Origin of the sequence: Algoriphagus faecimaris (assembly GCF_900101705.1) — a bacterium.
GTDB lineage: Bacteria > Bacteroidota > Bacteroidia > Cytophagales > Cyclobacteriaceae > Algoriphagus > Algoriphagus faecimaris.
In genome coordinates, this window is the sequence record NZ_FNAC01000019.1 from 1 (window position 1) to 57,671 (window position 57,671).

The window sequence follows — 57,671 nt, forward strand, 5'->3', positions numbered from 1 at the left end:
TTTCATATGTTTATAATTTGATTTTTAATGGCCACAACTTGTCCCGAGTATCGGGGTGGAATCTTCGCAAGCATTCCCCGATCCATCGGGGCATACCACTGTGTGTCGCTTTGGGTCATGCTCGATTTCATCTGTTTGATAATTAAATTCTAAAGGTCATAACTTGTCCCGAACTTGATTCGGGAGATTCTCGCAAATTTTCCAATCATCCCAGTGTGTCTTGCTTGCGTCATGCAAAGAGAAGAATTAGGTTATCAGCTTTGGAGCTTTTATTTGTATGGCGATTTTGCTAGATCAGTCTCCAACTTATCCACGAATTAGTGGTTTTTGAAAAAATATCAAAATATTGTTTTGAAATTCATTCATGATCGGCTTGATAATCTACGGAAAGGATTTCAGGACCATTTATTACTTGATCAATCGATAAACTCCTTTTTCTGCTTGGCTGTATTCTCTCTGCAGCTCGGGATAGTCTTTTAGAATTTTTTCAAAAACTCCCTCTGTATCCAAGATGACAGGAGGTCTTTGGGAGTGAATCATCGTGAAAAGTTGGGCTCTTTGTGCAAGATTTCGCCCTTGCTCTAGATATAATTTGCTCAAGTGAAAATTGAGAAAGGGTCCCTTGAGCTGGGAATTCAGATAGCCACTCAGATCGTCGCCCAAAATCATGAGGCCTTCGGGATAGCTTTCTGAGGGGTTCTCGTTTTGCACCAAGTAGTTTTCATTGATCTCCTGTTTGGTATTCATCAGCCACCAGCTTGTCAACGGCATCAAAATCGTTAGTAAAAAGAAGGATAGCTTTATAAGCACCTTTTTTTTGATTTGTAAAAAGAATGAAGTGATTAAATAACTCAGCGTTGGGAGTAGGCTTACCCATTGGTATGTTGCCTGTCGTTTGGCAAAAAATATAGCGATCCCAGCAAAGAGCAGCCAAATGATTAGAATTTGTCGTTGCTTCTGCTGATTGATGGTGGCCACTCTTTTGATGGAATTCAGGAGGAAGCCAGTAAGAGCTAGAAGCAAAGGAAATGCTCCCAAAATCAACCAGAAGAAATAGGATTGATACAGGTATTTCTCTGACAAAAAGATCAAGGGCCAAATTTGGATTGCCTCATCTAGCCCATCATTCCAATAATAGAAAACGGAAATCAGTAAAAGCGGCAATAAGTAGCCCGCCAAGGAGAGCATCAACTGCCTAAAACTAAAACTACTGATCGCGATCCCCGAAAAGATCATAAAGGGTAGAAAAACCACATAAATGGGATGAAAACCGCAAGCGAGTCCACCATAGATACCGATCAAAAGGGTAGATTCACTACTGTCTTTCTGAAGAACTGTTTGTGAAAAAAGTTGATTGAGCGCCAGCAGAAGGAAAGTACTTCCCAATAAAGCTGGAGTAAGTGAAAGCATATCAAAGCTCAGGTGAAAAAGAGAAAGGAGAACAATAGCAGGTAGGTAGGTGTTTTCGTCAAAAACCCGATAGCGAATCAGGGTATTGTTCCAATAGACCACCTGAAACAAAATCAACAGTCTTCCTAGCAGTTCGTAGGCCAAAATGCTCTTTCCAAATAGAAAATCAAGCAGTACAAAAAAACCGGCAGATAGTGGGCCGTTGTCATCGATGATGTCTTGATAGAGAAAATATCCATCTCCCAATCGCTCCCCAAGCAGCATCCAGCTCAGCTGTGGAGCAGTCAATTGAAAATCAGAAAACACTAAATACAACACACTCCACAATAAGAGGAAAAGACTCACCCCAATGAGTCGGAAAGGATCGTTTACTTTGAAAAATTGGTACAAGGTGGATGGAGTTCTATATTGCTATGGGACGAAATTAAAGCTTACCCAAGTATTTCGCTAAATTTGTACCATAAATACTTCATATGGAAAGCAAAAGACAACAAAAACACGCAAAACTCCTTCAAAAAGAACTTGGGGAGATCTTCCAAAAAGAAGCACGCCATCTTGTGGGTAAAGCGATGGTGACGATTACCCGCGTCATGGTCAGTCCAGACTTAGGTGTGGCAAAAGTATATCTGAGCTTCCTGCTCACTGATCCTCAGCAGACCTACGAATTGATCAATGATCATAAAAAAGAAATTAGGCTATACCTGAGCAAGAGAATTGGTAAGTCAGTGCGGATTATCCCTGAGTTAGCATTTTTTCCAGATGATTCCGCCTCTTATGCACAGCATATGGATAAGGTGATTGGAAACTTGAATATCCCTCCTGCTCCCGAAGAAGAGGAGGAAGATGAGGACGAAGACGATAATTAAGCTAATCAAGAAGATTGAATCTCAGCTATTTCATAGCCGCCCGGTATTTCCGGAGTAAAAAAAAGCGGAATTTCATCACCGTACTTTCCACCATTTCTATGGTGGGAGTGGCGGTAGGAACCATGGCTTTGGTGATCGTCATGTCCGTTTTTAACGGGCTGGAAGATTTGATTAGGGGATTATTTGCCAGTTTTGATGCCGAAATTAAAATTGAAGCCGCTGTCGGGAAAAGTTTTGAAGTCGATGAACAATGGCTTGGAGGCATTCGGAATATAGAAGGGGTAGCCGTTCTTACCGAAGTGATCGAGGACCATGCACTTTTGGACTATCGGGGCAATCAGATGGTGGGCACTATCAAGGGCGTTTCGGATAATTTTCTACAGCAAGATAGGTTCTCCAGAGGTTATTTCTGGGGAGATACTACGTTGGGTACTGAAAAACAGCCCGCTGCCATTCTCGGGAGAGGGGTAGCATTTTTCCTATCGGTCAATTTGGATGACTTCAATGTTCCTTTAAAGGTTTTCTATCCTCGGGCTCCGCGTAGTGCCGGTACTTTGGATCCGTCTCAATTGTATTCTTCTGCCATTTTGGATCCAGTAGCTTTTTTTTCGGTAGAGCGGCAATTTGACGATGAGTACATCATCGCACCTCTTCATTTCACCCGGGATCTTTTGAATTATGGCAATAGACGTACTTCTTTGGAAGTAAAGGTAGCCGAAGGGTATCAGATCAAATCGGTCCAAGATCAATTGAAGGCTCATTTAGGGGAAGATTTTTTGGTTAAAAATACTGATGAGCAGCATGCGGGACTTCTTCGTACGGTGAAGTTGGAGAAGTTATTTGTGTTTTTGACTTTGACCTTTATTCTGGCTATTGCTTCGTTCAATATTTTCTTTTCACTAAGCATGCTGGCCATTGAAAAGAAAAAAGACATCGCCATTCTCAAAGCTATGGGTGCACCGGAGCGCCTGATTAGAAGAATATTTTTAAAACAAGGAGCGCTAATTGCCCTGACAGGAGCAGTGATTGGATTGATACTAGGTTATTTGGTTTGTTATGCTCAGCAAAGTTTCGGATTAGTCTCTTTAGGGATATCCTCAGCGGTTGTGGATTCTTATCCGGTAAAAATGATATTTTGGGATTTCATCTGGATCAGTTTAGCAGTTATTGGAATTACACTCTTGGCCTCTTGGAGACCAGCATGGATCGCTTCTCGAGTGGATACGGTAAGGGAGCTGTAGGGCTATTACTCACAGATTTTTTCTAAAACAGGTTTGGCCTCTTCCATGCCAAGGAGTAAAGCCCTTTTCAAATCATTACAGGCCTCATTAGATTTTTTGATTCGGTGCATCGAAATGCCGCGGTGATAATATCCCGATGCATCCTGTGGATCTATGGCGATCACTTGGGTGAAATCTGCGATTGCTTGTTCTATTTTGCGCTGATGGTAGCGGCTTTGTCCTCGACCTAAAAATAATTCGGGATTCTGATCACTGAGACGAATGGCTTCGGTAAAATCATTTTCTGCCTTCTCCCATTCTTCTAATTTTAAAAAAGCATTCGCCCGATAATTCCAGTTTTCTGGATCTTCGAGGTCCAAGGATATGGCTTGGGAGAAATCTTCGTTAGCTCCCTCAAAGTCCCCGTGGGTAAGTCGATGGTAGCCTCGGAGTTTCCATACTTGAGGATTTTCGGGTTCATCCGAAATGGCCTGTGTGAGTCCTTCTAAGATTTCACTGTCTCCCCCGTCTTTTATTAAACTGATGCGTTGTCTTGCCAGATAATGTTTGGGCTGGAGCTCCAAGGCATTTTTTAAGGCCAACAAAGCCTCTTCATTCCGTCCTATTTCCATTAAGGCTTTGCCCCGCTCGGCATGATAATCCGCCTCGGCTGGATTTAATGAAATTGCTGAGTCCAAGTAGTCGAGTGCCTTCGAGTAGTCTTCTAGGCCTATGCGGCAAAGACCAATATGATAAAGAACCCCGGATGGGTTTTCCGATTGGGGAGTGAAGATTCCCGAGAAGCCACTAGCAGTGGAAGATCTCTTGTATATGATTTGTGTGGTTTCCCCCTTTGGGATTTTCAAGTAAGTCTGAAAATCTTGCTCTGCAGCTTCAAATCGCTCCATTTTCAACTGTAGTCTTCCACGGCTCATATAGACTCCGGCGAGATCGGGATTTAGTCTTAGGGCGAGGGAGTAATTTTCTAAAGCCAAAGGGAAGCTTTGACTATCAAATTTTTCAGTGACTTGACCCATGTACCAATAGCCGTTGGGGTCCTGAGGGGATTCTTTTATCCATTCGTTAAAATGTATCCAAGCTTTGGGGTAATCCTCCTCATTAAATGCCTCCAGCCCCAAATCATAATTGGACTTGAATTCTTCCCTTTGAGCCATTGCCAAGTGTCCCCCATGAGACATGAAAATCATCAAAACCAGAATTCTTATCATTATTTTCATTCTATCTAAATTTTTGAAAATCAGCCATATCATTTACCAAATAGGCTAATTTTTAGAACCTCTTTCAAAAAAACATCCTAATTTTGTCCTTAGGCACATTTATTGATTTTCAGCAATCGCCCCAGCCTTACAAATATACACTACATGAAAAACGTAAACAGAAGCACTCTATTCTTTCTTTTATTCGCCCTTACTTTTACTGCCCAAGCGCAAAGCACTTCAGAAAACCAAAATTCACTTCAATCCGGGACTATTGACAGTCAGTTTGAGTATGTCTATGAAGTTTCTAATAACTTTCAGGAATACAAAGTAGTCAAAAGGAGTAATCTTGATCAGCTCAAATCCAATATATTGGACTCTATGCAGACCATGCGAGCTGAAGTGCTTGAGCTAAAAGGTCAAATCGGTAGTTTAAATGACTCTATTGCTGCCATCAATGTCCACCTCAATCAATCTGAATTGGAAAAGCAAGAGGCTATTGATGCCAAGGATAATTTTTCCTTTTTGGGAATTGCTATTCATAAGGCTGTTTACTCGTCCATCATGTGGATTTTGGTAGGAGGTTTGGCGATTGCGCTAGCATTTTTCTCTTTTCAGTATTTTAGAAGCTTTAAAAAGATCAGAAAAGCTCAACGAGATTTGACCGATGTCCAAGAGGAATTTGATCAACATAGAAAAAACACCTTGGATCGAGAGCGAAAACTCAAGCGAGAGCTCATCGATGCACAAATGGGCAAATCCTAATAAAAACTAGACGGCTTACCCAAAGGCAAAACCAAAGCCTTCAAACACCGGCAAATTCAGGCTGATAATTATGAAAGAATATAATACGGTAGTCATTGGATTGGGTGCTGTGGGTTCGGCCGCGCTATATTTTTTGTCCCAAAGAGATCCAAATGTTTTGGGGATTGATCGATTTGATCCTCCTCATATCATGGGCTCTTCTCACGGAGAGACACGAATATCTCGACTGGCAGTGGGTGAAGGGAAAGAGTATGTGAAATATGCCCGTAGGTCTCAGGAAATCTGGAGAGATCTCGAGCAGCGAAGTGGGGAGAGGCTTTTTAATCAAGTGGGTGGACTTTTGGTGGAGTCTGGATCCCAGCCATGGATCAAATACGGAGGGGCAAGTTTTTTTGAAAGTACCTGTCAAATCGCCAAAGAGGAAGGGATTACTCACCACTTGCTAGATTCTATAGAGCTCAAGAAGCAGTATCCCAGTTTTCAATTGGACGAGAAGGCTCGTGGCTATTTTGAATCAGAGGCTGGATTTGTTTTTCCAGAAAAAGTCATTCAGGTCCAATTGAACTTAGCAGAAAAAAATGGTGCAAAAATTAGAATCAATCAAGCAGCCACCTCTCTAAACCAAAACAACGGATGGGTAGAAATCTCACTTTCACAGGAAAAAATCCGTGCTAAAAAAGTCATACTTACTGCAGGGGGTTGGGTCAAGGATTTTTTGGGAGAAGATGCTCAAGAGAAATTTAAGATTTGCAGGCAAGTTCTTTATTGGGTAAAACTGGGAAAAAATAGTCCATTGAAAGACCTGAAGTCTGTATTTATGTGGGGCTATGGCTCTCAATCCTCTGATTTTCTTTATGGTTTCCCCAGTTTGGATAGAAAAAGTATCAAAATTGCCACCGAACAATTTGAAGAAGTGGGGCATCCTGACGATTTGAAAAGAGCAGTAGATCGTCGAGAGGCCCAGCGTTTTTGGGAAGAAAAGCTGAAAGGAAAATTTCTTGGATTTGAGCCTGAGATTCTAAAGAGTGAGGTCTGCTTTTACACGATGACGGAGGACGCAAAATTTGTTATAGGTCCACATCCCCAAATGGACCGTGTTAACTATGTATCGGCCTGCTCAGGACATGGCTTCAAGCATGCAAGTGCTCTGGGAGAGCAGCTTGCCCAAGAAGGACTCTGCTAGGTTTTTCAAATGAAGATAGGTATGGCTTGGCGTAATTTTTTCATTGGATTCCTGTGAAAAGGGCTAATTTTGCAGGTCGAATCAAGAAAGGGATGGCGAAAAAAAGAGGAAGTGCTTTAGAAGAGCATGAAAAGCGGCGATTGAACAAGCAGAATTTCCAAAAATTAGGAGGTATTTTCCAATTTATGCTGCCTTATAAGGGGGTATTTATTTTAGGATTGGCATTTTTGCTTCTTTCCTCTTTGACGCTTTTGACTTTTCCCTTTGTAGCAGGTAAGCTAATCGATACTGCACAGGGTGGAGAGTGGATTGTCTCGGATATCAATTCGATTGCATTGATGTTAGTGGGGATTTTGGCGGTGCAGAGTGTCTTTTCTTTTTTCCGAGTTTGGACTTTTGCTTTGGTTTCGGAGCGGTCGATGCGAGATATTCGGCAGGCCTTGTATGGCAAACTGCTTCGTCTTCCGATGACATTTTTTGATCAGCGCAGAACCGGCGAGCTCATTTCCCGAATTTCAGCAGATGTGAGTTTGCTTCAGGATACTTTTTCGGTGACTTTGGCTGAGCTTTTTCGTCAGATGATCACTTTGGTAGCTGGTGTCGCTTTCTTGATTTTCACCACACCCAAGTTGACCCTCTTTATGCTGGGGACTTTTCCGGTTTTGGTCTTGTTGGCGATGATCTTTGGAAAGTTTATCCGCAAGCTGTCAAAAAAGACGCAGGATGAATTGGCCTCAGCAAATGTGATCGTAGAGGAAACCCTGCAATCCATAGCCACAGTCAAGTCTTTTGTAGGAGAAGCCTATGAGTCTGCCCGATATTCTAAAGGCTTACATAATGTCGTCACCATTGCTCTCAAGTCGGCCAAATACAGAGGTGCATTCATTTCTTTTGTGATTTTTGCACTTTTTGGAGGGATTGTCGCGGTGATGTGGTATGGAGCAGGATTGGTGGCTTCGGGTGAAATGAGTATTGGTGAGCTGGTTTCCTTTGTCCTTTACACCACATTTATAGGTGGTTCTATCGCGGGACTCGGTGATATCTATGGTCAGGTACAGAAGGCTATAGGTAGCTCAGAGAGAGTTTTGGAGATTTTGGACGAAGATTCTGAGGTAGCCGATGGGCAGCAGCAGGCGAATTTCCAAGGTAAAATCGAATTTGATAAGGTTAGGTTTCATTATCCCACACGACCTGAAGTGGAGGTCCTCAAGGAACTCTCATTTTATGTCAACCCCGGGGAAAAGATTGCTTTGGCCGGACACTCTGGAGCTGGAAAATCTACGATTATTCAACTACTTCTCAGATTTTATGAAGTTGGATCTGGACAAATCAAGGTCGATGATCTCAGTCTAGATCAATGGAATCTGGAAGACCTCCGATCCAATATCGGGATGGTTCCTCAGGAAGTGTTGCTATTTGGCGGGTCTATTCGTGAAAATATCGCGTACGCCAAGCCTTCTGCCACAGAAGAGGAGATTATCTCTGCGGCTAAAAAGGCCAATGCCTGGCAGTTTATTTCCCGATTTCCCGAAGGAATGGATACCCTTGTCGGGGAGCGAGGGGTGAAACTTTCTGGAGGACAGCGTCAGCGTGTAGCTATTGCAAGGGCCATTTTGAAGGACCCTTCGATTTTGATTCTGGATGAGGCGACTTCTTCTTTAGATGCAGAGTCCGAGTCTTTGGTTCAGGAGGCACTTGATGAATTGATGAAAGGGCGAACTACGATCATAATCGCGCATCGATTAGCGACAATCCGAAAAGTAGACCGAATCTACGTCTTGAGCGAAGGAGTAATCGTCGAGCAAGGAAGTCATCATGAGCTTTTGGAGCAGGAAGAAGGATTCTATGCCAATTTGGTCAGGCTTCAATTTGCTGATGCATAGGATTTTTTAGACAGCCTGTTCAAAAATTGTGCGCAGTGATGGACTTGGTCATGCCGAGGACTTTTTCAAGATAGAGATTTGCTTCTGGAAAAAGTGCTTGCATTTCGCTTTGGTCCAAGAGTCTAATTTCTTCCAAATATTGCGCTGCAGCCGTAGGTGACCATCGATGAAGACGACTAAGCTTGGTTTTTGTCAAAACATTGAATAGAAGATTTTTCGGCCAATACTGGGCAAAGGGTAAAGCGTAATGTGCCTCTATTGGAAAATAGCGATTGGGGGTCTGTACGAAATACTTTTTCCCTATTCTTTGGATTTCTGAGGCCATTTTTTGCTGATTTTCTAAGGTGTAAAGGTGCTCTATTACCGAATTTGAAAAAACCAGATCGAAGGAGCCCTTCGTATATAGAGACAGATCGGTGGCATCGCCAATGGTACTGATCAGCTTTGGATGTGATGTAGGTGTAGTGCTTAAGTTGACTAAAGTGATCTGAAGCTGTGGTAAATTAAGAAGATTGCTGTTTTTCCAGAAATCAGCAGTGCCTCCCACATCAAGTATCCGAATAGGCTGGTTTGGAGAAAAGTAACTAAAAAAAAGTGATTCAAATACAGCTTGACGCTTTTGACGAAATTTGGCGCCGAGGGAGTTGGGATTTTCAGAGGAATCAAATAAATCAGAAAATAAATTCATGTGTGGCCGATTGGCTTTTTGCTTATAAATTAACAGTAAAAGTAATCATGCTTGAGGATTCTTTTCTTAATTTTGGGAACCAAATGAGCAATTCAATTTCAAGAAAAATTCTAGCTTGGTTTTTGAAGCTTCACGATTGTTTGTGTAAACATTTTTATGAAACGAAGATTTGACAAATATTTCCCTTGGTTATTTACGGCAAGTGATTTTGTAATTTCCTTATTTGCCTTACTTGCTTTGAACCTAATTCTAAGTGGAGTCGGTATATTCGATAGGGCCGAATTTGATGCATTTTTACCTCTGTCACTACTTTGGTTGTTGATATCGGGACTCAGGAAAGATTATAAGATCGGTCGGACGGACGAATACGATCGTACCTTGAGTCAGCTTTTGGTTACAGTTTTTTGGTTTGTAGGTGCCTCAGCGATTTTATGGTTGCCTTTTCAGACCCCAAGACTTCAGGTCCTACCAGTACTGACATTAGGATTGGGGATGCTGATTTTGATGGGAGGCTTTCGGGTCACCGTTCACATGTTATTGCGAAAGTACCGTGCAAAGGGCCACAATTTTCAAAATGCCGTCATCGTAGGTAAAGGTGGGACAAGTCCCAAACTTGCAGATGTATTTAGAATACGTAAAGATTTCGGGATTAATTTTTTGGGTTATTTTGATGACCAAGCGGATTGTAATCAGACCCGTGGGGGGATTTCTGATTTTTTTAATGAGGCCTCAGGTTTGGATTTGGACCTGATTTATATTCATGAGCATTTGGAGCCCAAAATGGTAAAAAAGGTCATTGACTTTGCAGATGAGCATTACATCAAAGTCAAGATGATTCCTGGCGGAAGCTTACAATTGGAAAAGAACTTGTCCTTTTCCAAATACGGTGAGTTTTTTGTCATTAATGTCAACGAGATTCCTCTTGACAGTCTATTCAATAGCTTGGCAAAACGTGCTTTTGACTTGATTTTTGCAAGTTTGGTAACCGTATTTATTCTTTCTTGGCTGATTCCTTTGGTAGGATTGCTGATCAAGTTGGAATCCAAAGGACCAATATTTTTTATTCAAAAGCGAAATGGTGTAAACAATCGTGAGTTTAACTGTCTGAAGTTTCGCTCTATGACGCCGAATGATTATGCCGATTCTCTGCAAGCTACTAAAAATGATCCTCGAGTGACACGTATTGGTTCATTCCTACGAACCTCTTCCTTAGATGAGATGCCTCAGTTCCTTAATGTTCTTTTGGGTGATATGTCAATTGTGGGGCCTAGACCGCACACGATTCCTATGAATAAAACCTTTAAGACTCAAATTGAGAGGTATAACTCACGACACAAAATTCGCCCGGGTATTACCGGCTTGGCTCAGGTGCGAGGCTATCGCGGGGAAATTGAAAATCCATTTCAGATTCGCTCGAGAGTGAGGCTTGACTCTTTCTATATCAACAATTGGTCATTTTTATTGGATATGGGAATCATGATAAAAACTATTCATGAATTACTCTTTAACAGGGAAAATGCCTACTAGTCTATCGGCTCGAGCTTAACTCGATTTAATTACCTCATTCGTATATTTTGATCATAAAAAAAGCCTCAGGATTCATCTGAGGCTTAATTGTTATGGATAACTCTGAGCTTTAAATTTTAAATAGGGCCTCAAAAAAGCCCATATTTTCCCCTTTCTGTTTGAATATGATCATCGGGAGGACATTATTGGCAGTGATGAGTTTTTCTGCGGTGCTTCCTAATAAAATCGCGGCAGATTTGGTTCTTCCTCTTGAACCCATGATGAACATATCTACATCTAATTTATGTGCTTCTTTCAGAAGTAATTCTCCCACATCTTCCCCATCATTGAGCACGAAAGTACATTCTAGGTCGGGATGATTGTGTTTGGAGACAAATTTTTTGAAGTCATTCTTCCCATGCTCTTTCATGATCTCAGAAAATTCGTCGAAGGTTTTTCCTGTTTTGGAATAGCCATGTGGTACATGATAGACGTGAACAGGGACTAGCTGAGCATTGACTTGGTCTGCAATTCGCTCTCCAAAAGCATAGATGAGGTGATTGTGATCGGAGAAATCGGTAGGGATCATGATTTTTTTAGGGAGACCGATAGGACGTTTTTCTTGAAGAAGCATGACCGAGCAGGGTGCTTTTTTGGCGACACCGTTAGAAAGCGCACCACTACCGCTGAGCGTTTCTTTTCTACCCATGATTAATAGGTCTACATCTTTGATTTTGGCCCAGCGGAGAAAAGTATCCAAGGGATGATCTCCCTCTTGGGCGATGATCTCAGTTTCTACTGTTTTCGGAAAGTTGTATTCATCCAATTTACCTTGAATTATGGCTTCTACTGTTTCGTCCCCAGAGGCCAGAAGATCAGGGTATTTCTGAGTCAATTCACTAGGTAAAGCTAGATCCTTAGAGACATGTAGGAAATAACAACGCTCAACTCCTAAAAACTCTAGGAATACAATAGTCTTTTTGATTAATATATCGTCCATTTCGGTCAGATCGAGTCCGACCATTACTTTTGAAAAAAACTTCATAGTGATTTGTTTTTGATAGGCTTAATTTAAAGGATTGATTCAGTTTATTAAACAGTTTTTTTGTTTTTGGCAGGGTAAGTTTTTTTCAAGGTAAATTTAGAAGATGAAATCATGGTTTCTGAAGTTTTATGTGCTTCAATATTCCTTGATTTAGAAAAGGAAAAGTAATGACAATTTGAAAAGGAGTAGCATGAAAGTAATGGATAAATATTTTTTGGCAGTACTGCCTCCTGCTGTTTATTTAGATCAAGTGGAGGAGTTGAAGCGGGTAATTCATGAAAAGTTTGGCTGTAAATATGCAAGGAAATCACCTGCCCATGTGACCTTGAAGATGCCTTTTTCCTTTTCAGCAAAGCGCGAGGAGCATTTAAAAGAAAGCTTGACTAGCTATTTTTCAACGCATCATTCTTTCAGGATAGGGATCAATCAGGTGGGGACTTTCGGGCGAAGGGTAATTTATCTAAAAGTAAATGCTCCCCAGGCCATGATTGACATTCAGGCAGGCTTAAAAACGTACTGCCAAAGAGAACTACATTTATTACCTGAACTGAGCGACAGAAACTATCATCCTCATATGACAGTAGCATTTAAGGATTTGAAGGCGAGTTACTTTGATGATTTAGTCAGGTTTTTGAAACTGCAAAAAGTGGGCTTTAGCTTTGATGTAGACCGGGTATTTTTACTCCGTAAAGCTCAGGGCATTTGGGAACCTATACATGAATTTGCTCTTTTAGAATAAAAATCCGACCTATTTTACTCTATTCACGTATTTTCTTATCCATTTGAGTAAAAAAAATGTTAAATACCTTATTTGGTTTTTATGGTATTTTAATGCTAAAAATTTTTCGGACAGCGGATAAAAATCGGACACTATCAAAATAAAATACTGTTTTCAATGTTAATATACGCCATTCGCGAAATTTTGTAAAGATTTGGTATTATCTATTAATTCATTAAAAATGTGTTATTTACGTTATATCGACTGTTTTATAATTTTTGAAGGGGTTTTATAGAATTTAATTCTGTTTTTATCCTATAATCTTGAAAAAAGTAAAATCGGACACTATTGAGATTTCTGTTTTTGATGTTAAATTTTGTGAAAATGATAATTATGAAATATTGTTCTGAATGACCTCATTCGACAAGAAAATTCCAAATTTGTTTAATGTATCATTTCATTTGCATCTTGCAGATTGAAAATTTAAATCATCTAAAATTTTAACCTATGAAGAAAGTTTTACTTGGTTTTGCTCTCACCCTAATGACTGTAATGTCGGTGTGGGCGCAAAACAGAACGATCACTGGTAGGGTAGTGGCAGATGATCAGCCGGAAGGCTTGATCGGTGTCAATGTCCTCGTGAAAGGTACGACGATTGGAGTAGTGACCGACCTAGACGGAAACTATTCTATCCTAGTCCCTGAAAGTGCTACGACCCTTGTATTTAGCTACATTGGCTACAGGAGTGTAGAGGAGCAGATTGGAAATAGATCTGTAATTGATCTGACGATGTCCTTGGATTCTCAGAATCTAGACGAAGTAATCATCACTGCTTACGGTGGTACAGCAGATAAAGGAAACTTTACCGGATCCGCAGTATCGCTGAAAGGTGATCAAATTGCCAACAGACCGATCAACAACGTGGTGAACGCTATCGAAGGTCAGTCTCCTGGTGTTATCACTACTTCCGCTTCTGGACAGCCTGGTTCTACCCCTGCCGTTCGAATCAGAGGTGTGGGCTCTGTAAACTCTTCTTCGGCTCCACTCTATGTGGTGGATGGTGTTCCTTTTGATGGAGACCTTTCCAATTTGAACCCTGAAGATATCGCAGACATGACCATTTTGAAGGATGCTTCTTCTACTTCACTTTATGGTTCAAGAGCAGCTAATGGTGTGATCATGATTACTACTAAGACGGGTAAGAAAGATCGTCCTACTGTAAACTTCAGAGTGCAGCAGGGTGTATCCGGAAGAGCACTTCCAGAATATAGCCGAGTAAATGCTGGTCAGTATTACCCATTGGTTTGGGAATCTTTGAGAAACTCACAATTGGGCCAAGGCGACTCAGCGGCAGAAGCAGCAGCATTTGCCTCTTCAGAATTGACCAATGTATTGGGATACAATATCTACAATGTGCCTAATGATCAAATCGTAGGTGCGGATGGAACGCTTAACCCAAATGCAGTGAACAATTTCCAAGGCCTCAACTGGTTTGACGAGTTGCAGCGTACAGGTGACCGTAAGGAATACAACTTGACTTATTCTGGTGCTACCGGCAAAACGGACTATTACACTTCATTCAACTATTTGAATGAAAAAGGATTTGTGATTCGATCTGACATAGAGCGATTCACCGGTCGATTGAATGTGAATACTCAGGCAACTGATTGGTTGAAGACAGGTATCAACTTGTCTGCTACTTTGACAGAAGGAAACAATGCAAGATCCGGCGGATCAAACAGCTTTGTCAATCCATTCTTCACTGCGCGTTCTATCGGTCCTATCTATCCTATCTATGCTCAAAATATGCAGACAGGTGGATTTGTACTGGATGATCAAGGAAATAGAATTTTTGATACCGGAGATTTGACTCAGTTTGGTCTTCCTAGGAGAGGTCCAGGTTCATTCCCAGGTCGTCACGTAATTCAGGAGACCTTGTTGAATGAAGACAGATTTGATAGAGATGCGATTTCTTCCAGAGCATATATGGAGGTGAAATTCTTGAAAGACTTTACTTTCAGAACCAATATTGCTACAGATATTACTTCATTACTCGAAATTGGGTACGATAACACGATTGTAGGGGATGGTGCACCAGCAGGCCGTACGCGTAGAGAAAATGTACGAACTAATTCTTTGACCTTTAACCAATTATTGACATACAGCAAAACCTTCAATGAGAAGCATTTTGTGGATGCATTAGTAGGTCATGAGAACTATGATTTGAGAATTAATCGTCAGTTTATCTCCAAGCAAGATCAAATCCTTGCAGGAAATATCGAACCGGATAACTTCGTGACGATCAACTCTGCTTCTGGCCGATTGGACAGAGAGACCATCGAGTCTTACTTCTCTAGATTAAACTATGTGTACGACGATAAGTATTCCTTCTCTGCTTCCTTGAGAACTGACGGTTCTTCACGCTTTGCAAAGGACGTAAGATGGGGTACTTTCTTCTCTGTAGGTGCTGCTTGGTCTATTGAACAAGAAAATTTCTTCAATTCAGACTATATTCAGTTGCTAAAATTGAGAGCTTCTTATGGTGAAGTTGGAAACAACTCTGTAGGTGGATTCTATCCTTGGCAAGCATTGTATGATTTAGGTTTCAACAACGCATCCGAGCCAGGTATCCTTCAGGCTTCACTTTCTGCTTTGGATTTGCAGTGGGAGTCTAACAATACCTTTGATATCGGTGTTGATTTCGCTTTCGGGAACAGATTCTCCGGTACCTTGGAGTATTTCAACAGAGAGTCTAGAAACCTATTGTTTGAAGTACCGCTTTCTTTGACTACTGGATTGGAAAATAGATTCCAAAATATTGGTACTATGGCCAACCGAGGTGTTGAATTCAGCATCGCTGGTGATATCATCAGAACAAACAACTTCAAGTGGACTGCAAACTTGAACATCTCTACCTTTGATAATGAGTTTAAGGAGCTACCATTCGATGAGCAAATCGTCGGTACCAAAAAGTATGTAGTTGGAAATGGTATCTACGATTTCTGGTTAAGAGACTGGATAGGTGTAGATCCACAGACTGGAGAAGGACTTTATCGAGTGGACGAGTACGATCCAAGTGATGAGAATCAGAAAATTGTAGGTCAGGATACGGTTACTACCCGATTCCAGGATGCAAGATTCCACTTTGCTGGTGATGCGATCCCTGATTTCTTTGGTGGTTTGAACAATACCTTTACTTACAAAGGGTTCTCTCTTAACGTTCTACTCAGCTTTGCTGTAGGAGGAGATATTTATGATGGAATCTACGCTGGCTTGATGTCTGCTGATCCTGATGGAGGAGCTCTTCATGTGGATATCTTAAACAGATGGCAGCAGCCTGGAGATGTGACTGAAGTACCTAAAATGGACGTGACAGGAGCAGCTCAAACTAACGTGGCTTCAGACCGTTGGTTAACCGATGCTTCTTACTTAAACCTACGTTCGATCAACCTTTCCTATACTCTTCCTAAGGCAACTTTGGAGAGATGGAAAATGAGAGGTGCTACAGTGTATTTGGCGGGTGAAAACCTAGGTTGGTTGTCCGGAAGAAGTGGTATGTATGTTTCCGGTACATTTAGCGGTACTACTGCAAATACTTTCACGCCGGCTAGAACTTTCACGCTGGGACTTAATGTGAACCTGTAATCTACCAAGACAATGAAAAAATTATTAAGCAAAATATTTCTTCTCGGTGCCATCCTAAGTTTTGGATGTGCTGAGGATTATTTAGATACTGTGCCTACGGATGCGGTATCTGAGACCGCGGTCTTTACGACCACCCAAAATGCCATGACGGCATTGAATGGTATCCACCGTTCCATGTTTATTCGCTACGATTCACAGGGTCAGCCGGGTGAAGGTGGTGTGATGATCATGAGAGATGTATTGGGAGAAGATGTGGTGATGACGACTACTGGTAATGGATGGTTTGTGTCAATTTCCAGATGGTTAAATCATATCAATGAAAATAGTGGTGATGTACGATTTGTATGGAGATTCTACTACAAAATCATTGGTAATGCCAATATGCTTATTGCCAACATCGATAATGCAGATGGCCCGCAAGCTGAAAAAGATGAAATCAAGGGTCAGGCTTTGGCATACAGAGCTTGGGCACATTTCAACCTGGTTCAGCTTTTTGCCGAGCGTTACAATCCAGGTGGAAGCAACGGTCAATTGGGTGTGCCAATCGTATTGGAGCCTATCACAGAAGGTGGTCCTCGTAATACGGTAGAGGAAGTTTACACACAAGTGAATACAGACTTGGATGCGGCTATCGCTCTATTGGACGAAAGCAGAAATGCTAAGTCTCACATCAATGTGAATGTAGCCCGAGGTATCAAAGCCCGTGTAGCTTTGACTCAAGGTAATTATTCACAAGCTGCTACTCTAGCTGCTCAAGCTCGCGAAGGATTTGAGTTGATGTCTTCTACTCAATTGTATGAAGGGTTCAACAATGTAGACAATCCTGAGTGGATGTGGGGAAGCCGTCAGATCGATGATCAGCAGACTTTCTTCGCTTCTTTCTTTGCGTACTTATCTGTTAACTTCAGTTCAACTAATATTAGAAGTAATCCAAAGGCAATCAACTCTGCCTTGTATGATATGATTCCTGAGTCTGATTTCCGTAAAGGCCTTTGGGATCCTAATGCTTCCGATCCTGCTTTGAGAGATCCATTCATCGATGAGGTGACTTTGTCTTCTTTTGCTAAGATCGACTATATGAACAGAAAATTTGTCGCTCAGGCGAATGCTTCTTCTGTAGGAGATGTACCTTATATGAGAGCGGCTGAGATGTACTTGATCGAAGCGGAAGCTTTGGCAAGAGCAGGTAATGATGGCCAAGCTGCACAAGCCTTGTTTAACCTGGTTTCTCAGCGTGATCCTGAGTACACGCTTTCTTCCAATACGGGATCTGATTTGATCGAAGAAGTAATGGTGCAGCGAAGAATCGAACTTTGGGGTGAAGGTTTTAGATTCTATGATCTAAAGCGTTTGAACCTGCCATTGGACAGAACAGATGCTAACCACGTATCTACTGTCATCAACGGTAAATTCGAAGAGCCAGCTGGGTCAAACAACTGGTTGTTTAGAATTCCAATCTCTGAATTGAATGCAAATGAGAATATGGTTCAAAACCCATAATTTCAATCAAAAATAAATCTTTGAAAAGTCCGGCTTTTAGTCGGACTTTTTTTGTGCATGTATGGGTTTGGATGATCGATTCGCTATCTTTTGATAGATTTCCGAACTCTTTCTACTTTTTATAACTTAGTCTTTTAATTGCAATTTCACTATGACCATACAGCAACTGGAATATTTGATAGCGGTGGATAAGCATCGTCACTTTGGCCAAGCAGCCGAGTCTTGCTTTGTCACCCAGCCTACACTCAGTGCGCAATTGAGCAAGTTGGAAAGGGAACTAGGAGTGATTCTTTTTGATCGGAGCAAAATGCCAGTAATTCCTACTGAAATCGGGGTTCAGATTATTGCCCAAGCCAAGAGGGTGGTTTCTGAAAGCCGGGGTGTCATGGAATTGGTGGCACAATTAAAAGGGGATATTTCCGGGGTGATCAAACTGGCCATTATTCCCACTTTGGCCCCTTACCTACTTCACCTGTTTATTCGGAGATTTTTAGAAAAATATCCTAATGTCAAGCTGGAAGTACAGGAAATGATCACGGAGGAGATTGTGAGGAAGCTTAAAAATGATGAATTGGATTTGGGAATAGTGGTCACTCCTTTGGGTGAAAATGGGATCGTAGAAAAGCCCATGTTTTACGAAAAATTTTATGCCTACTTATCCAAAGATCATCCACTACTTTCTCAAAAAGAGATCAAAGCAGATCAAATCAAATCCGAGGAACTTTGGATTCTGCAGCAGGGGCATTGTTTCAGAGATCAGGTCATTAACTTTTGTGATCAGACGAGTAGCGGACATGCCAATTTCCATTATGAAAGTGGTTCATTGGAAGGACTTAGAAATATGGTCAATCGCTATAAGGGGATGACTATGCTGCCTGAATTGGCAACTCATGAGCTTTCTGAGGAAGAAAAAACCCGGCTTAGGCCCTTTGCGGGAGAGCCTCCAATCCGGGAAGTGAGTATTATTTTAAACCGAAGTTTTTTAAAGCAAAAACTAGTGGAGTTGCTTTATACTGAAATCACGGCTACCATTCCTCAGGAGATGACCTCCAAGGCACATGGTAAGATAGTGAGGTTTAAATAATTACTGTTTCTTCAGAATATACAAATCAGCTAAATTCCCACTGATCCGATTTCCATCCTGATCCAGATGCCAGATTTGATTTTCCCCGACTTGATATTTTCCTGGAGATCCTTTAAGGCCGTCTAATTGGATAGACCGACCCTCCTTATCCCAGGAAAATTTTCCAGTGTATTCCTCTTCCAGAGCATCGTTTTTACCCAAGTAGTTGGTTTTATAGGAATAGGTACCGTCTTGATTTAAGGTCAGTTCCGTTTCGATCCCTTCACAATCCGCACAGGGTAGTGTGCCTCTATAGGTACCGTCCCAGTCCAGCGAATTCATAGAATTGTCCGCTGGGCTTGGATTCATGGGGACATCTATCGTTTCGGGGAAGTCATCCATCGTCACGTTAGATTCATCCTCCCTTCCTTCCTTTTCAGAGGAGGAGCTACAGCTAACTTGAAGGAAGGAAATGGACAGAATTGCGAAAAGTATTTTTTTCATAGTTATAAAGTTAAAAGGGTTTTATTCGGTAGATAAAGATAACTTTTTGTGACTGGCTTTATATCCTACTACTACTACAGTGGAAAGCTCTTTTTCTTTAAGCTCTCTGTAAAAAGCTCTATCTAGGTGTGCCAAGGTACGCTTATCTAATTCATCGTAAAGCCTCGCCCGTTCTAAATAATAGGAAGGAAAGTAGGGGTTTTTAGAAATTTTGCTGTTTAAATTTTTCAAGATTTTTAGCTCGGTATTAGGGAGATTGATTTGTTGGGAATTGCCGGAAGAAATTCTAAACTCCACATTTAAGATCAACCCCTGACCATTATATTCCGATGTGATCAGGTCAGCTTTGTTTTCAACCTGCATTAGTTGGACTACTCGAATGACCTCTTCTGCGAGTTGTTCATCTCCTGCAAGTATTTCTGGAGTAGATGCTATTTTCCCTTCCGAATCAAAAGTAAGCAAAGCTGAAACTGCGCCTTGTACTTCATTACCTCTTAATTCCTTGGAGTAGTGGAGGTTTTTAGATAAAAATTCATTGAATTTTTGATTGACTTTTGCCTCCTGAGCTGTGGCGATCCCTATGAGAAAAAAGGTGGTAAATAAGGAAAGAAGTAAATTCTTCATCGCATTTTAAGTTAGTCAAGATAAAAATTAGTGAATCCAATTAAAAAAACCTTGTGATTTTTAAAATTTAACATTTCACACCCCAAACTGTCTCAGGTGATGATCTAAGTGTTTATAAAACAAATTGCTCCATTCGGTGGCAGTCAGTGGACCAAAGGATAAAGATTCCTTTCCTTCAAAGTGATCCCGACCCAATTGCTGTGTGTGGTTCAGGTATTTGATTAATCTATCTTTTTCCTCTTCAAAATTTTTCCGCTCTTTGATCAAAAAAGCGGGTGCTGTGCGAAGATTCTTTTTATAAGGCACTTCATTGACAACGCCTTTTTTGACAAAAGTTTTAAGCAAAAAACGCATCAAAGCATTGGGCCTCTTGTGAATCTTGGTAAAAGCCATTTCGTAGGGGACGGAGCAGTGAGCGAGCATTTGATCTACGCTCATTTTTCCCCAAATGGCAGGACTATCGGATTTGAGCTGATTGATTCGCTCGACCAATTCGTCGGTGATTTTTGGATTGAAAATATCCTTCATAATGCTGCAGGCTTGTTTTATCGAATTTATGATATAATTCAGGGTTTCTCTATTTTTCTCCTAATTCAAAATTTATAGAAAATTAAGGTACGATTGTTAGGTTTACTTTTTTAATAATGCTGGTCAGACCCAATGGCTTTATTATTTTTGCCCTTCAAATAACCCATTGACATGACTTTATTTCAATCTATTATTATCGCCATAGTAGAAGGCCTGACTGAATTTTTACCCGTTTCCTCTACCGGACACATGATTTTAGCCTCAGCGGCCATGGGTATTCATGAAGATGAATTTGTAAAAACCTTTGAGGTATTCATTCAGTTGGGAGCTATCCTCGCCATAGCCTTGATGTATATCAAACGATTTTTCCGATCCTTGACAATTTATTATAAGTTGCTTGCGGCCTTTATTCCCACGGCTATTGTGGGGCTATTGGCGTATGATTTTATCAAAGGCTATCTTTTTAATCCGGTAGTGGTCTCTGTTTCCTTGATTTTGGGAGGGATTGTGCTGATTTTAATTGATAAAAAAGTAGTAAGTAAAAAGGCAACTCATGTGGATGTAGAGGAGATCTCTTATAAAAATGCCTTCTTTATCGGCCTATTTCAGTGCCTTTCTATGGTACCGGGTACTTCTCGTGCCGCTGCTACGATCATTGGCGGTGTATTCAATGGCTTGGATAAAAAGCAAGCGACAGAGTTTTCATTTTTATTAGCAGTGCCGACTATGATGGCAGCTGGAGGCTATGATCTATTCAGGTCGGAGTTGGTATTTACTCAAGCACAAATAATGATGCTGGCTGTGGGGTCTGGCGTGGCTTTTATAGCTGCTTGGATAGCAGTTAAATTATTTTTGAAATATGTGTCTAGCCATGGTTTTACAGCATTTGGCTGGTACCGAATTGCCCTTGGAATTCTCTTCCTGATTTTTATGTGGGGCACAGATTTGGGGTGATTGTAAAATAGGAATTACAGAATTTCAATAAATTGTAGAGTCAATTTCACAAAAAACCCTCCTCAAAATTCACTGAGGAGGGTTTTCTTATTTATTGATTATGAGCCGAATTACCTCGACGGTTCAATTTTATTTTTGTTTTTCACGTATTTATCCAGCCAGCTGTCCATTTCATACAAGGTGTGAAGAATAGATTCTTTGGCCGAATAGCCGTGACTCTCATGAGGAAGGAAAACCAATTTTGCCGTAGCACCATGACCTTTTAGGGCATTGTAATAGCGCTCTGACTGAATCGGGAAAGTCCCGGAGTTATTATCTGCTTCTCCATGAACCATCAAAATTGGAGTCTTCACTTTGTGAGCAAAGGAGAAAGGAGACATATTGAAGTAAACTTCAGGAGCTTCCCAATAGCTTCGCTGCTCATATTGGAATCCAAAAGGAGTCAATGTCCGGTTGTAAGCACCACTTCGGGCGATTCCCGCCGCAAACAAATCGGTGTGTGAAAGCAAGTTAGCGGTCATAAATGCTCCGTACGAGTGTCCACCGACGCCAATGCGATTTCGGTCACCGATGCCTAATTCGACAATGTGATCAATCGCCGCCTCGGCATTGGCTACCAATTGCTCGATAAAGTAATCGTTTGGCTCTTTGTCTCCTTCACCTACGATCGGCATCTCAGTCTGATCCATAATGGCGTAGCCTTGGGTCACCCAATAGATTGGAGAACCCCAGCTCAATCGGGTAAATCGATACTTCGACCCTCTTACCTGAGAAGCTATTTCGGCGGATTTGTATTCTCTAGGATAGGCCCACATCAATACAGGAAGTGGTGCGTCCTCCCCCGGTGTAAAGCCTTCTGGAGTATAAATCACCGCAGAAAGATCTAAACCGTCTTTACGCTTGTATTTTACCAATTGCTTGTTGATTCCTTTGATGGATTCATAGGGGTGAGTAAATGCGGTCACTTGCTGAGGAGCGATTCTTCTCTTGGTATTAACCAGCCAGTAATTGGGCTGTACATCAGTTCCTTCCTTAAGCGTGATAAATTCAGTTCCTTCCTCATCTAGTACCTTAACCACTCGCTCGTAGTATGGAGCTTGAGATCTCCAAAGGATGTTTTGTTCTTTCGTTTTGGTGTTGAAAGTAGAAAGGAAAGGCATACTGCCATCTGGGCTGCCTCCTTCGGAAGTCATGAAGATTAAATCCCCTTTTCTTAGTAGGACATTTTCTCCTAGGTCATTTTCGGTATAGATTGGACTTCCTGGATCATTGTAAATGTCATCATAAGACCTGTCAATAAGTACTCTTTTTTCCTGAGAAGGATTGGAAGGATTGATAACTGAGCGGATTTCTCTTCGTGCACCAAACCATCGCTCATTCAAAATAGCAAAATCATCAGTAGACCAAGCTACTCCTGCAAATCGTAAGGAAGTAGTAGCCAGTTTTTGTTTGCTTCCGGAGAAAGGAGCTGTAAGCGTGTAGACGATTTCTCGCTCTTCCATATCGACTTTGCCATCTCCACCGTCTTGAGCCTCGACCCAATACAAAACAGCCGGTTTATCCGCTCTCCAATTGATACTTCTTGGGCCAGTCACTGTGGCATCAAAGCCCGTAGGTCTTACTTCATCCAGAGGAATTTGGGCGAAAGTTTTTACTTTCTGTCCATCTTTTGACCAGATCTCTACATCGTATGGAAAGCGTGAAGCAGGCACCAAATAGGAGAAAGGCTGCTTGATAATATCTACCAGAATATAAGATCCATCAGGTGATAGATCAAAAGATTTGATCATGGCTTTTGGGCCAATAGCTTTTTTGCTCCCGTCCAGATTTACCAGCATCAACTGCGTATCCATGAAATAAGCGAAAAGTTGCTCATCGTAAGGATTACTCAATAGATCTTGGTAGGTTCTTGATGGAGCTGCATCGCCACTAGTTTCCTGAATGACGGGACCTGCAGGTGCGGCAGGTTCCTTAGGGAAATCTCCACGCTGAGGATTGTTAGCTTTGATTAAGATCTGATTTTCAGGTGTCCACGTCATGACATTGCCCATGACATCGTTTAGCATTGGCTCGGTCAGCTTTTTTGCCTCAAAAGTAGCCATGTCTACTACCCACAAGCTGATTCCTGTCGCTTCGGTATTGGTAAAGGCCAGGTATTTCTCATCTGTTGATAGTGCAAATCCACCCATAGCAGGTTTTGAAGGTAGTCCTTTGATCTGGATTTCAACTCCGCTTTTGGTCATCCGGATTTTGATATTTTCGATCGATCGGCTTCTTGATGGTCCGGACGTGGCTGGATTGATCCGCATTCCTGCGATTCTCAGTTCAGGCTGTGCAAGTTCCTCGATAGAAGGATTACCGGCACTTTCCAAAAGCATCATCCAATCTCCATTTTTGGAGAATCTGACAGAAGGGGTATTGGGAGCATTGACCAAATCCGCAATTGCCTTGGGCGGGGTTTGGTAGTTTTGGCCAAAAGCCGGCAATACTATAGCCGCCAAGAATAGCCAGAGTAGGGGTTGAAGTTTTCGTTTTAGGTTCATATTCATTTTATGATTTTAACTCTCTAAAATACAGAAATGCCTTTGACTATTTAAATAAATCTTCTTCAGTGGTCGATCTTGTGTTTTAATGATTCCACAGCGATAGGAGAAGGTTGCTAAGAATTGGAAATGGCGTTTTTTTGTAAGAAATATGTACCTTGTTTTTACATAACCTTCACCCCATGAGAAAATCTATCCTGTTCCTTTCTGCTCTCTTCCTGATGAGCGGTTCCTTGTTGGCTCAAGCCATAAAACCTACTATCGGACTCAATTTCACAGATGTAAAGTCTGCTGATGATATTTTAGAGGGAAATTCTAGCTGGCAAGTGGGCCTAAGTGTGGAATTTGGAGAAAAAATGTACGTAGAGCCTGGCATATTCTTCATGTCCAGGAGTTATGCTTTTGGGGGCTCTTCTAGTCCTAATCTAAGCTTGGGTGATCCCGAATTTAAGGGAATCCGAATTCCAGTTTCCCTGGGTGCTTATCTGATCGGAGATGAGTCTTCTACTTTTGCCTGGAGAGGATTTGTGGGACCTTCTGCATTTCTCTATACCGATACAGGGGACTTCAATAAGGAGGATCTAAATTCCCCCGCTTGGGGAGTTTTTGCCGGGACGGGACTGAATATTTGGATTCTCTTTGTGGACTTGTCTTATGAGTGGTCGGTTAATGATATATCTCCTGCTTTTGCTCAGATTGATTTTGGTCGTACCAATGGGTTCTTTACCCAAGCAGGCTTTAGATTGAAGCTTTAAAGATTCGCATAAACATTAACCTTAGAATTAAATGTCATTTTTCTATCTTTTAGAATGATTATCTGCAATTCTGCTTTAATTCTTATTGGTTTGATCCCTTATTTTAAGGAAAAGGCTTTTCCCGGTTAGATTTTAATGAGCAATTTAGAATTGAAAATCGCTATCGTTTTTTCTCCCTTCCTACAAAACAAGAAGAAAGGACACCGAGCGACGGTTGGTGAGCCAAGTCGAACCAAGTCAAGGTGGACATTAAGAAAATTTGGCTAATCGTGTTATTGCTGATATATATATTCCCTTTTTATTAATCCATTCGATAGGAAAATGGATAACAGGTTTTTTGATTTAGAAATCAATTGGAGAACATCTAAAAGTAAAATTGACTACAAAAAACAAAGCCCGACAGAGGTATCTGCCGGGCTTTGTTATAGAATTCAAAAGGAAAATTATTTGCCGACTTGGCCTATAGAAATCATTGCACATCTGAAACCAATATGATTGGTAGCAGAGTCTTGATGCATGAATCTTCTCGTACCTGGAGCTAACCAATAGGTAACATCTCTCCAGCTTCCTCCTTTATATACTCTGATTTCGTCACTGAATTTAGAAATATCATAGTTTTCCGCTTCATCCTTGTATCCATCTTTTCGAACGGGATTAAGGTCATCTGCATCTTGGTATGTTAGAGGACGATAGACATCATATACCCACTCATTCATGTTTCCGGCCATATGGTACAATCCAAAATCATTTGGTGCCATGTCGTAAACATTTGTAGGCAAGATTTCACCGTCATTTCGCTGATTACCCGAGATACCTCCATAATCACCTCTGCCTCTTTTGAAGTTGGCTAAAAAATCACCTTGCTTTCCTTTTCGTTTCACGTTGTAAGGGTTACGAACGCCACGGCCATCCCATGGATAGATACGGCCATATTCTTGATTTTCGTCGAGGTACTGCGTTCCAATCATGGCTTTTGCTGCATATTCCCACTCCGCTTCACTTGGGAGACGGTAATCCGCTAGTGCTACACCTCTTTCGATCAATTGGGACTTTGTAAAAGAAGAGTCAATTCCTCTTTCGTCTCTGATGAGTTCTTGTACATATTCTGTTCTCCACTTGGAGTAAACATTAGCCTGCTGCCAAGACACTCCGGCTACAGGATAAAAGTTGAATCCTGGAAATCTGAAGTAATACGACTGATACATGTCATTGAAAGATAATGCACCTCCCCAGACGTCTTCCCTAGGCTCGAGCTTGGCTAATGAATCTGCGCTTACCCTTTTTTTCATATCAAAAAGGAACTCTCTGAAGTCGTTGTTGGTGATTTCCGTTTCGTCTAAGTAAAAATTAGCAATTGTCACCGTACGTTCCAGATTGTCTCTGAAAGTCATGATGTCTTCTTCTTGGGATCCCAAAACAGCTCGGCCACCTTGAATAAATTTCAAGTTTGGACCCGGTATCTGCTCTGCATTTTTGGCCACAAAAAAGTTAGTAGAGTCATTTTCGTCAAAAGAAAATTCTGCACCGGTGGTGGCACTCTTTTTTCCTGGGTTTTTGGCAGTGCGTCTACCATAACCAGGAGTTTTGTTACAGGAAGAAAGTACAGCTCCTCCGACAATCATCAGAGCAGCGGCCCACATTCCCCAGGATTTGTTACTAAAACGCATATGTTTATCAGGTTTAGATCAAATTTAAGTCGCTAATATAAAGCCATTAGCAAGCACTTCCAATTCTAAAAGGACTGCCTTGGAATACATAATTAATGTATTTGTATCGAATTCAGCCTTTTCCTACAAATTTTTTGTGCGAAAGTGCAATATTTATGCCAGTTAAATTTTTTTAATTTTTGTTTTCAAGCATCTCTTTTAGCCACTTTTGGGCTGAGGATATGCTACTTACGCCACTTACGGTAAGAATCAAACGATTTTTATGCTCTTTTATTTTAAAGTACCTGGAATTGAGCTGTGCAAACTGTATGATCTTTAAGAAAATAGGAGAACTGTAATAATCATCTCTGCTTGATGGGAGCAAAAAGCATTTCATTTGATCATTTTTCAAGACTAGCTTTTCGATACCTAGTTTTTCTGCTTTCCACCTCAGGCGGACTGTCTCCATGAGGTCGGTGACAGACGGAGGAATCGGACCAAACCGATCGGTCAGCATGGATGCAAATTTCTCTAATTCCTCTTCATTTTTGATAGAGTCCAACTTGGAGTATAAACCTAGTCGTTCGCTGATATTATTGACGTACTCTTCCGGTATCAGCAGCTCGAGATCGGTTTCTATGGTACAGTCTTGGACCAGTACTTTTACTTTTTCTTTAAAATCCTCTTCAAATAGGGCCGCAAACTCGTTTTCCTTCAATTCCTGAACGGCTTCGTCGAGAATTTTATGATACATCTCAAAACCTAAATCGGTAATAAAGCCACTTTGCTCTGCACCGAGCAAATTACCGGCACCACGAATATCCAAATCCTTCATGGCTACCTTAAACCCATCTCCCAAGTCCGAAAATTCCTCTAGTGTTTGTAACCTTTTGCGTGACTCGGGGGTAAGGCCCGACAACGGTGGTGTAAGTAAGTAACAAAAGGCCTTTTTATTACTTCGGCCTACTCTTCCGCGCATCTGATGAAGGTCACTCAAACCAAACATATGGGCTCGATTGATAATGATGGTATTGGCGTTGGGTATGTCGAGTCCGGATTCGATGATGTTGGTAGAGACTAGTACATCGTACTCATGATTGATAAAATCCACCATTACCTTTTCCAGTTTTTTGCCATCCATTTGCCCGTGTGCACCTATCACGCGAGACTCGGGCACCAATTTCATAATGAGGTTGGCTATACTTTCGATCTCACCGACACGATTGTGTACAAAAAACACCTGGCCTCCTCTACGTAATTCATATGAAATAGCATCTCGGATGACTTCCTCTTGGAAAGTTTGAACCTCAGTCGTTACCGGTTGCCTATTCGGTGGCGGGGTAGCGATTACTGATAAGTCTCTAGCTCCCATGAGTGAAAAATGCAGCGTCCTTGGAATTGGTGTTGCCGTCAAAGTCAATACATCTACATTTACCCGTAAATTTTTCAACTGATCTTTGACTTTCACTCCGAATTTTTGCTCCTCGTCGATAATTAAAAGGCCAAGGTCTTTGAAATTGATGTCCTTGTTGACAATCCGATGCGTACCAACCAAAATATCGATGTCTCCGCTTTTTACACGCTCCACGATTTCCTTGATTTGCTTGGCAGTACGAAAGCGATTGATGTAGTCCACATTGACGGGAAAGTTGGACAATCTTTCTTTAAAGGTCTGATAGTGCTGCATCGCCAAAATGGTGGTAGGCACTAAAACAGCGACCTGCTTTCGATCATTGACCGCTTTAAAAGCAGCTCGGATGGCTACTTCAGTCTTGCCAAACCCTACATCTCCACAGACCAACCGATCCATAGGATAGGTTTTTTCCATATCGGATTTAACATCGGAGGTAGCAAGCGCTTGATCAGGCGTGTCTTCATAAATGAAGGAGCTTTCGAGCTCCACTTGGAGGACAGAATCATTGGCAAAAGCAAAACCTGATGCTGATCTTCTTTTGGCATAAAGAGCAATCAGGTCCTTAGCGATGTCTTTTACCTGCTTTTTAGCCCGTTTTTTCTTGTTTTCCCATTCCGGAGAGCCCAATTTGGACATGGATGGCATTTGTCCTTCCTGTCCAGAGTACTTGGAGATTTTATGGAGGGAATGGATATTTACATACAGTAAATCATCATCTCTAAAAACCAAGCGAACTGCCTCCTGCATTTTTCCCGCCACGTCTACTTTTTCGAGTCCGGCAAACCTCCCCACACCGTAGTCCACATGGACAATGTAATCACCCGGGTGCAGCGCTTTGAGTTCCTTGATGGTGAGGGCTTTGGATTTACTCGCTTTTTTTCGGGATTTGTAGCGATGAAATCGCTCAAATAACTGATGGTCCGTGTAGCAGACCAATTTTCTACTCCTGTCCTCAAATCCTTCTCTGAGTCCAATAAGCATGCTCTGAACTTGCAAAGTGGGATCCAATTCCTGAAAAATACCTATCAATCGATCGATCTGTTTGGCATTTTCTGCCGTGATGATATTGGTAAATCCCTTCTTCTCATTCTCAGCCAAATTGCTGACTAGGAGATCAAAATTCTTGTTGAAGGAGGGCTGAGGTTGAGAGTCCCACTGAATCTGATGGGGCGTGTGGGAATAAAATTGACGTCCAAATTCTACCTGAGAAAAACCCTCCACCAATCGGATAAAATCGCTCCCCTGATCAAACAAATCTTTGGGTTCGAGTACAGTCTTGGTTTGGTTTGTCTTTGCCAGAATCTGTTGAAAAGCCATCTCCGCTTTATGAAAAGACTCGGTCATCACATCTGCTGTCAGCTGAAGATCCTTGATCCACAGTACGGCGTCTTCGGGTAAGAATTCCAGAAATGACTGCCTTACTTCTAGCAATAATTTGGTCTGGGTATTGGGAATTAAGGAGATTTGATCTACCGATTCGAGGGAAAGTTGACTTTCCGGATCAAAAGTTCGAATACTTTCGATCTCTTTTCCGAATAGTTCTATTCGATAAGGGTTTTCATTGGAAAAAGAAAAAACATCTACTATCCCACCTCGAATAGCAAACTGGCCCGGTTCATAAACAAAATCAGTCCGCTCAAAATCATAGCTGCTTAGCAGCTCGGCCACAAATTCCATATCCACCATTTCTCCTACGCTAGCCGAGAAGGTATTTTCTTTGAGGGATCTTTTATTGATTACCTTTTCGTAAAGTGCCTCTGGGTAGGTGATGATGATCTTAGAACTTTTCTTATGCTCGAGAACTTGGTTGAGTATTTCAGATCGGAGGAGGACGCTGGCATTGTCCACTTCTTCGTATTGATAAGGCTTTTTGAAGCTTGAGGGAAAAATCAGGTGTTCCTCTATTCCCAAAAGACTTTGAAGGTCTGAGTTGAGGTAGGCAGCCTCCTCCTTATCCTGTGCAATAATTAGATGAAATCCGCCTTTGGCTTGGAAATGTGTGGCAAAAAAAACCATATCCAAACTCCCCGATAGGCCACGCAGCTGATAAATGATGCGTTCCTTTTGGGATATAGTCTCTGAAAATGTCTGAAAAAAGGGATCAGATTGGTAGATGGATAGGAAAGCCTGTCGGTCCAAGAGTCAGGGGGGATTTTTGGTTTGAGTGTGCAATTTAGTGCTTTTGGAAGTTTGATTCCCAACTTTACTGAATTGAACAAAATTTTGAACCTAAGGCCCATAAAATTGTTTTGCCAACGTGAAGGAAACTCAAAAACCTCAGACCTGGTTTCAAAAGCTGGAAAATTTACATCCCTACGAGACACTCTTATACTTAGGGATGTTTGGAAGTGGTCTCATTTTTCTATTTCTGGCGCTGGCATTTTTGTTTTCTGGACTAGATCAGTTGAATGGACTCAATCAAAGAATGCCGACTTCCTTTCTGATCTCTACCTTCTTATTGGTGATTAGCGGCTATACTGCCACTCGAATGCGAATTTTTTACCAAGAAGAGCGAACTCAAAAAGTGATTGGCTCTCTCAGAAACACTTTGCTGCTGGGCTTGATTTTCACTGCTTTACAATTTTTGGGTTGGAAAGAATTAGAATCCATGGGAATCAGCTTTCAAGGCCTTCCCAGTGGTAGTTTTCTTTATGTTTTGAGTGGAATCCATATTTTTCACCTGTTGGGAGCAATGATCTTCGCGGGAATTTTATGGGTCCAATTGCGAAAAACTCAAGCTGACGAGATCAAGCATCTTATACTCTTGACCAATCCTTACGAAAAAATGAGAATTAGACTTTTCACCGTCTATTGGCAATTTATGGATGGAATTTGGTTGGTTTTGTTTCTTTTATTCGTACTTAGCTTCTGATGATGAATATCACTATAGAAACAAGCGTAGAGCAATCTATGATTCAGGTCATGGAAGGTTTTGATGAATCCCTATTTAAGAAACTCAGTCCTCCTTTTCCTCCAGTCAAATTACTTCGTTTTGATGGTTCTAAAAAAGGTGACTTAGTCTCTTTGGAATTAAATTTTTTGGCTTTTAGGCAAAAGTGGACGAGCAAAATAACCGAAGATGGCCTCTCAGAGGACGAGTTTTATTTTATTGACGAGGGTGTGGAACTGCCATTTTTTCTGAAGTATTGGAGGCATAAGCATCGGGTGATACAAAAAGAAGGTAAAAGTATCATTCGGGACGAAATCACTTTTAATGGCCCAAACCCCATCCTTACGGCCTTACTCTATCCGGCACTCTACGGGCAATTTTTATACAGAAAGCCCATCTATAAAAAAATCTTCAAGCAAGCTTAAATCACGGTAAGGTTTTCACAATCTTTGATTTGGCAGTCTCCGTAAAGAACAAGGGAATGCGAACTGATGGCAGATTGAAACTCCTTGCCGATCATCTCCTTAATTTGATTGATTTTAGGATCGGAAAACTCTCGAATTTTTCTACACTGATTGCAGACATGATGATCATGATGCTTGTAGGTGAGGGCTTGTTCATAGAGGGCGACTTTATCCTTAAATTGATGCTTGACGGCAAGCCCACTCTCCACTAGCAAATCCAGGGTGTTGTAAATCGTCGCTCTACTGATGGTGTAGCCTTTATTTCGCATATTCAGAAAAAGTCCCTCTACATCGATATGCTCGTCTTCCGGCAGGGAATAAAGCTCGTCAATTACAGAAAACCGCTCAGGGGTTTTTCTGCTTCCCTGTTTGATCAGAAAGTTCTCAAATATTTTTTTTGCCTTTTCGATTAGTGCCTTGTCTGCCATTGTATGTCTTGTTCCAAAAATAAAGATGATTCTTTATCCATTTTTTGGCAACCAAGAAGCTCCGAAAGCGTCTAATTTGGTTTCAATCTAATTAAGCTCAAAACCATATTGGCCAAACAATTGGCCCTAGTTTGCTCGTTATATAAAATTGAAATTTGACTCCAAAAATCCGTATATTAAAGCAATCACCCGGTAGCCTCTTTATGATAAAAACCTGTTGTAGCGCGCTTTTTCTCATGCTATTCTTCTCCTTCAGCTCTTGGGCACAGGTTCCTGGTTTTTTTATGAAGGAAGAAAAGCGGAAAGTCACCTTACCATTTTATTCTTCTAATAGTCTGATTATTGTGCCGGTATCCATCAATGGTACTTATCCTGTAAATTTTCTGATAGACACGGGCGTGCGGTCAAATATTTTATTTTCTAAAGATCTAGGAGATGCAATGGGCCTGGAATACACCCGAAAAATCAATCTTATGGGTGCCGATGGGAGTACCGAATTGATGGCTTCTGTAGCCCCTATCAATCACTTTGACCTAGGGCCGATCGAAGGTATAGCACAAAGTCTTCTAGTCCTTGAGGAAGATTTTCTTGATCTTGAAGCGGTGGTTGGCGTACCGATTTATGGAATAATCGGCTATGAATTTTTTAAGTTTAATCCCGTCAAAATCAATTATGATGATGAAAAAATAGATTTTTATCAAACCGATAAGTTAAAATGGGGATCACTATTCTACAGAAAGTTGGACCTCGAACTCAATCAGAACAAACCCTATATCCAATCCAAAATAAGGCAAGCCGATGGCTCAGTTTTAAACGCCAAGCTGCTTATTGATACAGGTGCTAATCACGGCCTGCTGCTCAATAGAGAAACAAGTGATCAGATCACGATGCCCAATTTATTTATAGAAGCTGAGTTGGGACAAAGTCTCGGAGGAATCCTTTACGGCTTCATCGGAAGGGTAAATTGGCTACAGATGGCAGGAATTAGACAAAACGATGTTTTGACTTCCTATCCTGATCAGACAGCATTTTCCTATATTATCAAGGAATCCGGCCGCTTAGGTAGCCTGGGAGCGGAAGTCTTGGGTAGGACTAGGATGATTTTGGATTACCCCAATGAGAAAGCATACATCAAAAAGGGCAGATCCTTTTATTCGCCCTATGAATACGACATGAGTGGGATCACTGTAAGGAAGACCCCCTCAGAAGAAAAACGTTTTTATATAGGTTCCGTAAGGGCAGGATCACCAGCAGGAAAGGCGGGTATACAAGCTTTTGATGAAGTACTGAAAATCAATAAGCTACCCGTTTTAGTTTGGGAATTGGCTGATATTATCAAACTTTTCCGCTCAGAAGAAGGGAGGACTATAGAAATCGAGGTACGAAGATACTTTGATGAGGAGATGACTCGGTATGAAGACTACACGTTCCAGTTTAGGCTTACCAAGCAAATTTAAAAAAGGGCTGAAAGAACGTTAAAATTCTTAATTTTGGGCATTCCGAAAGGAGAGCAACCTATTTTATTCAAAATCCGTCAATAGATACGTTTTTAACACATAGCAGAACATGAAAAAACTATTAATCCCTATCGCAATCCTAGCCGTGGTCGGTGTTTTTATCTACACTAAGGCAGTGGGTACCTACAATATGTTTGTACAAACCGAGGAACAGGTCAACGGGCAGTGGGCAGAAGTAGAAACTCAATACCAGAGAAGAGCAGACCTCATTCCAAATTTGGTCAATACGGTTCGTGGTTATGCAGACTTTGAGCAAGAAACCCTGACCGGAGTCATCGAAGCTCGAGCCAATGCCACTTCCATGAATATTGATGCGAATAATCTTAGTCCTGAAAACCTGCAGCAATTTCAGCAAGCACAGGATCAATTGTCTGGAGCCTTGAGCCGATTATTGGTGACTGTGGAGCGGTATCCAGACCTCAAAGCCAACCAAAACTTTTTGGAACTACAGGCGCAGCTGGAAGGGACAGAAAATAGAATTGCGGTAGCCAGAAGAAATTTCAATGAGTCTGTAGTAACCTACAATACCAACCTGAGAACCTTCCCCAACAATCTCTTTGCAGGATGGTATGGATTTGAGACCAAGGGTACCTTCCAGGCTGCTGCAGGAGCTGAGAATGCACCTACGGTACAATTTTAATCGATAGTCATGGCTCAAAAACTATTTTCGGCAGAAGAAAAGACTCAAATCATTGAGGCAATCAAAACAGCCGAAAACCTCACCTCAGGAGAAATCCAAGTACATATCGAAAGCCACTGTAAAATGGAGGTACTTGACCGTGCTGCCGAGGTCTTTGAAAAACTCAAGATGTATCAGACGGCTCAGCGAAACGGTGTGCTTTTTTATCTGGCGGTAGAGGATCATAAATTTGCCATTTTAGGAGATTCGGGCATCAATCAAGTGGTTCCTGAGCACTTCTGGGAAGAGATCAAGGATCATATGGCCGCTCTATTCCGTGCAGGTAAATTTACCCAAGGCCTGATTGATGGCATTCATATGGCCGGTGATCAACTAGCCACACATTTTCCTCATCAAGGGGATGACGACGAAAACGAATTATCTGATGAAATTTCCTTCGGGTCTTAAAACCCCTCTAGTTTTATTCATACTGTTATTGCCCATATTTAGCGGATGGGCACAGGATTTTCCTCCTGTACCCAATCCTCCAAGATTGGTGAATGATTTTGCAGGGGTGCTTTCTGCAGGGGAGTTGACTGCGCTCGAAACTAAGCTGGTGGCATACAATGACAGTACCTCTTCCCAAATTGCCGTTGTACTCATCAAATCGGTGGGCCCCTATGATATTTCTGATTATGCCTTCCAATTGGGTGACCTTTGGGGCATAGGTGGGGGTAAAAATGACAATGGTATCTTGATCCTTGGGGCGATGGATGATCGGAAGGTGTTTATTGCCACGGGTTATGGACTAGAAGGAGCTGTGCCTGATGCCTTGGCAAAACGTATAGTGAATAATCTCCTGATTCCTAATTTTAAGATGGAAGATTATTATGGAGGATTGGATCAGGCTACAGATATGATTATAAAACTGGCCTCTGGAGAATATGAAGCAGAAGAGGTCATGTCGGATGGAAATAGCGGAGGTGCATTGATCGTCTTTTTGATTTTCATCTTCATTTTTGTGGTGCTTCCGATGATTAAAAATAAAAATGACAATGACAACCACATGGGAGGCAGAGGTGGAGGAGTAGATCTCTGGACGACGATTATGCTCGCCAATCTGCTCAAAGGTGGAGGAGGAGGAAAATTTGGAGATTTCTCGCGTGGAGGAGGAAGCTTTGGCGGAGGTGGAGGCTTCGGAGGCTTCGGTGGAGGAAGTTTTGGCGGCGGTGGTGCCGGAGGTTCTTGGTAGGTTTAAGCAGAAATAAAAAAAGCACCAAACTTGGCGCTTTTTTTATTTCTTAATCGGGAGAGTTAACCTACTCTTTCTGTCTGAGAGAAGTAAAATGCTCCTTCGATCGCTGCATTTTCGTCAGAGTCGGAACCGTGAACTGCATTTGCCTCAATAGACTTAGCAAAGATCTTACGGATAGTACCTTCCGCCGCGTTTGCTGGGTTGGTTGCCCCGATCAATGTTCTGAAATCTTCAACTGCATTGTCTTTCTCTAGGATAGCTGCTATAATCGGTCCTGAAGACATATAGGCACAAAGATCTTTGTAAAAAGGTCTTTCTTGATGAACTTCATAAAATTTACCAGCCAATTCAGGAGTCAATCGAGTAGCTTTCATCGCTATGATTTTAAAACCTGCTTCTTCGATCATTTTTAGGATAGCTCCTGAATTGCCCGCTTCGAAAGCATCAGGCTTGATCATGGTGAATGTTCTGTTTCCTGCCATGTTTATTGAGTTTATATTGGTTTAATTCGGCCGCAAAAATAGTGGAATAGAAATCAGAATCCGAACGAATCTCAGGATTAATCCCCTATTCAATTCATTTTCAGTAAAATGCCGCAGTTGGCATTTGCAAAAAAATTCCTGACCTTTGCGGACTACTAGTGCCTAGGTGCCGTTGAACAAATATAAATGGAAGCATTAGCCTCGTTTAAAAAAGAACTTTCCTCCCCCAAGAAAATATTTATCACCACTCATGTCAAACCTGATGCTGATGCGCTGGGATCCTCTTTGGGTCTGGCGAATTATCTGCTGAAGAAAGGACATGATGTGACCGTGGTAACTCCGACTGATTATCCCTCATTCCTTAACTGGATGAAAGGCAATGATTCGGTACTGGATTTCAGCAGAAATGAACATCAGCCTCTGGCTAAAAGAGCTCTCGGTGAAGCAGATTTAATCTTTTGTTTGGACTTTTCTGTGCTGAATAGAGTCAATGAATTGGGAGAGATGATCCGAAACTCGGATGCATTTGTTGTTAATATCGATCATCATCAAGATCCAGAAGATTTTGCTGATTTTCGCTATTGGAGCACTGGAGCTGCTGCTACTTGTGAGCTGGTCTTTGAGCTGATCGAAATACTGGGTGACAAAGCCTTGATAGACAAAGATATTGCCGAGTGCTTGTATGCAGGGATCATGACCGATACGGGAGGATTTAGACATCCTAATACAACCAAGAACGTGCATCTCGTAGTCGCTGAGTTGATAGAAATAGGTGCAAATGCCTCTCAGATTGCCAATTGGATCTATGATTCTAATTCTATCAATCGACTGAAGTTTATTGGTTTTGCTATAAGCAGAAGATTGACGATTAGAGAGGATCTTCAGACCGCTTATTTTGCGATCAGCAAAAAAGATCTTAAAAAATATCAAAGCCGTACAGGGGACACGGAAGGTTTGGTCAATTATGCCTTATCTTTGGACGGAATCAAAATCGCTGCACTTTTCTCAGAGCGGGAGGATGGAATAAAAATTTCCTTTAGATCCTCGGTAGATGTAGCGATTAATAAATTTGCAGCGTCCTACTTCAATGGAGGTGGACATAAAAATGCGGCCGGAGGAAAATCCGAATTGAACCTAAAAGAAACTGTCGAGCGATTTGAGTCCTTGGTAGAGGAGCACAAGAGCGAACTCTTTGACCAAGAGCCAGTTTCTGCAAACTAAGTCCGGTACATTACAAAATTGAATAACCATCTAACCTTTATGAAAAATTCCAAAAGCCTCTTGGCCTTACTGGTGCTTGCACTAGTCGTTACCGTATCTTCTTGTCAAAAGAAAACTAAGGTCACCGAAAAAGACGGTATCGAGTACACCTATATCAATGAAGGAGCCCAAAAGCCTGAATCAGGCGAGTACATGCTCTATCACCTAGAAATTAAAAACGGCAAGGATTCTGTGATTTATACCACTTTGGATCAGCCATTTCCCGGCTATTTGCAGGCCAATGATTCCATTCCCTACAACAACGGAATGGATGAAATTTTCCTTAACCTCAAAAAGGGAGATAGCATCACATTTGAATCTTCGGCAGAAACCATCTTTGGACCTAATTTTCCTCCTTTCTTAGAAGCTGGGGAGTCTGTAAAGGTAAGATTGGGCGCTTTTGAGATCATGGACGAAATGGGTATCCAAGATTACTTCGCCAAAGTGATGGAGAAGGAAAATGCTGAGAAGGCTGAGCGCGCGAAAGTACTAATTGTCGAAGAGGGAGAAACCATCGAAGAGTATGCGCAGCAGAATGGTTTGAATGTACAGAAGACTGAAAATGGATTATACTATGTAATCGAAGAAGAAGGTACAGGTGAAGAAGTGACTCCTGGTACGACCATGTATGTTAATTATGCAGGTTACCTTCTCGACGGTACATTATTTGACACCTCTTGGGAGCAAATAGCCAAGGATAATAACGTCTACAATGAGCAGCGCCCCTATGAACCCCTTCCAGTCAATGTAGGAATGGGTCAAGTAATTCCAGGATGGGATGAGGGCTTGTTATTGTTGAAAAAAGGTTCAAAAGCTAAATTTTTGATTCCTTCTCCTTTAGCCTATGGCGAAAATGGTGCGGGAGCATTGATAGGACCTAACTCAATCCTAATCTTTGACGTAGAAGTAACCGAAGTTCAGAAGTAAAAAGCAGTTTCCAATTACCTATCCAACTAAAATGCAAAAACTAAAATATTTTTCTTTATTCTTTATTGTTTTAGGAGCGACTTTCTTGGTCTCTTGTATTGATAATGAATCAACGGTAGAAGCTATTCTGATACAGGATAAGGAAGCTATCCTCAAGTATCTAGAGGAAAACCCTCTAGAAGGAGAGAAGGAATATATTGATGAAGATGCGGGGATTTATATGTTTTGGGAGAGGGTATCAGAGAGTGGTGTTAAGCCCGCTCGTTTTGATACTGTATCGGTAGACTATACAGGAAAATTGTTGACTAATAGGGTTTTTGATTCTTCGATTGAATCTGTCGCTCGTGACAATGGTGTATTTAATCCACAAAGAAATTATATTCCATTGAGGTTTCTTATGGGTGGTGGGCAATTGATAGAGGGCTTTGAGTCAGCTATTGGGCTCATGGAGCAGGGAGATAAAGCAACTGTTATTTTCCCCTCCATTTTTGGATATGGGAGTAGTGCTGAAAACGGCATTCCAGCCAATTCGCCTTTGATTTTCGAAATTGAGGTGATTGAGATAAAAAAAGCTAACTAATCATGATGAAAATAAAATCAATTTATTTCTTGATCGGTACATTTTTGGTATTATTAATCAGTTCTTGTGAGCCAAATAATCCCTTCGATACAGGACCCACTTATGATGTAGAAGCAAATTTGGAAATAGACCGTGAGAAGATAGAGGAGTATTTGGCGACCGCTGAAATCGATAGCCTATACAGGGTTTATGATCGGGGAGTGGTAGTCATCGTTCAAGAAGAAGGAGTGGGAACCCGTCCTGTTGCAGGATCAGTTGTCTATGCGGATTATACAGGTTCTTTGATTTCGGATGGGACTGTTTTTGACACGAGTATAGAATCAGTCGCTATTGAGAACGATATTTTCAATGAAGATAGGACCTATCAGCCAATCGAGTTCAGTATAGGTACAGGAGGCGTGATTCCTGGCTGGGATATTGGATTCCAAAGACTTCGTCCAGGATCCAAAGCCGTGTTGATTATTCCGTCTCCCTATGCCTATCGAGACAATGAGAGAGAGCTAATTCCGGCCAATTCAGTGTTGAGATTTGATGTGGTCTTCAGAGGATTGGACTAAAGAAAAATATAAAAAGGGCTTCGGCCCTTTTTTTATGGCAAAAAATGCCTGATTTTCGGAAAGATAGCGGGGACTTGTTTTTGGTACTTTAGGTAATCTTCCCCGAATTTTTGCATTAGATTTTTCTCTTCGAAATAGATACCGAAAGGCAAATAGACAGCAAGACAGAGCAAATGAACAAGTGATGTTAGCGTACCCGCTACCAAGAGGTATCCCACAAATAGCAAAACTAAAGAAGCATAAAGAGGATGCCTCATGCGGCTATACCATCCGGTGACTAAGAGATTTTCTTTTTCCTCATTAAGTGGACTTATCCCAATGAAAGTACGGATAGACCAGCCCTTACTGCTCTTGACTGCCAGAATCGTCCCAAAGGTAGCTAGCATGTAGCCTAAATAGACGATCCAAGGGGATTCATTCCAGATTTTTGATGGGGAAATAAGAATAGCTTGAAAGATAATCCCTAAAAACAGGAGAATTGAAAGCAAGGAATAAAAAAGTCTGTACCATTTATAGGCAGAACCTAATTTCTCCTTCAGAATTCTTTTTAACTTGGAGGCAGCTAGTAGGCTGTGAACGGTGTAGAAAATGATCCAGCTAGCGGCTAATAGAATGTATTCCATTGAATTGAATTACCCAGTAAACCCATAAATTTTTATGAAAATCGGAATTATTCGTGAGGGAAAAAATCCTCCTGACAAACGAAGTCCTTTTACACCGACGCAATTAGCGTTTCTTGCCGGAAAATACGAGGGCAAATTGCAATTTTACGTGGAATCCTGTCCAATCAGGTCTTTTTCTAACGAGGAATACCGAAATGCAGGAATCGAAGTCTTAGAAGACATATCTCTGTGTGATGTACTTTTCGGAGTAAAAGAAGTGCCTCCTAGTCAATTGATTGATAATAAAACCTACTTCTTTTTTTCCCATACCATCAAGAAGCAAGCCTACAACAGGGGACTTTTGCGCAAGGTATTAGAAAAGAATATCCGATTGATCGACTATGAAGTACTAAAGGATGAGTCAGGTAATCGAGTGGTGGCTTTTGGTCGATGGGCAGGCGTAGTAGGAGCATACAACGCTTTCTGGACCTATGGATATAAAACAGATCTTTTTCATCTGAAGAGAGCGCATGAGTGCTTTGATCTGGCTGATATGAAGGAGGAATTGAAAAAAGTACAATTGCCTCCTATAAAAATTATTTTGACAGGTTCGGGAAGAGTGGGCAAAGGCGCAAGAGAAATCCTTGAAACACTTCAAATTAAAGAGGTATCTAAGGAGGACTTTATTCATGCTTATTTTGAAGAGCCTGTATTTGTCAATCTTCATTCTCAGGATTACAATAGACGTAAGACGGACGGAGCCTTTGACAAGGAAGAGTTTTACCAGTACCCTGATCGCTACGAGAGCCATTTTGCCAAATTTGCCGAAGAAGGAGAGCTATTGATCGCCGCGGCCTATTGGGATCCAGAGGCCCCGAGATTATTTGAACTGGCTGATATCGGCAGTGAGGATTTTGCACTTTCGGTCATTGCGGATATTACTTGCGATATTGATGGCTCAGTGCCTACTACTCGCCGGGCATCTACCATAGCCTCTCCCGTGTACGATGTCGATCGAGAGAGTGGTGAGGAAATAGAAGCTTTTGGAAAACAAAGCAGTATTTCGGTGATGGCTATTGATAATTTACCCTGTGAGCTGCCTAGAGAAGCGAGTAGGGACTTCGGAGATCAATTGATCCATTGGGTGATTCCGGCACTACTTTCGGAGCCTGCGCCGGTCTTAGAAAAAGCCACTTTGGCTCGAGACGGGGATTTAACCTTAGAGTTTATGTATTTAAAAGATTTTGTTTACGGAGATGATACAGTTTAACAGGTATTTAGAATCTACACTTCTGAAGCCAACCATGACCGGTGCTGAGGTAGATCAATTAGTTAAGGATGCGATAGAGGGTCAGTTTATAGGTGTCTGTGTTCCTCCATTTTGGGTAAAAAAAGTACATCGAGAGCTGGAGGGACAGGATATTCAAGTAGTCACGGTAATTGGCTTTCCATTTGGCTATCAGGACACCGCTACCAAGGTCTTTGAGACCAAGGAAGCCATCAAAAATGGGGCAGATGAACTAGATTTGGTATGGTCTCAGACTGCTTTCCATTCGGGGATGAACTGGCCCAAGATAGAGATTGCCCAAATCAGTAAAGTCTGTCATGATGAGGATAGGGCACTGAAGGTAATCATCGAGACGGCCTACCTGAGTCAGGAGCAAATCCGAGAAGCATGTTTGATCTGTCAAGATTCAGGAGTAGATTTTGTCAAAACATCTACGGGATATGCTTCCTCCGGAGCTAAGGTAGAGGATATCCTTCTGATGAGAGAGTCGCTTTCCTCCAATGTAGGCATTAAAGCAAGCGGAGGGATCAAAACACTTGATTTTGCGCTAAGCCTGATAGAAGCCGGAGCGGATCGATTGGGGACAAGTGCTGCTAAAGACCTGATGAAAGCTTGGCAAGCGGCTAACTCTTAATTGGTACTGAAATAAATCAGTAAGAAGGGAATGATGAAAAAGGTCAGTAAGATATAGGCGAAACCCAAAAACCTAGTCTTTACGGATTTTTTGCCCATATAAAGGGCTAAGCGCACAGGCAAAACTCTTAGCGGTGGAATAGAAAGAATGACAATAGCACCTATCGTATTGAATAAAAAATGAACAATTGCCAAGGCTATAGCTGCCTCACTTTTGTACACTGCTGCGATGGCGGCCGTGATAGTGGTACCAATATTTGCCCCAATGATGAAGGGGAAGACCTTTTTCAAGGAGACCTTTCGGTTGGCGACTAAAGGCACGATCAAGGAAGTGGTCACCGTGCTGGACTGTACAGCGGCTGTGAAAAAGATCCCGTAGATAAGCGCCATGCCGGTTTTTTTGAAGACAATCTTATTGATGTCTCGGAAGCTATCCTGCACGAATGTTTTGTAGACAGAGGTGGCTAATAGTTTGATGGCTGCAAATACCAAAAATACGGCTACCAATGTGGTAAGAAAAGGAATGCCTATGGCATCATTTACCCATTCGGTGAGAGGTCTAGTAAAAACAGTATTTGTGATATAAGAATTTGAGGAGGGCTCATTGGAGGTAAAAAAACCAGCCAAAAAAACTGCAGATTTGGAGAGTATCTGAAAATACAACTCAAGAGGGAGAAGCAGTAGCACCGTGAAAATATTAAATACATCATGAAGAATCCCTGCGGATAAAGCCCGCTTGAATTCTTTCTTCTTCATGATAAAAGAAAAAGAGACTAGTGTACTGGTCAATGTCGTGCCAATATTGGCTCCCATCACCATGGGGACTGCCTGCTGCAGACTGATAGAGCCGGAAGCGACCACGGCCACTATACTGGCGGTCACAGTGGAGCTGCTCTGGATCAGCGCGGTCATCAATAGCCCGATGAATAAGCTAATGAATGGATTTTGAGTGGCGGAGAAGAGCTCTTCTGAGACGCTGCTGTTGAGGTTTCTCATCGAAACGGTCAGCATATCTATCGAAAATATAAAAAGCAACAAGGCTATCAGCATCAGCAGATAACTCTGGATAGGGTTTGGCTTTTTGATTTCTTGATCCCAGCTTTCCATTTGATCGGCTGCTCTATGTTGGTTTAGTGGGAAAATATTGGATTTATTTAAATAGTCAGAATCCAAATTTTTTTCCGATTATTTGGCAAAAGTTGAAATTTTTTTGCGAAATACAAGATGGAAATCCCTGACAAACGAACGATTAGTGCTTAGTTAACAATTTCTTAACATGGCTTGCGAAATAACTTCTTTAATTTTGTCGCAACGCCCATAAGCCCACACCATGGCCAAGAAAAATATAGACCAAAATATCAATCAGGAGAAGCTTTCGAAAACCGCTTATTCACTGTTTGATTTTACCAAAAAAGAAAAGTCATTTTTGATCGTAATCTGTATTTTGATTTCGATAGCTGCGATCATCACCCCGTATACCTATGCCGCGATGTGGTTTGGATTTGCGCTTGCGGCCTACTCTGCTATCGCAAATGACAGTATTCAGACCATAGGAACCTTCATCGCCTCCAATCAGAATAGGAAGTGGTACTGGTTATGGCTTTTCATGGGACTGATTTTTTTAGGGACAGTTACCTACAGCTGGCTCACATTTAATGGGGATGTCAGTTATGAGCGATTGAGTACACCCGGATTGGAGCAGGCGCCTACGAGTTTTGTCTTTTTACAATTAGCCGCACCTATTGTCCTTCTCATTATGACTAGGATGCGTATGCCGGTATCGACTACTTTTCTTTTGTTGAACGTATTCACCTATAAAGCAGGCACGATAGTCGACGTGATGTTCAAAAGTTTTGTCGGTTACCTGCTGGCTTTTATTATTGCTATTGTAGTGTGGTTTGTCTTAGAACGCTTTGTTAAAAACTACCTCAAAGGTCAGGCAAAGCCTTATTGGTGGATTCTTCAGTGGATTACTTCCGGTACGTTATGGTCAGTTTGGATCATGCAAGATGCCGCAAACATTGCCGTATTTTTACCAAGACAATTAGGGGTTTGGGAATTTGTAGTCTATGCAGGGTTTGTTTTTGTGGGATTAGGATTTCTCTTTTACCTTAAAGGAGACAAAATACAAGGTATTGTCAATGAGAAATCAAATGTCACTGATGTCAGGGCCGCTACCATAGTGGATTTTGTATATGCGATCATTCTATTCTATTTCAAGATTTACAGTAACGTTCCGATGAGTACCACCTGGGTATTTATTGGTTTGCTTGGTGGTCGGGAATTGGCGATTGCCATTGGAAAGCATGGAAAAGCCAAGAAAAAGCATGCTTGGAGATACCGAGCATTTACCTTGGCAAGGAAAGACGTCAGTAAAGCATTTATTGGTCTTTTAGTTTCTTTGATTTTGGCCATTGTGATCAATGAAGGAGTCAGAAATGAAATTCTAGATTATTTCAGATAAATGGAGCTATTTTCCAATGAGTATTTCATGAATGAGGCGCTCAAGCAAGCAAAAATAGCTTTTGAAGAGGGGGAAATTCCTGTGGGAGCAGTCATTGTTTGCAAAAATAGAGTCATCGCTAAGGCCTACAACCAATCCGAAAGACTCAATGATGTCACCGCTCATGCAGAGATGGTGGCCATCACCTCAGCGACCAATTATTTGGGGAGTAAATACCTGGTGGATTGTAAGCTTTATGTGACGCTGGAGCCCTGTCTGATGTGCGGAGGCGCGCTTTTTTGGTCTCAGATAAGCGAAGTTTATTTTGGGGCAGGTGATCCGAAGAGAGGATATCAGCAGGTGGGATCTCCGGTGCTGCACCCCAAAACCACCGTGAAAGGCGGAATATTGGCGGAGCAGTCGACACAGCTTTTAAATGATTTTTTTAAAAAACTCAGGAAATAACAGGAATTTGAAGTTTGAAGAACCTTTTTGATGGTGCAGTGGTTCTTCAAACAGCTGATTTGAGCAATTTTAATTCATGTTTAACTATAAATTTTAAAACAATATGTCTTTTGAACTCCCATCCTTACCCTATGCATTCAATGCACTCGAACCACACATTGACGCGCGCACTATGGAAATCCACCATGGCAAGCATCACAATGGGTATGTAACTAACCTTAATAATGCAGTGGCTGGAACTGATCTAGAAGGAAAGTCTCTAGAAGAATTGATGACTGTCGCAGGATCCAATGTAGCCGTGAGAAATAATGGTGGTGGTCACTACAATCACAGCCTATTCTGGTCCATCCTATCTCCAAATGGAGGAGGTCAGCCTACAGGCGAGTTGGCCAACGCGATCACGGATAAGTTCGCCAATCTAGATAATTTCAAAGACGTTTTTAATAAAGCTGCCGCTACACGATTTGGATCAGGTTGGGCTTGGTTGATTTTGACTACAGCGGACAAATTGGAAGTAGTTTCTACTCCTAATCAAGACAATCCACTAATGGATGTAGCTGAGATCAAAGGTACTCCGATCATCGGACTGGATGTGTGGGAGCATGCTTACTACCTCAACTATCAAAACAGAAGACCGGATTACATTTCCGCATTCTGGAATGTGATCAACTGGGAAGAGGCAAATAAGAGATACTTGACTGCTTTAAAGAAATAATTCATCAATAAGTAAAATGAAAGCTCCTTGGAATAATTCTGAGGAGCTTTTTGGTTTTTTGCAGGAATAAAATGTCAATTCAGACAAAAATAGGGATAGCTTGGTGCAAAGAGCTTTTTCATAGTAAGATTAGATTTACTCTTTCTCATATCGATGCGTCTCCTGAAAAAAATTTCTAATTTGGCATTTAATTAATCCTTTCTAGCAAAATGACCTTATTACTTATATATCTTTTTATTGCTCTAGTTTCCTCATTTTTATGCTCGATTATGGAGGCCGTTTTACTTTCGACTCCCATTTCATACCTTAGGTCTCAATCTGCTAAAGGCAATAAAAAGGCGGATATCATGATCGAAATGAAAAAGGATATCGATCGTCCTTTATCTGCCATTTTATCACTCAACACAGTAGCTCATACAGTGGGTGCTGCAGGAGTAGGAGCTCAAGCTACAGTGGTCTTTGGTGAGGCTTACTTTGGAGTTGTATCTGCAGTTTTGACCTTATTAATTTTAGTAGTTACAGAGATTATTCCTAAGACACTCGGAGCAAATTATGCAAAGGAGCTTCTCGGAATTGCAAGTGCCTTGATCAGAGCCACCGTATTTATTACTTATCCATTAGTATTAATTTCATCTGTTCTTACTAAAGCATTGAGCAGAAGTAAAAAGGAATTGACAACGAGCAGAGATGAAATTTCAGTTTTGGCGAGTATAGGCATGGAGGAAGGTATTTTTGCAGAGAAGGAAAATAAAATTATCCAAAATCTTATCAAACTGAAGAGTTTTAGAATTTCGGAGATCATGACGCCAAGGATAGTAGTGGTCTTGGCAAATGAAGAAATGGAGCTTCAAGAATTCTTGAAAAATAAGGAATTTTTACACTTTTCTAGGATTCCGGTTTACCGTGACAATAGAGATAATATTACCGGTTATGTTTTTAGAGAACTCGTTTTTGAAAAACTAGCTGAAGATCAGTTTGATCTAAAACTAAAGGATATTAAACGTGAAATATTAACCTTTCCTGAGGAAACCACCCTTCTGAATGCTTGGGACTTGATGATTCAGAGAAAAGAGCATATTTCTATAGTAGTGGACAAATATGGAGGAATGGATGGTATCGCCACACTAGAAGATATTATTGAAACACTTTTGGGATTTGAAATCTTGGACGAAAAAGATCAGATAGAAGACATGCAAAAGTATGCCCTAGATCGCTGGAAAACCAAGCAAAAGAAGTATGAGCTTCTAAAGGAAAAATAATATTTGGGGACTTTTGTCTAGTTTCTTGATGGGACTAGAATAAGCTCTAATTTTAAGCACTTAATCTCAACCTTATGACCGACTTTACAAAGTACAAAGTACCCTATGAATTAGCTGATGCTTATGCTAAGCGAGTAGCCTATTTCTCCATGGAGTTTGCTATCCATCAGCCATTAAAAATATATTCTGGAGGATTGGGTTTCCTATCCGGTTCGCACCTGCGTAGTGCTTATGAGCTAAAACAAAACTTGATTGGTATCGGGATTTTGTGGAAATACGGTTATTACGATCAGACCCGAAATCAGGATCAAACGCTCAAGCCGGAGTGGTATGAAAAAACGTACAGCTTTCTGCAGGATACCGGAATCAAATTCCAAATTATTGTCCATGACAATCCCGTTTGGGTCAAGGCTTGGTATCTTGCCCCCGAGACCTTTCAGTCTGCCCCGCTTTTTCTTTTGAGTACAGACCTTCCCGAGAATGACTACCTCAGTCAGACCATTTCCCATAAGCTTTACGATGCAGACACAGCTGCTAAAATCGCCCAATGCATGCTATTGGGTTTGGGTGGTGCCAAGCTATTAGACATTCTCAAGTTTAACCCTGATGTCTACCATCTCAATGAGGCCCATGGTGTTAGTGCTGTATTTCATCTGATGCAAAAATTCGGAAGCAAAGAGGCAGTCCAAAATCGATTGGTATTCACTACCCATACGCCCGAGGAAGCAGGAAATGAAAAACATGATTTTCATCTCTTAAATAAAATGAGCTTTTTCAATGGAATTCCGATGGATGAGGTCAAGAGACTTACAGGAATGGATGGAGATATATTTAACCATAGTTTGGCTGCGCTGCGTTTTGCACGGAAGGCCAATGGTGTCAGCAAGCTTCATGGTGAAGTGAGCCGGGAGATGTGGAAAAACTATTCTGATATTCCTGAAATCACCCACATCACCAACTCCCAAAACTTCAGCTATTGGGCAGATAAGCAGCTCTATCGCTTCATGGAAAATGAAGATGATTCTGGCTTTTTAGACAGAAAAAGACATCTGAAAAAGCGTGCTTTTGAGCTGGTGGCAGATCAGACAGGAAAGCTCCTAGATCCTGATGTATTGACTATAGTCTGGGCAAGGAGGTTTGCAGCTTACAAACGTGCAGATCTGATTACCCGGGATTTGCGCCGATTCGATGCCCTGATGAGAAATACCAAGTTTCCGGTGCAGATTATTTGGGCAGGTAAGCCCTACCCTATGGATTATGGAGCTATTTCCGTATTCAATCAGCTGGTTCACCTAAGCAAAAGCTATCCCAATGTCGCGGTTTGTGTAGGTTATGAGTTGACACTTAGCAAGCGACTTAAGCAGGCTTCTGATATCTGGCTTAATAATCCACGTGTGCCTAGAGAGGCTTCTGGCACCTCCGGAATGACCGCCTCGATGAACGGATCGGTCAACTTTTCAACCTACGATGGTTGGATCTGTGAATTTGCAGATCATGGAAAAAACAGTTTCATCGTTCCCCCAGCCAACTATGCTTCTATGAGTGTACAGGATACGGACGAATACGACATGAATAAGCTATTTGAGATATTGGAAAATGAAATCCTCCCTACCTACTACGAGCGACCTAAGGACTGGAGAAATATGCTTTATAAAGGGATGAGGGAAGTGAATGGCTTCTTCGAAAGTAATCGGATGGCCGCAGAGTATTACCAGCTCATGTACGATCCAAAATAAGCACCGCTTATCATACTTTTAAAGGCTCAAATCGGAATTTCCGCTTTGAGCCTTTATTTTGTTCTTCAATTCGACTCTTATGAAAAAACTGTTATTCCTTGCCTTTGCCTTTTCAAGCCTTCAGACTTTTGCTCAGGATTTTATGCCTCCATTGATTTCATGGGAGGGGAAATCAGCAGCTTTGATGGCCAATGGTGAGAATCCTTGGATTACACCCGGAGAACGAGACAACTTGATGACTTCGCCTAGCTATGAGGAGACAGTGCTTTGGCTTCGTAAACTTGCCGACTCCTCTCCGCTTATTCACATGCGATCCCTAGGTAAAAGTGAGCAGGGAAGGGATATTTGGTTGATCATCGCTTCAGAAGGAGCTGAATTTGAAGCAGAAAAGATAAAAAATGCCGATAAGCCTGTCCTATTCTTTCATGGGGGGATTCATGCCGGTGAAATTGACGGGAAAGATGCCGGGATGATGCTGCTGAGAGATATTGTGCATGGTAGCAAAAAAGACTTGCTTAGTCAGTCAACCCTGCTTTTCATACCCATTCTGAATGTGGATGGACATGAGCGGAGAAGTGAATACGGGCGTGTCAATCAGCGAGGCCCTCGAGAAATGGGCTGGCGAACCAATGCACAGAATTTGAATCTCAACCGAGACTATACCAAGCTCGAAACTGCCGGCGTTCGTGCAGTGGTGGAAGTGATCAATGCCTATGATCCCGATTTGTATGTGGATGTGCACGTGACTGATGGCGCCGATTATCAATATGACATTACCTACGGCTATGTCAAAACGGGTGGGTATTCTCCGGCGATAAGTGCCTTTTTATCGGAAAAATTCCAACCCGAGGTGGATCAGGCGCTGAATGATTGGGGACATATTCCGGGTCCGCTACTCTTTGCTGCCAACGGACAGGATTTTTCCGAAGGAAACGTGGCATTTTCCTTTAGTCCAAGATTTTCTCATACCTATGGTGATGCGCGTCATTTGCCGTCAATATTGATCGAAAATCATTCTCTCAAGCCATTCAGACAGCGGGTTTTGGGGACCTATGTGTTTTTGGAGCAAGCGATCAAAAGCATAGGGAGGCATTATTCAGCAGTAAAAGCGGCGGTAGAAGCAGACCAAAATCAAGCTAAAGACGAATTGGTTGTTAAGTTTGGCTTCAGGGAAAATCCTGCAGATACCATGGAGTTTCTGGGGATAGCCTCCGAAAAGCTTAAATCGGAACTTACGGGTAGGGAATACATTCAGTGGAAAGGCAAACCTATTACACAGCAGGTCCCTAGCTTGTTGATGGACAGACCTGTACAGCAAGTGAGTACGCCGGAGGCTTATTTTGTCCCGGCAGAATGGACTGAAGTGATCCAAAAGCTCCGACAGCATGGATTAAACATGGAGACCTTAGAATCTTCTCTTGAGATCGAACTAGAGTTTGATTTTTTGACTGAATATAAGCTCTCCAACAGTCCGCTTGAGGGAAAAATTCGATTTCAGTCATTCGTAACCAAACCGATAACCCGAAAAATTACCTTGTCCCCAGGATCGGTCAAGATCCCGGTGGATCAAAATTTGGGAGAATTGGCTAGTATTCTCCTCGAACCCGAATCAGTGGATAGTTTTTTCCAGTGGGGTTATTTTATGTCCGTTCTTTCTCAAACAGAATACATGGAAACTTATATCATGGAGCCCATGATGAAGGAGTTATTGAATAAGGATGCCGTATTGAAGGCTGAATTTGAGCGAGCTAAAGAGGCCAATCCTGATTGGGCAAACTCCCCGAGAAGTATCTATCGTTGGTTTTATGAGCGTACTCCATACTTTGATCAAAACTGGAAGGTAATTCCTGTAGGCAAACTTCGATAAGGAAATAATGAAAATTGAGCATATAGCCCTTTGGGTCAAAAATCTGGAATCGATGAAGGAGTTTTACTGCACTCATTTTGGTTTTGAGGCAGGAGAAAAATACCAAAACCCTGCTAAAGGATTTTCTTCCTATTTTTTGAGTCAAACCGATGGCCCTAGGATGGAATTAATGCATCGCAATGATATCACGGTGTATTTTGGTGAGCGTGGTGAGAAAATGGGCTTGGCACATTTTGCGATCAGTTTGGGCTCTCAGGAAGAGGTAGATCGCATTACGGCTAATTTTGAGCAAGCGGGTATTCCTGTAATTGGTCAGCCCCGACTGACAGGAGATGGCTATTATGAAAGTGTAATCGAAGATCCCGAAGGCAATTGGATCGAATTGACGGTTTGACTTAAATTTCTTCCAAGACTAAGCCGAATCGGACGCTGATTTCATTTTGGACTTTGACCGTGCCGAGAAACTTCACCGGTGGATCTATTTGAAAATCGCTAAAAGTTACGGTTTGAGACCCTAGAAGTCGGGTTTTGCCGTTTTTTTCAAACTTTAAATCACAAGAAATCGGAAATCGGCGGCAGACACCTGCCAAGGTGATTTCCACATTTCCATTGAGGCTTTCTTGTGGGGTATTGGGATTTTTTCGAATTAAATCCAAAAAGCGCACTCTTATCTGCGGATGTTCTTCAGCCTTGACGGTCTGATGAAAATCCTTGGTCATTATGCGATTAAAGCAATCGAAGTTTTCTGAAGAAAGAACAATCTCTCCAGACCAAACTGCATGATTTTTTTCAGGGAAAAGCACTTCAGTTAAAATGTCATTTCCACTGTAGTTAAACGATTGGCATTCAAAACTATTGATATTGGTTTTTCCTAAAATCTCCACCACACTCTTGTCAGACACCAGCCATTGGCTTTCTTTTTTGTCGGCAGGAATAGACCCGATGAGGATCATTGCAAAAACTGTCCAACTCATTGCTAGCGTTTTCATGATTATGGATTTTAAAAAAATGCCAGCCTTAGGGGCCGGCCTTTAAGTTAGGAATAATTATTTTTCTTTGATTAGAAACTGATTGCAGCTTCTATATTGATGCCGCTAAATTCACCGCCATTAAACTTGTTGTCTGCGGCAAAACCTGACTTGTACTGCTGATTGACATACTCTAGTTTGACTAGCACATTGTTTGTCATAAACCAGCCCCCACCGATATTGGTACGGTTGATTTGAAGGTCAGGAGCACTTTCATTGGCATTGCCATTGACAGAGTTGAGACGGCCACCGATGTAGAACTGCTCAGTATTTCCGAATCGGTAGAGCGCTTCAGCTGCTAGTTGAGTGAATTGTCCGTTGCCCAATTCTTCAGAGTTACTCACGATTTCATAGATACCGAAGAACTCTAAGCCTTTGTATTTGATGAAGGGGTTAAACTGAATGGCAGACATTTGTTGAAATCTTGGGTTAAATCGACCTTCGAAGTCATTAGGATTGCCTTCAAGAGTTTGCATGATATTGTAGTATCGAGATCCAGCTCGGTCTCCACCAAAGAGCCAAGTTCCAGTAGTTCTTCCGTTATTTAGGTACCAGGAACCAGTCAATCGGAATCGCAAGTCTTCGCTTAATTGCTTATCGAAACCAAGCTTTCCGTAGAAAGAGATCTTGTTATCTGAGTTGTCGTTGATCACTACAGATTGGTTCAGCTTACCATTGGATACACCTATTACAGCAAGAAAGCCGTTGTCCTGTACAGTTACCTCACCAAATGCCTCAGTAGAGAATGAGTCCATGATGTAGTTTCCGATGAAAGGGTTGAAAATCACCCGGGCATTGTCAGATCGTCGGAAGTGTGCATCACCGTAGTTAAATTCGTCCAAACCTACAGTAATGGTGGCCTTATTCATCAGTCCTTCAAGGAATCCGGGGCGAATAAAGTCCAATTTGTCGATTTGCATGTGTCCACCTTTTACCCAAGCTTCATTATGGTGCTTGGAGGAGAGGTAAGTTCTCAAGTGTAAGCGTACTCCATCAGCCAGTTGGGTATTAATGTTTAAGTTGGCAGTGGGTAGGTTTACATTGGATCCTAGATCGACCAGGTTGTTCAATGAATTGGAATGATTGATGGACTGGAACTGCAAGGCAAAGTCACCGCCGACAAATACTCGTACTTTGTCAAACTTTTTGTCTTCTTGCTTTGGAGTTTCGAATACGTTGAGTCCTTTTTTGTCATTTGCTCTGAAGTACTGAAGTTCGGTTTCATTTTCTTGAGCAAAAGCTGCAGTTGAAGTCATGGCTGCTAGTACAAATGCACCTGCTTTAAGCCAGTTGGATTGCTTTTTCATAGCGATTAGAATTTAATGGGTCAATTTTTTTGGGAAAATGTAGTTTGAAAGCTCACAGTGAGCTCATCACCGGTTTTGATGGTTCCAAATACTGCGGTAGGTGGTTCCAAAGAAAACTGGGTAAATGTGATCTCATGTTTGCCGTTAAATTTGATTTGATTGCCGCTGATTTGATATGGAGCGGTTAGAGTGACAAGCTGCTCGTTGCCAGAGATGGTCAGTTTTCCTTTCGCTTTTACTTCCGAGTCAGAAATACTCATGATCTCGGTTAATTGAAAGTTGATCTTTTCATGCTTGTCAGCATTCAGGGCAGCATAAGCATTCTTATCCATTGAAGATTTACCACTCTTAAGACCTTTGACGTTCACACTAAGTGAAAGCGATTGGATCTTGGAGAGTTTTCCGTTCTCAAGTGTCATTTGAGCCTGTCCGCTGATTCCTTCATTGGAGACCATGTCCCAATCGTGAATGGTGGAGGTGCCGGAAACTTTCATTTCCACAGGCCCTGTGATACTATAGGATTGTTGTGCTATAGATACTCCGTAGGAGAATAATGCAGCTAATAGGATGGGAATAATTTTGAACCTTTTCATTGTATTAAAGGGTTGGTTTGTTGCTTTTGATGAATCAAAGGTAGATGGGGACCTCTCCCCAAACCTTGACAAGTATTGCCTATAAACATGACTTTTGTCACATTTTTTATAAGAAAGAAGTTATATACCTAAAAGAGTAAATTGTAAAGTATTTGGATAAAAAGCAGAATAATGCTTTCAAAATAAATCCAAAAACCTCTTCTAATAGAATAAAATACGGTTTCTATTCAATTGTCAGCTCTAGGGAGCAGCAAAATTCACTTCTTGTCCTAGTTTTTTTACTTCTTCTGAGAAGGTAAGGCTTTTAGTAGCGCATTGCAAACCAAATTACCCGATGCTTAGTTAGATAGGCTCTGGGTTGAGCTTTTATCCGTTGATAATTTCTTACCTTTGTCCCTTTAAATTGCCCCCCAAATTTATGAGCAAAGTCACTGCCTCGCAGGAAGAATACATAGAGATTTTTGGTGCAAGAGAGCACAATTTGAAAAATATCGATGTCAAAATACCCAGGGAAAGGCTCGTAGTAGTCACCGGGCTGAGTGGTAGCGGCAAGAGCTCTTTAGCTTTTGATACCATTTATGCAGAAGGGCAGCGGCGATATCTTGAGAGTTTTTCTGCTTACGCACGCTCTTTTTTAGGGGGGCTGGAGCGACCTGATGTAGACAAAATCAATGGATTGTCCCCTGTTATTGCTATAGAGCAAAAAACCACTTCCAAAAACCCTCGATCCACCGTAGGTACCGTCACGGAGATCTATGATTTTATGCGTTTGCTGTACGCTAGGGCGGGCGAGGCCTACTCTTATGAAACAGGGGTCAGAATGATCCGACAGACCGAGGATCAGATAATAGAGCAGCTATTCTCTAAATTTTCTGGAAGGAAACTCTACATCCTCGCACCTGTAGTCAAAGGCCGAAAAGGGCATTACCGAGAGCTCTTTGAGCAAATCCGTAAAATGGGCTTTTCCAAAGTGCGTGTGGATGGAGTAGTGATGGAGATGGTGCCTAAGATGCAGGTGGATCGCTATAAAATTCATGATATAGAAATAGTCATCGACCGAATAGTCGCGGATGAGTCGGACCGTTTTCGGATCACACAATCTTTGAAATCTGCGCTTCAGCATGGCAAGGGAGTCATGATGCTCAGGGATGAGAATGGAGAAATTCATCATTTTTCGAAGTACCTGATGGATCCCGAGACAGGGCTTTCTTACGATGAGCCTGCTCCAAATTCCTTTTCCTTCAACAGTCCCTATGGTGCCTGCCCAACCTGTAATGGATTGGGGGTCACTGAGGAAATCACCCGGGAGAGCATCATTCCAGATCCCAACTTGAGTATCACAAGAGGTGGAATAGCTCCTTTGGGTGAGTATCGGGATATCTGGATTTTCAAGAAAATAGAAGCGATCCTCAAGCATTATAAGTGTAGCATGAGTACTCCAATCAAAAAGCTCCCTGAGCATGTGGTGGAGGTATTGCTCTATGGGGATAAGGTGGAGGTTGCAGTAGATTCGGTCAAATACCCCGGTACCAAGTGGAATACAACTTTCGAGGGCATTGTTAATTTTCTTCAAAAATACCAGGAGGGAAGCTCCGAGAAAATCCAGGATTGGGTATCCGAGTTTACGGTGACACAAACCTGTCCGGACTGTGAAGGCTATCGTCTAAAGAAAGAAGCACTTCATTTTAAAATTGACAATACCCATATCGGTCAATTGGCGATGATGGATATCACTGCTTTGGGAGAATGGTTTGAAGGACTGGAAAGCCGAATGACTGAAAAGCAGCAGATTATTGGTCATGAGGTATTAAAAGAAATTCGGAAGCGGATAGGCTTTTTGCTGGATATTGGCTTGGATTACCTGACTTTGAACCGCCCGATTCGGACATTATCTGGAGGAGAGGCACAGCGGATTCGCTTAGCTACCCAGATCGGAACCCAATTGGTGGGGGTACTCTACATCCTGGATGAACCAAGTATCGGGCTGCATCAGCGAGATAATGTCAAATTGATCCAAGCACTTCAAAGTCTTAGAGATCTTGGTAATTCGGTTTTGGTAGTGGAGCATGACAAGGATATGATGCTGGAATCGGATTTTGTACTGGATATGGGACCCGGTGCTGGTCGGCATGGAGGGCATGTAGTGGCTTCCGGTTCGCCTGCAGAGATCTTGAAGCAAGGTGGTGTTACCGCTGATTACCTGAAAGGAAAATTAGGCTTGCCCATACCTAAGGAAAGGCGAAAAGGAAAGGGTGAGGCCTTGGTATTGAAAGGAGCGAGTGGCAATAACCTTAAAAATGTGAACTTAAAAATTCCTTTAGGTACACTGACTTTGATCACCGGAGTATCAGGAAGTGGAAAGAGTACTTTGATCCACGAGACCTTGTACCCGATTTTGCGTCAGCATTTTTACAAGTCCAAAAAAGAGCCCATGCCCTATAAGTCCTTTGATGGTTTGGATCATTTGGATAAGGTGATCGAAGTGGATCAGTCTCCTATCGGTAGAACTCCCCGGTCCAATCCGGCAACGTATACAGGGGTATTTTCTGACATTCGAACCCTATTTACCGAACTTCCTGAGTCCAAAATCAGAGGCTACAAACCGGGAAGATTTTCATTTAATGTAAAAGGGGGGAGATGTGAAGATTGTGAGGGTGCGGGAATGAAGCTCATCGAAATGGATTTTCTGCCAGATGTGCATATTCCATGCGAGACCTGCAAAGGAAAGCGCTATAACAGAGAAACCTTAGAGGTGCGATTCAAAGGCAAGTCCATTTCGGACGTCTTGGAAATGACCGTAGAGCAAGCGGTAGAGTTTTTTGAGCATCAGCCAAAGATCTTGCGTAAAATCCAAACCTTGCATGATGTTGGCTTGGGCTACATCACCTTAGGCCAGCATGCAACTACTCTCTCAGGGGGTGAGGCACAGCGAGTCAAACTCGCCACTGAGCTATCTAAAAAGGACACGGGGAAGACCTTCTATATCCTTGATGAACCGACCACAGGGCTGCATTTTCAGGATATCGAATTGCTAATGAATGTCCTCCAAAAATTGGTAGAAAAAGGCAATACCGTCCTGATCATTGAGCATAATCTAGATGTGATCAAAGTAGCGGACTATATTGTGGATCTGGGTCCTGAAGGCGGCAATAAAGGAGGAAGTATCTTGGTTCAGGGAACTCCTGAAAAAGTGGCCTCACATGCCGAGAGCTATACCGGTAAGTTTCTCAAAGCTGAGCTGGAGAGTAGCGTCTTGGTGGGCTAGGGCTTAGCTACTGGGGCTAGTGCTCCCAAATGCTTCCATTTCTAAACCCCTGATAGCGGGTGAAATCAGTTCCTGAGTCCTTTTATCAAAATCCTGAACACGGCTGTCAAAGGCTTGTGTAAATTGCAGTTCTATGAATAGAATTAGCCTTTACTGGACACTCCAAATTCTCGGCTGGGGCAGTATCGCCTGTGTCAACATTGCCTTTGCGTATTTGTCGCCTCGGGGAATTACGGAAGTTCAGGTAATGGCTTTTGTGCTTTTAGCACTTTTTTACCTGCTCTCTACGCATTTCATCCGCTACATCGTCAAAACTTACGATTGGTTTAAGCTTGCCATACCCCAACTTGTATTTCAGTCACTTTTGGCCATTTTGGCGATGAGTTTTGTCAATGTGGTCGTGGAGATTCTGATCAATATTGCCTTCGATACCTTTAATGTAGAGCGGGATTTTAGGGTATTGGTCATTCTGGCCAACTTATTCATCGCCTTTCTCTTCTACGCCATCTGGTTTTTGCTGTATTTCTTATTTCATTTTTTGGATAATTACAACAACACCTTGAAGTACGAAGCCAAAATCAATCAAATTCGGCTCAACCATCTCAAGAGCCAACTCAATCCACATTTTATCTTCAATGCGCTCAATAGTGTCCGTGCATTGGTAGATGAGGATCCTTACAAAGCCAAAAGTGCCATTACCCGAATATCAAATATTCTCCGTTTTTCTCTGATGATGGATAAAAAGCAGACTATTGAATTTGAGGATGAGTTGAATACGGTGAAAGACTATTTGGCCTTAGAATCTATACGCTTTGAAGAGCGACTTCAAGTCGAATATCAAATTGAAGATGAGGCTTTTAATTACAAAATACCTCCTATGATGCTACAGACTATCGTGGAGAATGCAATCAAGCATGGGATATCTAATCTGGTCAAAGGCGGACTGATTGAGATCAAATGCCGGGAAGGATTGGAGGATGATCTGTATATTCAAGTCAAAAATAGCGGACATCTGATTGCTCCGCCGAGTCTCAAGCCCAAAGCTACCGGCGGACATGGCCTGAGCAATACCGTGCAGCGCTTGAAATTAATCTATGGAGAGAAAGCCAGTTTCAGGATTTTCAACTCAGGGAATCAATTTGTGATTACAGAAATCAAAATCCCGAAACAAAGAGTAACTTTAGACTAACAAAAAGAACAACTATGAGAGCCATTGTAATTGACGATGAAAGATTAGCAAGAAAAGAGCTGATCACCCTTCTTAACCAATTGGAATCTGTCGAAGTCGTCGGAGAGGCGGTCAATGTGGAAGATGCCAAAGAAAAAATTGAGCAACTCAATCCGGATGTGATCTTTTTGGATATTCAGATGCCTGAAAAGACCGGATTTGACCTCTTGGAGGAGTTGGACAATGTGCCCCATGTCATATTTACCACTGCTTATGATGAGTATGCGCTTAAGGCCTTTCAGGTCAATGCGCTGGATTACCTACTGAAGCCAATTGAGCCTAAACGATTGGAAGAAGCCATTCAGCGCCTATCTGGAAAGATAGATTCCACTGCCAAGCAAGATGAGTTTCCTTCTTCCTTTTCCAATAAGAAACTGACCTTAGACGATCAAGTATTTGTCAAAGATGGAGATCGATGTTGGTTTGTTCGCTTGGCTAATGTTCGCCTTTTTGAATCGGATGGAAACTACATCAAGGTCTACTTTGACAATGTCAAACCGATGATTCATAAATCACTGAATGCCTTGGATGAGCGATTGGATGAGAAGTCCTTTTTCCGAGCAAGTCGCAAGCATATCATCAACCT

General features: G+C 41.8%; 51 protein-coding genes (1 of these 51 running past the window's edge). 34 read left to right on the forward strand and 17 right to left on the reverse strand.

Translation table 11 applies throughout. The features are described from left to right. Positions 1-408 precede the first annotated feature (408 nt). Complete coding sequence (locus BLQ57_RS11175) at positions 409-1,800, reverse strand: hypothetical protein (RefSeq protein ID WP_092824094.1); 1,392 nt, start codon at positions 1,798-1,800, stop codon at positions 409-411. A gap of 83 nt (positions 1,801-1,883) precedes the next feature. On the opposite strand from BLQ57_RS11175, the gene rbfA reads away from it, so the two are divergent. Then, positions 1,884-2,276, forward strand: coding sequence for a 30S ribosome-binding factor RbfA (gene rbfA, locus BLQ57_RS11180; protein ID WP_087939577.1), 393 nt, complete (start codon positions 1,884-1,886; stop codon positions 2,274-2,276). Between the two features lie 14 nt (positions 2,277-2,290). Then, the gene (locus tag BLQ57_RS11185) at positions 2,291-3,517 is read left to right on the forward strand and encodes an FtsX-like permease family protein (RefSeq protein ID WP_205635623.1); all 1,227 of its coding nucleotides are present in this window, start codon (positions 2,291-2,293) and stop codon (positions 3,515-3,517) included. Positions 3,518-3,522: 5 nt separating this feature from the next. Here the strand turns inward: BLQ57_RS11185 and BLQ57_RS11190 are convergent, their stop codons facing one another. Then, a complete protein-coding gene (locus BLQ57_RS11190) occupies positions 3,523-4,734 on the reverse strand; it encodes a tetratricopeptide repeat protein (protein ID WP_169712743.1) in 1,212 nt (403 codons plus the stop codon). Between the two features lie 144 nt (positions 4,735-4,878). Here BLQ57_RS11190 and BLQ57_RS11195 point away from each other — a divergent pair, with 144 nt between their 5' ends. The 3 genes from BLQ57_RS11195 to BLQ57_RS11205 all read left to right on the forward strand — a co-directional run bounded on the left by BLQ57_RS11195 (position 4,879) and on the right by BLQ57_RS11205 (position 8,544). Beyond that, positions 4,879-5,478: a hypothetical protein gene (locus BLQ57_RS11195; RefSeq protein WP_087939580.1), complete on the forward strand. Its 600-nt coding sequence runs from the start codon at positions 4,879-4,881 to the stop codon at positions 5,476-5,478. Positions 5,479-5,548: 70 nt separating this feature from the next. Beyond that, positions 5,549-6,661, forward strand: a complete 1,113-nt coding sequence (gene solA / locus BLQ57_RS11200) for an N-methyl-L-tryptophan oxidase (protein WP_087939581.1) — start codon at positions 5,549-5,551, stop codon at positions 6,659-6,661. A gap of 92 nt (positions 6,662-6,753) precedes the next feature. Next, positions 6,754-8,544 (forward strand): ABC transporter ATP-binding protein, encoded by a 1,791-nt coding sequence (locus BLQ57_RS11205; protein ID WP_087939639.1) that lies wholly within the window; start codon positions 6,754-6,756, stop codon positions 8,542-8,544. A 19-nt stretch (positions 8,545-8,563) separates the two neighbouring features. On the opposite strand, the gene BLQ57_RS11210 is transcribed toward BLQ57_RS11205, so the two are convergent. Continuing rightward, entirely contained in the window at positions 8,564-9,232 is a 669-nt protein-coding gene (locus tag BLQ57_RS11210; RefSeq protein WP_087939582.1) for a class I SAM-dependent methyltransferase, read from the reverse strand. A gap of 156 nt (positions 9,233-9,388) precedes the next feature. On the opposite strand from BLQ57_RS11210, the gene BLQ57_RS11215 reads away from it, so the two are divergent. After that, positions 9,389-10,759 (forward strand): exopolysaccharide biosynthesis polyprenyl glycosylphosphotransferase, encoded by a 1,371-nt coding sequence (locus BLQ57_RS11215; protein ID WP_087939583.1) that lies wholly within the window; start codon positions 9,389-9,391, stop codon positions 10,757-10,759. 109 nt (positions 10,760-10,868) lie between these two features. Here the strand turns inward: BLQ57_RS11215 and BLQ57_RS11220 are convergent, their stop codons facing one another. Next, positions 10,869-11,783, reverse strand: a complete 915-nt coding sequence (locus BLQ57_RS11220; protein WP_087939584.1) for a universal stress protein — start codon at positions 11,781-11,783, stop codon at positions 10,869-10,871. Positions 11,784-11,982: 199 nt separating this feature from the next. On the opposite strand from BLQ57_RS11220, the gene BLQ57_RS11225 reads away from it, so the two are divergent. The 4 genes from BLQ57_RS11225 (at position 11,983) to BLQ57_RS11240 (ending at position 18,730) form a co-directional block, all read left to right on the forward strand. Next, positions 11,983-12,522 carry a 2'-5' RNA ligase family protein gene (locus tag BLQ57_RS11225; RefSeq protein ID WP_169712744.1) on the forward strand — a complete coding sequence of 180 codons (540 nt, stop codon included), beginning with the start codon at positions 11,983-11,985 and terminating at the stop codon, positions 12,520-12,522. A 486-nt stretch (positions 12,523-13,008) separates the two neighbouring features. Next, positions 13,009-16,146, forward strand: coding sequence for a SusC/RagA family TonB-linked outer membrane protein (locus BLQ57_RS11230; protein ID WP_087939586.1), 3,138 nt, complete (start codon positions 13,009-13,011; stop codon positions 16,144-16,146). Between the two features lie 12 nt (positions 16,147-16,158). Then, the gene (locus tag BLQ57_RS11235) at positions 16,159-17,646 is read left to right on the forward strand and encodes a RagB/SusD family nutrient uptake outer membrane protein (protein WP_087939587.1); all 1,488 of its coding nucleotides are present in this window, start codon (positions 16,159-16,161) and stop codon (positions 17,644-17,646) included. A gap of 151 nt (positions 17,647-17,797) precedes the next feature. Beyond that, a complete protein-coding gene (locus BLQ57_RS11240; RefSeq protein ID WP_087939588.1) occupies positions 17,798-18,730 on the forward strand; it encodes a hydrogen peroxide-inducible genes activator in 933 nt (310 codons plus the stop codon). On the opposite strand, the gene BLQ57_RS11245 is transcribed toward BLQ57_RS11240, so the two are convergent. From BLQ57_RS11245 to BLQ57_RS11255, 3 genes are all read right to left on the reverse strand, one after another. Then, positions 18,731-19,213 (reverse strand): copper resistance protein NlpE, encoded by a 483-nt coding sequence (locus tag BLQ57_RS11245; RefSeq protein WP_087939589.1) that lies wholly within the window; start codon positions 19,211-19,213, stop codon positions 18,731-18,733. A gap of 21 nt (positions 19,214-19,234) precedes the next feature. Next, a complete protein-coding gene (locus tag BLQ57_RS11250) occupies positions 19,235-19,837 on the reverse strand; it encodes a hypothetical protein (protein ID WP_087939590.1) in 603 nt (200 codons plus the stop codon). Between the two features lie 75 nt (positions 19,838-19,912). After that, positions 19,913-20,365, reverse strand: coding sequence for a DUF1569 domain-containing protein (locus tag BLQ57_RS11255; RefSeq protein ID WP_087939591.1), 453 nt, complete (start codon positions 20,363-20,365; stop codon positions 19,913-19,915). Positions 20,366-20,536: 171 nt separating this feature from the next. Here BLQ57_RS11255 and BLQ57_RS11260 point away from each other — a divergent pair, with 171 nt between their 5' ends. Beyond that, positions 20,537-21,319, forward strand: coding sequence for an undecaprenyl-diphosphate phosphatase (locus BLQ57_RS11260; protein WP_087939592.1), 783 nt, complete (start codon positions 20,537-20,539; stop codon positions 21,317-21,319). A gap of 110 nt (positions 21,320-21,429) precedes the next feature. On the opposite strand, the gene BLQ57_RS11265 is transcribed toward BLQ57_RS11260, so the two are convergent. Beyond that, positions 21,430-23,868, reverse strand: a complete 2,439-nt coding sequence (locus BLQ57_RS11265; RefSeq protein WP_087939593.1) for an alpha/beta hydrolase family protein — start codon at positions 23,866-23,868, stop codon at positions 21,430-21,432. Positions 23,869-24,044: 176 nt separating this feature from the next. On the opposite strand from BLQ57_RS11265, the gene BLQ57_RS11270 reads away from it, so the two are divergent. Then, a complete protein-coding gene (locus BLQ57_RS11270) occupies positions 24,045-24,617 on the forward strand; it encodes an outer membrane beta-barrel protein (RefSeq protein WP_087939594.1) in 573 nt (190 codons plus the stop codon). A gap of 443 nt (positions 24,618-25,060) precedes the next feature. On the opposite strand, the gene gldJ is transcribed toward BLQ57_RS11270, so the two are convergent. Both gldJ and mfd read right to left on the reverse strand, forming a co-directional pair. After that, positions 25,061-26,284, reverse strand: a complete 1,224-nt coding sequence (gene gldJ / locus BLQ57_RS11275; RefSeq protein WP_087939595.1) for a gliding motility lipoprotein GldJ — start codon at positions 26,282-26,284, stop codon at positions 25,061-25,063. 172 nt (positions 26,285-26,456) lie between these two features. Beyond that, positions 26,457-29,816 carry a transcription-repair coupling factor gene (gene mfd / locus BLQ57_RS11280; protein ID WP_087939596.1) on the reverse strand — a complete coding sequence of 1,120 codons (3,360 nt, stop codon included), beginning with the start codon at positions 29,814-29,816 and terminating at the stop codon, positions 26,457-26,459. 118 nt (positions 29,817-29,934) lie between these two features. Here mfd and BLQ57_RS11285 point away from each other — a divergent pair, with 118 nt between their 5' ends. Both BLQ57_RS11285 and BLQ57_RS11290 read left to right on the forward strand, forming a co-directional pair. Next, on the forward strand, positions 29,935-30,549 hold the full coding sequence (locus BLQ57_RS11285) for a cytochrome c oxidase subunit 3 (RefSeq protein WP_240507811.1): 615 nt from the start codon (positions 29,935-29,937) through the stop codon (positions 30,547-30,549). Positions 30,550-30,551: 2 nt separating this feature from the next. Further along, positions 30,552-30,992 carry an SRPBCC family protein gene (locus BLQ57_RS11290; protein WP_087939641.1) on the forward strand — a complete coding sequence of 147 codons (441 nt, stop codon included), beginning with the start codon at positions 30,552-30,554 and terminating at the stop codon, positions 30,990-30,992. Here the strand turns inward: BLQ57_RS11290 and BLQ57_RS11295 are convergent. Then, the gene (locus tag BLQ57_RS11295) at positions 30,989-31,459 is read right to left on the reverse strand and encodes a Fur family transcriptional regulator (protein WP_087939597.1); all 471 of its coding nucleotides are present in this window, start codon (positions 31,457-31,459) and stop codon (positions 30,989-30,991) included. The genes BLQ57_RS11290 and BLQ57_RS11295 overlap by 4 nt on opposite strands. 203 nt (positions 31,460-31,662) lie before the next feature. Between BLQ57_RS11295 and BLQ57_RS11300 the strand changes: the two genes are divergently transcribed. The 4 genes from BLQ57_RS11300 (at position 31,663) to BLQ57_RS11315 (ending at position 34,847) form a co-directional block, all read left to right on the forward strand. Further along, positions 31,663-32,916, forward strand: a complete 1,254-nt coding sequence (locus tag BLQ57_RS11300) for a retropepsin-like aspartic protease (RefSeq protein WP_087939598.1) — start codon at positions 31,663-31,665, stop codon at positions 32,914-32,916. Between the two features lie 109 nt (positions 32,917-33,025). After that, positions 33,026-33,616, forward strand: coding sequence for a LemA family protein (locus BLQ57_RS11305; protein ID WP_087939599.1), 591 nt, complete (start codon positions 33,026-33,028; stop codon positions 33,614-33,616). A 9-nt stretch (positions 33,617-33,625) separates the two neighbouring features. Beyond that, positions 33,626-34,063 (forward strand): TPM domain-containing protein, encoded by a 438-nt coding sequence (locus BLQ57_RS11310; protein WP_087939600.1) that lies wholly within the window; start codon positions 33,626-33,628, stop codon positions 34,061-34,063. Continuing rightward, positions 34,041-34,847 carry a TPM domain-containing protein gene (locus BLQ57_RS11315; protein WP_087939601.1) on the forward strand — a complete coding sequence of 269 codons (807 nt, stop codon included), beginning with the start codon at positions 34,041-34,043 and terminating at the stop codon, positions 34,845-34,847. Before BLQ57_RS11310 ends, BLQ57_RS11315 begins: the two co-directional genes overlap by 23 nt. 62 nt (positions 34,848-34,909) lie before the next feature. Here BLQ57_RS11315 and BLQ57_RS11320 read toward each other — a convergent pair whose 3' ends face one another. After that, positions 34,910-35,332 carry a nucleoside-diphosphate kinase gene (locus BLQ57_RS11320; protein ID WP_087939602.1) on the reverse strand — a complete coding sequence of 141 codons (423 nt, stop codon included), beginning with the start codon at positions 35,330-35,332 and terminating at the stop codon, positions 34,910-34,912. A 186-nt stretch (positions 35,333-35,518) separates the two neighbouring features. Here BLQ57_RS11320 and BLQ57_RS11325 point away from each other — a divergent pair, with 186 nt between their 5' ends. The 4 genes from BLQ57_RS11325 to BLQ57_RS11340 are packed head-to-tail and all read left to right on the forward strand — an operon-like array spanning position 35,519 to position 38,656. Continuing rightward, a complete protein-coding gene (locus BLQ57_RS11325) occupies positions 35,519-36,553 on the forward strand; it encodes a DHH family phosphoesterase (RefSeq protein WP_087939603.1) in 1,035 nt (344 codons plus the stop codon). A 39-nt stretch (positions 36,554-36,592) separates the two neighbouring features. Then, on the forward strand, positions 36,593-37,519 hold the full coding sequence (locus tag BLQ57_RS11330; protein ID WP_087939604.1) for an FKBP-type peptidyl-prolyl cis-trans isomerase: 927 nt from the start codon (positions 36,593-36,595) through the stop codon (positions 37,517-37,519). Between the two features lie 31 nt (positions 37,520-37,550). Further along, positions 37,551-38,099 (forward strand): FKBP-type peptidyl-prolyl cis-trans isomerase, encoded by a 549-nt coding sequence (locus tag BLQ57_RS11335; protein WP_087939605.1) that lies wholly within the window; start codon positions 37,551-37,553, stop codon positions 38,097-38,099. A gap of 2 nt (positions 38,100-38,101) precedes the next feature. Beyond that, complete coding sequence (locus BLQ57_RS11340; protein ID WP_087939606.1) at positions 38,102-38,656, forward strand: FKBP-type peptidyl-prolyl cis-trans isomerase; 555 nt, start codon at positions 38,102-38,104, stop codon at positions 38,654-38,656. Between the two features lie 32 nt (positions 38,657-38,688). Here the strand turns inward: BLQ57_RS11340 and BLQ57_RS11345 are convergent, their stop codons facing one another. Further along, on the reverse strand, positions 38,689-39,279 hold the full coding sequence (locus BLQ57_RS11345) for an NnrU family protein (protein WP_087939607.1): 591 nt from the start codon (positions 39,277-39,279) through the stop codon (positions 38,689-38,691). 34 nt (positions 39,280-39,313) lie between these two features. Between BLQ57_RS11345 and BLQ57_RS11350 the strand changes: the two genes are divergently transcribed. Continuing rightward, a complete protein-coding gene (locus BLQ57_RS11350; protein WP_087939608.1) occupies positions 39,314-40,528 on the forward strand; it encodes an NAD(P)-dependent oxidoreductase in 1,215 nt (404 codons plus the stop codon). Then, a complete protein-coding gene (gene deoC / locus BLQ57_RS11355) occupies positions 40,515-41,180 on the forward strand; it encodes a deoxyribose-phosphate aldolase (RefSeq protein WP_087939609.1) in 666 nt (221 codons plus the stop codon). Before BLQ57_RS11350 ends, deoC begins: the two co-directional genes overlap by 14 nt. Here deoC and BLQ57_RS11360 read toward each other — a convergent pair. Continuing rightward, positions 41,177-42,352 (reverse strand): Na/Pi symporter, encoded by a 1,176-nt coding sequence (locus tag BLQ57_RS11360; RefSeq protein ID WP_317042224.1) that lies wholly within the window; start codon positions 42,350-42,352, stop codon positions 41,177-41,179. The two genes, deoC and BLQ57_RS11360, sit on opposite strands and share 4 nt — an antisense overlap. A 157-nt stretch (positions 42,353-42,509) precedes the next feature. Between BLQ57_RS11360 and BLQ57_RS11365 the strand changes: the two genes are divergently transcribed. The 7 genes from BLQ57_RS11365 to BLQ57_RS11395 all read left to right on the forward strand — a co-directional run bounded on the left by BLQ57_RS11365 (position 42,510) and on the right by BLQ57_RS11395 (position 50,058). Continuing rightward, positions 42,510-43,643, forward strand: a complete 1,134-nt coding sequence (locus BLQ57_RS11365; protein ID WP_087939611.1) for a hypothetical protein — start codon at positions 42,510-42,512, stop codon at positions 43,641-43,643. Continuing rightward, positions 43,644-44,087, forward strand: coding sequence for a nucleoside deaminase (locus BLQ57_RS11370; protein ID WP_087939612.1), 444 nt, complete (start codon positions 43,644-43,646; stop codon positions 44,085-44,087). A 103-nt stretch (positions 44,088-44,190) separates the two neighbouring features. Next, on the forward strand, positions 44,191-44,802 hold the full coding sequence (locus BLQ57_RS11375; protein WP_087939613.1) for a superoxide dismutase: 612 nt from the start codon (positions 44,191-44,193) through the stop codon (positions 44,800-44,802). A gap of 209 nt (positions 44,803-45,011) precedes the next feature. After that, positions 45,012-46,061: a CNNM domain-containing protein gene (locus tag BLQ57_RS11380; protein ID WP_087939614.1), complete on the forward strand. Its 1,050-nt coding sequence runs from the start codon at positions 45,012-45,014 to the stop codon at positions 46,059-46,061. Between the two features lie 74 nt (positions 46,062-46,135). After that, a complete protein-coding gene (glgP, locus tag BLQ57_RS11385) occupies positions 46,136-47,797 on the forward strand; it encodes an alpha-glucan family phosphorylase (protein ID WP_087939615.1) in 1,662 nt (553 codons plus the stop codon). 79 nt (positions 47,798-47,876) lie between these two features. Then, entirely contained in the window at positions 47,877-49,664 is a 1,788-nt protein-coding gene (locus BLQ57_RS11390; RefSeq protein ID WP_087939616.1) for a M14 family metallopeptidase, read from the forward strand. A gap of 7 nt (positions 49,665-49,671) precedes the next feature. Then, complete coding sequence (locus BLQ57_RS11395) at positions 49,672-50,058, forward strand: VOC family protein (protein ID WP_175444665.1); 387 nt, start codon at positions 49,672-49,674, stop codon at positions 50,056-50,058. Between the two features lies 1 nt (position 50,059). Here BLQ57_RS11395 and BLQ57_RS11400 read toward each other — a convergent pair whose 3' ends face one another. The 3 genes from BLQ57_RS11400 to BLQ57_RS11410 all read right to left on the reverse strand — a co-directional run bounded on the left by BLQ57_RS11400 (position 50,060) and on the right by BLQ57_RS11410 (position 52,592). Continuing rightward, entirely contained in the window at positions 50,060-50,653 is a 594-nt protein-coding gene (locus tag BLQ57_RS11400) for a YceI family protein (RefSeq protein WP_139162713.1), read from the reverse strand. A 71-nt stretch (positions 50,654-50,724) separates the two neighbouring features. Then, positions 50,725-51,999 carry a hypothetical protein gene (locus BLQ57_RS11405; RefSeq protein ID WP_092824097.1) on the reverse strand — a complete coding sequence of 425 codons (1,275 nt, stop codon included), beginning with the start codon at positions 51,997-51,999 and terminating at the stop codon, positions 50,725-50,727. A gap of 20 nt (positions 52,000-52,019) precedes the next feature. Beyond that, the gene (locus tag BLQ57_RS11410; RefSeq protein WP_087939619.1) at positions 52,020-52,592 is read right to left on the reverse strand and encodes a YceI family protein; all 573 of its coding nucleotides are present in this window, start codon (positions 52,590-52,592) and stop codon (positions 52,020-52,022) included. Positions 52,593-53,010: 418 nt separating this feature from the next. Between BLQ57_RS11410 and uvrA the strand changes: the two genes are divergently transcribed. The 3 genes from uvrA to BLQ57_RS11425 all read left to right on the forward strand — a co-directional run. Further along, positions 53,011-55,857: an excinuclease ABC subunit UvrA gene (uvrA, locus tag BLQ57_RS11415; protein ID WP_087939620.1), complete on the forward strand. Its 2,847-nt coding sequence runs from the start codon at positions 53,011-53,013 to the stop codon at positions 55,855-55,857. 133 nt (positions 55,858-55,990) lie between these two features. Beyond that, on the forward strand, positions 55,991-57,046 hold the full coding sequence (locus BLQ57_RS11420) for a sensor histidine kinase (RefSeq protein ID WP_087939621.1): 1,056 nt from the start codon (positions 55,991-55,993) through the stop codon (positions 57,044-57,046). A 14-nt stretch (positions 57,047-57,060) separates the two neighbouring features. Next, positions 57,061-57,671: the 5' portion of a LytR/AlgR family response regulator transcription factor gene (locus tag BLQ57_RS11425; protein ID WP_087939622.1), read on the forward strand. Its footprint extends 124 nt past the window's final position; only the first 611 of its 735 coding nucleotides appear in the window; it begins with the start codon at positions 57,061-57,063; its stop codon lies beyond the right edge, outside the window.

Excerpts from the sequence above, each read along its gene's own strand:
- BLQ57_RS11295 (WP_087939597.1), bottom strand. The coding sequence starts at position 31,459 with ATGGCAGACAAGGCACTAATCGAAAAGGCAAAAAAAATATTTGAGAAC.
- BLQ57_RS11210 (WP_087939582.1), bottom strand. The coding sequence starts at position 9,232 with ATGAATTTATTTTCTGATTTATTTGATTCCTCTGAAAATCCCAACTCC.
- BLQ57_RS11320 (WP_087939602.1), bottom strand. The coding sequence starts at position 35,332 with ATGGCAGGAAACAGAACATTCACCATGATCAAGCCTGATGCTTTCGAA.
- BLQ57_RS11220 (WP_087939584.1), bottom strand. The coding sequence starts at position 11,783 with ATGAAGTTTTTTTCAAAAGTAATGGTCGGACTCGATCTGACCGAAATG.
- BLQ57_RS11400 (WP_139162713.1), bottom strand. The coding sequence starts at position 50,653 with ATGAAAACGCTAGCAATGAGTTGGACAGTTTTTGCAATGATCCTCATC.
- BLQ57_RS11350 (WP_087939608.1), top strand. The coding sequence starts at position 39,314 with ATGAAAATCGGAATTATTCGTGAGGGAAAAAATCCTCCTGACAAACGA.
- BLQ57_RS11325 (WP_087939603.1), top strand. The coding sequence starts at position 35,519 with ATGGAAGCATTAGCCTCGTTTAAAAAAGAACTTTCCTCCCCCAAGAAA.
- BLQ57_RS11235 (WP_087939587.1), top strand. The coding sequence starts at position 16,159 with ATGAAAAAATTATTAAGCAAAATATTTCTTCTCGGTGCCATCCTAAGT.
- BLQ57_RS11300 (WP_087939598.1), top strand. The coding sequence starts at position 31,663 with ATGATAAAAACCTGTTGTAGCGCGCTTTTTCTCATGCTATTCTTCTCC.
- BLQ57_RS11190 (WP_169712743.1), bottom strand. The coding sequence starts at position 4,734 with ATGAAAATAATGATAAGAATTCTGGTTTTGATGATTTTCATGTCTCAT.
- BLQ57_RS11250 (WP_087939590.1), bottom strand. The coding sequence starts at position 19,837 with ATGAAGAATTTACTTCTTTCCTTATTTACCACCTTTTTTCTCATAGGG.
- deoC (WP_087939609.1), top strand. The coding sequence starts at position 40,515 with ATGATACAGTTTAACAGGTATTTAGAATCTACACTTCTGAAGCCAACC.
- BLQ57_RS11345 (WP_087939607.1), bottom strand. The coding sequence starts at position 39,279 with ATGGAATACATTCTATTAGCCGCTAGCTGGATCATTTTCTACACCGTT.
- BLQ57_RS11420 (WP_087939621.1), top strand. The coding sequence starts at position 55,991 with ATGAATAGAATTAGCCTTTACTGGACACTCCAAATTCTCGGCTGGGGC.
- BLQ57_RS11305 (WP_087939599.1), top strand. The coding sequence starts at position 33,026 with ATGAAAAAACTATTAATCCCTATCGCAATCCTAGCCGTGGTCGGTGTT.
- solA (WP_087939581.1), top strand. The coding sequence starts at position 5,549 with ATGAAAGAATATAATACGGTAGTCATTGGATTGGGTGCTGTGGGTTCG.
- BLQ57_RS11330 (WP_087939604.1), top strand. The coding sequence starts at position 36,593 with ATGAAAAATTCCAAAAGCCTCTTGGCCTTACTGGTGCTTGCACTAGTC.
- BLQ57_RS11230 (WP_087939586.1), top strand. The coding sequence starts at position 13,009 with ATGAAGAAAGTTTTACTTGGTTTTGCTCTCACCCTAATGACTGTAATG.
- BLQ57_RS11195 (WP_087939580.1), top strand. The coding sequence starts at position 4,879 with ATGAAAAACGTAAACAGAAGCACTCTATTCTTTCTTTTATTCGCCCTT.
- BLQ57_RS11205 (WP_087939639.1), top strand. The coding sequence starts at position 6,754 with ATGGCGAAAAAAAGAGGAAGTGCTTTAGAAGAGCATGAAAAGCGGCGA.
- gldJ (WP_087939595.1), bottom strand. The coding sequence starts at position 26,284 with ATGCGTTTTAGTAACAAATCCTGGGGAATGTGGGCCGCTGCTCTGATG.
- BLQ57_RS11405 (WP_092824097.1), bottom strand. The coding sequence starts at position 51,999 with ATGAAAAAGCAATCCAACTGGCTTAAAGCAGGTGCATTTGTACTAGCA.
- rbfA (WP_087939577.1), top strand. The coding sequence starts at position 1,884 with ATGGAAAGCAAAAGACAACAAAAACACGCAAAACTCCTTCAAAAAGAA.
- BLQ57_RS11310 (WP_087939600.1), top strand. The coding sequence starts at position 33,626 with ATGGCTCAAAAACTATTTTCGGCAGAAGAAAAGACTCAAATCATTGAG.
- BLQ57_RS11390 (WP_087939616.1), top strand. The coding sequence starts at position 47,877 with ATGAAAAAACTGTTATTCCTTGCCTTTGCCTTTTCAAGCCTTCAGACT.
- BLQ57_RS11365 (WP_087939611.1), top strand. The coding sequence starts at position 42,510 with ATGGCCAAGAAAAATATAGACCAAAATATCAATCAGGAGAAGCTTTCG.
- BLQ57_RS11370 (WP_087939612.1), top strand. The coding sequence starts at position 43,644 with ATGGAGCTATTTTCCAATGAGTATTTCATGAATGAGGCGCTCAAGCAA.
- BLQ57_RS11395 (WP_175444665.1), top strand. The coding sequence starts at position 49,672 with ATGAAAATTGAGCATATAGCCCTTTGGGTCAAAAATCTGGAATCGATG.
- BLQ57_RS11380 (WP_087939614.1), top strand. The coding sequence starts at position 45,012 with ATGACCTTATTACTTATATATCTTTTTATTGCTCTAGTTTCCTCATTT.
- BLQ57_RS11255 (WP_087939591.1), bottom strand. The coding sequence starts at position 20,365 with ATGAAGGATATTTTCAATCCAAAAATCACCGACGAATTGGTCGAGCGA.
- BLQ57_RS11240 (WP_087939588.1), top strand. The coding sequence starts at position 17,798 with ATGACCATACAGCAACTGGAATATTTGATAGCGGTGGATAAGCATCGT.
- BLQ57_RS11225 (WP_169712744.1), top strand. The coding sequence starts at position 11,983 with ATGGATAAATATTTTTTGGCAGTACTGCCTCCTGCTGTTTATTTAGAT.
- BLQ57_RS11215 (WP_087939583.1), top strand. The coding sequence starts at position 9,389 with ATGAAACGAAGATTTGACAAATATTTCCCTTGGTTATTTACGGCAAGT.
- BLQ57_RS11245 (WP_087939589.1), bottom strand. The coding sequence starts at position 19,213 with ATGAAAAAAATACTTTTCGCAATTCTGTCCATTTCCTTCCTTCAAGTT.
- uvrA (WP_087939620.1), top strand. The coding sequence starts at position 53,011 with ATGAGCAAAGTCACTGCCTCGCAGGAAGAATACATAGAGATTTTTGGT.
- BLQ57_RS11260 (WP_087939592.1), top strand. The coding sequence starts at position 20,537 with ATGACTTTATTTCAATCTATTATTATCGCCATAGTAGAAGGCCTGACT.
- BLQ57_RS11270 (WP_087939594.1), top strand. The coding sequence starts at position 24,045 with ATGAGAAAATCTATCCTGTTCCTTTCTGCTCTCTTCCTGATGAGCGGT.
- BLQ57_RS11315 (WP_087939601.1), top strand. The coding sequence starts at position 34,041 with ATGAAATTTCCTTCGGGTCTTAAAACCCCTCTAGTTTTATTCATACTG.
- BLQ57_RS11290 (WP_087939641.1), top strand. The coding sequence starts at position 30,552 with ATGAATATCACTATAGAAACAAGCGTAGAGCAATCTATGATTCAGGTC.
- BLQ57_RS11340 (WP_087939606.1), top strand. The coding sequence starts at position 38,102 with ATGATGAAAATAAAATCAATTTATTTCTTGATCGGTACATTTTTGGTA.
- BLQ57_RS11265 (WP_087939593.1), bottom strand. The coding sequence starts at position 23,868 with ATGAATATGAACCTAAAACGAAAACTTCAACCCCTACTCTGGCTATTC.
- BLQ57_RS11375 (WP_087939613.1), top strand. The coding sequence starts at position 44,191 with ATGTCTTTTGAACTCCCATCCTTACCCTATGCATTCAATGCACTCGAA.
- glgP (WP_087939615.1), top strand. The coding sequence starts at position 46,136 with ATGACCGACTTTACAAAGTACAAAGTACCCTATGAATTAGCTGATGCT.
- BLQ57_RS11410 (WP_087939619.1), bottom strand. The coding sequence starts at position 52,592 with ATGAAAAGGTTCAAAATTATTCCCATCCTATTAGCTGCATTATTCTCC.
- BLQ57_RS11335 (WP_087939605.1), top strand. The coding sequence starts at position 37,551 with ATGCAAAAACTAAAATATTTTTCTTTATTCTTTATTGTTTTAGGAGCG.